Source organism: Oceanobacillus longus, assembly GCF_042650085.1.
Classification (GTDB): domain Bacteria; phylum Bacillota; class Bacilli; order Bacillales; family Amphibacillaceae; genus Oceanobacillus; species Oceanobacillus longus.
On sequence record NZ_JBHSAO010000008.1, the window covers coordinates 115,343 to 173,013 of the forward strand.

A 57,671-nucleotide genomic window follows, 5' to 3' on the forward strand; every position below is an offset into this window, starting at 1 on the left:
TATTGTAATCCTGATATTTATGTCTCAGAATTTGTACTTCCTTTTTCACATTATCCAATACTTCTACATCATTTCCGCCATCTGCTGGTAAGTAGATTTGTGCAAGAAAAGCATCTTCTTTCTTAACATAAACCCTTCCTGGTATCGCTTCTGTTTCATATTGTGTTTTTCCAAGAATCGCATATTTTTCCGCGGTATCCATTAAATAATGCGCGATTTTTGTTTTCAAGTTACTCATCAGTGCGTGCTTTACCGCATTGGAACGGGTCGCGGTTAAGATGGTATAGATGCCTAACGACTGGCCGTCACGAGCTATCTGTGTAAAGCGATTCTCTAAATCTATCATTTCTTCTTTAACAAGATCATAATTATCAATCGTTAAGAAAATGAATGGTAGTTTCTCTGATACAATCATGTTATACATTTTAATGTTGCTTACTTCATAATCTCTGAATAACTGCTTCCTTTTTTCCATTTCCTCACTGACAAACGCCAGGAACTTCTCTATTTTCCGCTGATCATCCGAACGGAAATAATCACCTGTATGTGGAAGTTGCTGCAGTGGTAGTAATGCTCCATTTCCAAAATCAAAAATGTAATATTGAATTTCCTCTGGACTATTTTCAGAGGAGATTTGCAATAATAATGTTAATAATGTTGTTGATTTTCCGTACCCGGATGATCCGAAAATTCCAATGTTACCATCCTCCATAACCTGGTAGCTGTATGGAGTTTGCCGTTGCTGCTCCGGTTCATCAATTATTCCAATATTATAGTGATTTGGTTCCATGCCATCTGATACTTCTCTACTTGCACGCTGTGGTAATGGTGGCAGCCATGGACTTTGCAGTTTTTCAATATGCAGGCGGTCTTGTACTTCTATAATCTCTTCTACAACTGCATCAATTTCTGTTTTCTTATCTTTTTTGCCATTTTCCTCTGTGGAAACTTCTGATAATGGAATTAATCCCAAATCAGTTACGAGAGCCACCTCATCCTCAGCTCCAATTGCTTCTTTTGTATAAGGTGCTCCGCTCCAGGCAGATTGAAATAATTCATACACTTCATTATTACCGACTTGTAAATATCCTCTACCAGTTACAGTTATTTTAGATGCATCCCCGTTTTTCAGTATTTCTTTACTATCACTTTCGTCTTGAACCTTAAGTGCAACTTTAAAGCGAGCATTACTCCAAATTTGGTCATCAATAATTCCGCCTGGCTTTTGTGTTGCTAAGATTAAATGAACACCAAGGCTTCGTCCGATTCGTGCTGCACTAACAAGTTCGCGGATAAATTCTGGTTCTTCACTTTTCAGCTCTGCAAATTCATCTGAAATTAGGAATAAGTGTGGCAATGGCTCTTTTGCTTCTCCTTCTTTATACAGGTCGGTGTAATCATTAATATGATTTACTTCAAACACATCAAATAGTCGCTGCCTGCGTTTTAACTCACTTTTTATGGAAGCAAGTGCCCGTTTACTGAAGTTCTTACTTCCTTCAATATTCGTAATGGTTCCAAGCAGATGTGGAATGTTCTTAAACGGTTGTGCCATTCCTCCACCCTTATAATCAATTAATAAAAATGCGACCTCATGTGGATGAAAATGAACAGCAAGTGATAAAATATAAGATTGCAGAAATTCACTTTTACCCGACCCTGTGGTACCTGCAAGTAGTCCATGTGGTCCGTGTGCCTTTTCATGTAAGTTCAGGTAAACATAATCGTCTTTTCCTTTTAAACCTACCGGAACTGCGAGTGACTTGGATGATTGATTTTCAATCCATTTCTCCTGAATACCTATTTCAGCAGCATCATCCGTATGAAAGAGTTCTAAAAATGTAACTTTTTCCGGAATGGAATTGCTCATACCAAGCTGATGGTCCAGTGAGCGCAGTGTTCGCGCAAACCTCTCATTATTTGTGTGCTTATGCTCATCAAGTGAAAATGGAATATGTACAGCCTTTTGCTTTTGTATTAAAATATCACCTTGAGTTTCGTCGATGTAACGTACAAGTGTATGAATGTTTTCTGAAAGACTTTCCTTCGCATCCGCAGCAAATATGGTAGAGATTCCGATGTTGGAATGTTCCCCTTCCAGATATTCCAAAATGGCATGCTCCGATATAAGCTGACGATTTGTAATGATAAAAACAAAATGAGGTATGAATAATTTTTTTTCCTTTTCCTCGTCGAGATCACGTTGTTTTAACAGTTCATATATAGATGTAAGTAGTTGATCGCGTGTTTGCTCATTATAAATAAACCCCTTTGCATATGCATGAGGCAATTGAAATTGAGGTAGCCATTTCATCCATTCCCATGATTTATATTCAGCTTCATCGAATATGGCCACAAAACGAATATCATGATAGCTTTGCGAAAAGCTGAGCTGACCAACAATTTGTTGTATTTCTTTTTTGACGATAGAGTCTTTACCGACCATTCCCATCGAACCTTCTGCTAAATCGATAACGAGTGGTACATTTTTTACATGGTTATAATATGCAACGAGTTCTTGCGACTTTTCTAGCAGATCGTCAATTTCCTGATTAGACATATCTGTTCGTTGTGCAGATACTTGATAACTGGAAGGAACAGTAGCTCTTCCAACCCTAAAATGCAGGAAGTCATTACTCACCATGGTACGTTCCCAAATTCGCTCACTTATTTCATTTGTTAAATATTTGACCCTCTCAAAGGATGGAAAATGGTAGTAGAGAACTTCGCGTTGTTTCTCTGCCACCGACTGCAAATCTTGTCGCTTTTTTTCCAAATAGCGAGTGTAGAGACGTTTACGCTTCGCCTTTCTTTCGCGCTGTTTCTTCTTTTCTCTAAAATACTGCACGGTTGATGTAATGATTGTGGTACCGAACATAACGACAGAAATGAGGATAAAGATCCCTCTTGGACGCACTAAAGCGACCACCCCCATAACGATAAGCATCATAAGTGGGGGCATAATAATTAACCATAATCCACGGTTATTATCCTCACTTTCTTCAGATGGAAAGGAAAAGTCAACTTTATCCTCTGGAAGCTCATAAATCATTCGAGGTGTTCGTCTGTATTTTGGATATTTTTGTTTCATTATCGAAGTCGGTTGCTTCGTTTCATATAAGTTCAATGCCAAGTCTTCTCTTGATGTAACAGATATTGCATCTTCCTCTATTAATGAAATAAATATACTGGAGTAAAATACGATATCACCTTGACGTAACTCAGTGACAGCTGTTACTTTTTCTCCGTTTACATATACCTTTTCTTCACGAGGCTGTATAAACCATTTTCGCATGTGGTGTACCAACGAAAAGGAGTCAGTTGGAAAAGTGATTTCTGCTTGATCTCCGATATAATACATTTTTGTTTGATAATCCTGAGCATCAAATAGAATTTGTAACTCATCGTTATCTAACGTAACTGTTAAAGGCTTGCCATTTTCGACCTCTCCAATCAGTTCAGTTTCACAATACACGTTGAGCTTTTGTCCATTATTCGAATAGGTAATGGTAACTTCCTTCGTGATGGGAAAGTCCTGAATCGTAATGGTGTTTTGTAATAAATTTCCCACTGTTACCTCATCCATATCGGTAATCGAAACGTGTTGATATGTTTGATTATAGAAAAGCCAAAGTTGCCCCATGATCCCACCTCCTGCATTTGTTGATTCAACTCATTCGACCCTTTCATCTAACTTTCATTACTTTCTTGTTCAGTTTCTACTGCTTCTTGTTCCATCTCTTCCTCATATTCATCTATTTCTCTTTCGATGTTATCCAGTTTTTCTTCTCTCTCGGTACCACTTAAGCTTTGATCTGCTTTAATGCCTTCACGTTGCTTCAATAAGCCATAAACAATTAAATCACGATCCTCCAAAAGTCTTGCAGTATCAATCGCTTCCTGGTAATTGCCACGACCGATATCAATCCAATATAAAAAATATCGATGATCTGATTGTAATGTGACTGTATTTTGAACATTTCCTTTTTGCTCTTCGGTTAGCGATTCGTTTGCGATATAAGAAGAAGCCAATTGGTACTGAACAATATATGGCATGTTCTCATCATCATAATGATTAAGTTTCGTAACGACATCACTATATTCATTTTGTAAAAACGACCTGTTACTTTCGACATATGCTTCGGTTTCAGGAATTTTAAAGAATAGTGCATACATAGAATAGGTAAGCGCAGGAATTAAGAATAGGATAAGTGCTAAAATACTGTAGCGCTGTGCTCTCCATTTTTTTGTTGGTACATGAATGACCGTTTTTTCGTATTCATTGTTTTTCTTTAAATTTCCCTCTATTTGTTCCAGTAATTGGTCATAAGAAGTTGATTTCATGATTTCTTTCGTTATATATGAAAGATCAATTGTTTCATGATGTGATAAATATTTCTCAAAGTCATATTTATTGTCAGCAAAAGCACTTATAATTGCTTTCGTCTCCATCCATAATCGCTCATCATCAGCTTCATATGGTGGCAGACTTTCGCTAACACCGTAATGTAAAAAATGTGGCATAAGTCCCTGATCAATCATTATGTTTTCAGGACATATAATAAGATTCAATCTATGAAATGCATGCTTCTTTATACATTGGATTAAGTTATAAGCAAACTGCCACTTGGCCTGATTACTCTTTTCATGGATTCTATGAAAACGTTCATAGGAATCTGGTGGAAAAATATGTATCGTTAACTGATCATCTGTCAATGTAAATTCCTTTTTAAACTCAGAATTAATAGATTTTAATAAATTTATCTCTAATTCATTATCCAATTTCAGCTTTGCACGATGGAAGGCTATTTCAATCTCTTTATCTTGATATGCTATTGTTGCATCTATTTTACTTTCTAAGTATGTAGTAGTTTGCTGCGACATCAATTTACCTCCTCTAAACAAGTCATTGTTACAGTTGGAGATTTAGCTCTTCACAAAATCTCTACACAGTCTCCTGTCGTTATTCCACATTCCTCCAATGAGTGTAACCCTGCATAAACGCGTTCTTTATTTTTAACTCTAATCCAGTTACCTTCTCGTGGCTTAACAGTTAAATTTAAAGCTTGCCATGTAATATTAACTAGTTTCTTAACGGAATGCTGATCTGATAATCTTAATTCTATTGGTGCATGATCATAATTCTGCATATCAACTGTCACGTGTATATACATACTTTTTTAGCCTCTCTTTATGGGGAATTCTAATTTATACCTGTCAATTTTCATGGTAGAATATGCTTACGGATTATGAATAAAAAAAGTGCCGTCATGTTGTAACAACTGCGGCACTTTTCTACCTTATCCTTATAATTTATCCGCGAATTTGACCTGCAATATTCGTATCTGTCTGTCTTAGAGCATCCGCACTTGAAGCTAGCTGACGCTGAATGTCTTCAAGTAAATTCACCATGTTTACAAAGGATGGGCGTAATTCAACATATTGGTCTGTAAAAGCTCGTGAAGCATCTCCTTCCCAAGCATCGCCAAGTTGACCAATAAGATCATCCAAGGTTTTTAATACAGCATTTACATTGCCACTTTCAATACCATACCTTCTCGCGAAATCTTCTAGCTCTTCTGGGTTTAAACGAATCATACCTGCCATTTTAATTACCTCCTAATAATTTTATCCTTCTTAAGTGACATTATAATGAAAAAAATTAGTAATAACTACCACTGAAACAGAATATTCAATAAATGAGTCTTTAAACCTATCAATTTTCCCATATTAAATCGATTTTACTGTTATAAAAGTACTAGATAATTTCAATAATACTACTATAAGTCTCGAATAATCATTTCTATTAAACTCGGTAAATAGTTACCCAGAAGGTGTGTTTTCATATGTTAAAGTTAGCTGTTGCGACTTTCTATCATCTATCTGGTCATCTAAAGCAGCGACCGATCGAGTCACCCGATTCCCCAACTGATTCAGGAGCAATTGATTACGCATCATGTAGCTGCGAGTTTCCTGCTGCATTGCTTCTACGACCTCCCCTTTTTGATTTTCACCAACAATAATATTATGAACGAGGGCATGAAGGGCAGCATCGAGCGAACCTAACGAGTGATGGTATTGCTGAAGTACTCCTCTTTTATACATAAAATCTTCACTTTCCAGCAATTGTTCCGTAATGGTTATTGAATGATGCTCTCCCAATTTATATCCCTCCAATCAGATTAAAACGTGCCGCTATGCGTTCATCTTCATCAAACAATTGTTCAATTGCCTTACGGTAATTTTCAATATAGAGATGGCCTACTTCCACGCTTTCTATAAGACTAGTAATCTCCACATCAAAATCCGCATTACGCAGCGGATAAAATACTTCATGCACACTAATTCTTCGGACTATTTTATTCAGCCTTGGAAAATAGATATGTTTCCGCAGCAGATTCCGGTACATACCCGGATTTTGCTCCATATCATTTATTTTGTTAATCAATTTTTGCTTTTCGTCCTCATAACAATCAAAAAGTTCCATTTCCACAGCCATTCGTAGCCGTTCGATTTCAGTCAGTTTCTCTTCCAAAATCTGCTTTCCCTCCCTGTACATACGAAGTGAAGCAGAAAGATTTACCTGAATTTCCTTTCCACCACTGTTTGTCGCAAGCACCATATCCGTACCCAAATAAGATTTATTTCCCAGATCAAGCACCTGCAACATTTCGGTGATTCCATGACTAGCGCCAATTGTATGCAGAATTTCTTTATATTCATCTTTATTAAGAATCTCAAGATTTGATTGAAGAGATTCTATGTGGTTAGTAATTTTAAAGTAGGCAGCCACATCGCCTCCCAATTGCCCCAAGAAATTACCTGTATCCCGAACAACCACCATGCTCGCTACGGTTTCCTGGATTCCTTGTAATTCTTGTTCAATGGCTTGGATTACGGCCACAATTTCCTGCTTTTGGTCATTCGAAATATATCCAGCTTCCTTAAATCGATTAAAGATCACTTCTGAATTACTCGTTACGGATTTTACTTGTGACATTAATCCTGGTAGCTGGTCATTTAAGTTCCGTACCATCGTATTTATTTCAGTTGGCTTCGTCATATATACATTCAGTGCACTGCCTATCGAATCGACTCCATCAAACACTTTCAGATCCACACCAAGGATATCTTGTATTGCAGCCTGCATGCCACCTCTTTGAGAGGATACCGTATACTGGACAGCCAACTCCTGAAAGTCCTTAATGACAGGATCTGGAATATCATCCATTAATGTGCGAAGTCCAGGAAAATCAGGATTTGTATCGTAGTAATCCACTTCCCCAAGTGTAAAAAAGCCACGTACTCCACTAACTGCATACAGTGGGTCGTCCTCTGAAATTAGTTGATGAATGTTCTTTGCTTTGTCAGCGTAGTAATTTTCTGCGAAGGTTCTTAGTTGTTGGGGGTCTATGTTGTAGATGGCATTAGGATCTGTCCTTGGAATAGAAAAGTTTTGTCTTACCTCCTCTTGAAAGTTAAAATCTGCTCTAAATAATTGATAGTAATTGGTCTGGGCACCATTCACGCTGTAAATTTTATCAAAAGTATTGTAAGCTAAATGAGCAGTGGTATTATTATTATGAGCTAATGAATGGGATAATCCTATAACAACCGGGAAATCTTCATTACCTTTGATATCAAATTTTCCTATTGCTTCTTCAGTAAACTTCTGGGTATCTTGAGCTTGGGAATAATCTATACCCGCAAACATTGCTTTTACATTATATTCCCAATCTGTTATATCCTGAGTCCCTTGAGAAATGATGTATACTTCATTTATTTCCAGCTCATCTGAAAAAAAATGGATAGCAGTGCCATTATAACCAGTGATACCATCTTTGAGAATACTAGATTGGGAAGAATGAAAGATGTCTATATCTATTTTTAATTCTTTGCCATACTCCTCTATATAAATTTTGTATATTTCTTTAATCATTTGTTCATCGGGTAAGTCTTTATACTCTAAGTCAATAAGTCTTAACCGGAATTCTGGAGTTATCGCTACTTTTTCACCCATTGCCTAATTTTCCCTTTCATTTTTTTCATTGACAAACTCAACCGACTTCATCCAGTTAACAATCTCATCTTGTTGAATATCTTTTAACTCCATACATTTATCGGTTTCCAACGTGCATAAAGTATCATATATAATCTGTACTCCACCTGAACTCTCTGTATTTTGCAAATAGCTCGCATATCCATAATTTTCATAGTTTCCTTCAAAAGGAGCAATAAATAACTTTCTATTTTCTAAGTTTATTTCCTCAAATGCAAGTTCATCATTAAATTGGCTGTTGAGTATCTCTAAATTATAGATTTCGTCTCCCTCTTTATTATTCAAGAAATACTTAATATCAATCGATGTTTCCAATCCATTACTATTTAAATCTCCGATTAAGAAACTTTCGAAGTTCTTATTCTCTCTTGCATATCCTTGTTCACCTATAATCCCCCCTGCAGGAAAACCCATTTGATAAGCACCTGTCCCTGACAAAAACGGATAATACCCAGGCTCTGTTTCTACCGATGATTGAAGAAAACCACGTGTAAATTCATCTTGAAACGCCCTCACATCCGGTAGATCTTCCGGATTCATCTCAGACGGTTTCTGATTTGTTTCCTCATTGCTCAATTGACAACCCCCTAACACAAGTATGGATAGAAATAATAATACATACTTAAAATATTTCACAAGAAATCCCCCATAAATTCCATTTTAATTATTATTCAGTTATAGTATATCTATGTAATGACTAAAAAGGTATATTCAATCATATACTTTCAGAAAAATGATTCTTTTGGTACAGGTTTTGTGTGGTTCTATAGTCTGGCATTGGTAAATATGAAGAGGAAAATTAATGGTTCACAACTGTTTTTCGATTTTTTCAGAAGAACACGTTGGGGGGTATACGTTCAGCATATCGACTTCATCAAACACTTTCAGATTCACACCAAGGATATCCTGTATTGCAGCCTGCATGCCACCTCTTTGAGAGGATACCGTATACTGGACAGCCAACTCTTGAAAGTCCTTGATGACAGGATCTGGAATATCCTCCATTAATGTGCGAAGTCCAGGAAAATCAGGATTTGTATCGTAGTAGTCCACTTCTCCAAGTGTAAAAAAGCCACGAACTCCACTAATTGCATAGAGTGGGTCGTCCTCTGAAATTAGTTGATGAATGTTCTCTGCTTTGTCGGCGTAGTAATTTTCTGCGAAGGTTCTTAGTTGTTGGGGATCTATGTTGTAGATGGCGTAAGGGTCAATACGAGAAATAGAAAAATTTGATCTTACTTTAAATGCAAAATCATCATCTGTATAATAGAGCTGATAATAATTTGTTTGAGCACCATTTATACTGTATACTTTGTCAAATATATCGAAGGCTAAATGTGCAGTTGTATTATTATTATGTGCTAAAGAGTGTGACAGACCTATAACTGGGACTGATATTTCATCAATATTAAACTCTTTCTTAAAATCAGTAACAAAATCTCTTGTTTTTTCAGCCTGAGAATAATTAAGTCCTGCAAACATTGCTTCTAAGTTATACTCCCAATCTACCATATCTTGAGTTCCTTGTGATATAACATATACTTCATTAATATAATTTTCTTCTGAATAAAAATATAATGCTGTTCCATCATATCCAGAATTATTATTAGCAACAAGAGTAGATTCCGAAGAGTGAAATACATCTATATTAGCAGTTAGTTCCTCCCCATATTCTTCTATGTATATAATCTTAATTTGCTCAATAAGCTGTTCTTCTGATAGATTTTCATACTCCAAATCTATTAATCTTAATCGCATCTCATTAGTGTTTAAAATTCTTCCGCTCATGACATAACATTCACTTTCATCTTCTTTTTCGACGTACTGAATAGATTGCATCCAATTAATTATTTCTTTTTTACTTGATTCTTTAACGTCAATACAATTTTCAATAGAATTTAAACATCCAGTTTCATGTATAACTTGGATTCCTCCAGGACTTAACTCATTCTGGACATACCCTGCAAAAGTAAATGTATCTTCACTTCTCTCAAAGTAAGTGACATATAAAGATTGATTATCATTAATTATCTTTTCAAATTTCACATTTAGCCCTAATCTCTTTTCTAAATTATCCAAATAGTTTTCTTTATTGCTCGATTTTTTATAATCATCGTAGATAAAATTAATAGATGATTCAGTTCCATTGTTATTATCTACACCAATCAAGTAACCTTCATATTCACTTTCTTTTAGAGCATATCCTCTTTCCCCGACAATTCCACCCGCCGGAAAATCCATTTGATAAGCACCAGTCCCTGACAAAAACGGATAATACCCCGCCTCTGTTTCTTCTATTGATTGAAGAAAACTACGTGTAAATTCATCTTGAAACGCCCTCACCTCCGGTAGATCTTCCGGATTCATCTCAGACGGTTTCTGATTTGTTTCCTCATTGCTCATTTGACAACCCCCTAACACAAGTATGGATATAAATAGTAATACATACTTAAAATATTTCACAAGAAATCCCCCATAAATTCCATTTTAATTATTATTATTTAGTTATAGTATACCTATATAATGACGAAAATGGGTTTACTACAACTAAATTTTTAGAAAAATGAACTTCTGTTCTTTATTCGGGACGTTACGATAGATAATAGGCGATTATTATCTAAGAGGTTGCAAGATTTATGATTACGTCTAAATCTGCAAAAACATTGACTTCCACTTAAAAATAAGTTAAATTACTAAAGGCGAACGATTTACCGCAAATTTTATTTAATATTCGTTTTTAGGAGTGTATAACATGGAAAATGTATTTGATTATGAAGATATTCAATTAATTCCAGCAAAATGCGTAGTAAACAGCCGTTCAGAATGTGATACTACGGTTACCTTTGGGGGGCGAACATTCAAATTGCCTGTAGTACCTGCAAACATGCAGACAATTATAGATGAAAAAATTGCAACCTATTTAGCAGAAAATGATTATTTCTATATCATGCACCGATTTAATCCAGAGAAACGTTTATCTTTCGTTCAAGAGATGCAGTCACGTGGATTATTTGCTTCTATTAGTGTTGGTGTTAAAGAAGAAGAGTATGATTTTGTAAATCAATTAGCTCAAGAAAATCTCACACCTGAATACATTACCATTGATATCGCGCATGGTCATTCCAATGCGGTGATTGAAATGATAAAGCATATAAAAAAACAACTCCCAGAGAGCTTTGTAATTGCAGGAAATGTCGGAACTCCTGAAGCAGTAAGAGAATTGGAACATGCCGGTGCAGATGCAACGAAGGTCGGCATTGGACCCGGGAAAGTATGTATAACAAAAATTAAAACCGGATTCGGTACTGGTGGCTGGCAATTGGCCGCGCTTCGTTGGTGTGCAAAAGCAGCAAGCAAGCCAATCATTGCTGACGGTGGGATTCGTACCCATGGAGATATAGCTAAGTCCGTTCGTTTCGGTGCTTCCATGGTGATGATTGGTTCCCTTTTCGCGGGTCATGAAGAATCACCTGGGGAAACCTTTGAAAAAGACGGTAAGCTCCTTAAAGAATACTTTGGTTCAGCATCCGAGTTCCAAAAAGGCGAGAAGAAAAACGTAGAAGGCAAGAAAATGTACGTAGAGCATAAAGGTGCACTAAAAGATACATTGACTGAAATGGAGCAAGACCTTCAATCCTCTATTTCCTATGCTGGTGGAGATAAACTGGAGGCAATCCGCAATGTAGATTATGTTGTCGTTAAGAATTCCATTTTTAATGGTGATAAGGTTTATTAAGGTTTATAAATTGTACGATCAAGATGAGCGAGATACATATGTATTCGCTCGTCTTTTTATTTTGACTAGAGGAGACTGCACCTACCCTCACTGATCGCAGCTCGCTCTTGATTCCACCCCTGAATTGTGAACTTAGCTTTTTATTTGTGAACTTCAGCCATTTTTGTCTTGAACTTCAGCCATTCCTCTGTGAACTTCAGCATTTCACCTATTTTTTCGCCTCGTTATGCTTGATATGCATATCATCACTAGTCCGGGATCGCTCTGGGCGGATACACACCTTAGGATTATAAAGCAAATACTTCGAAAATAGACTAATAAATAAAAAAGCTATTTTGAACCAAACTAGTACTGTACTGCAATAAAAAATTGAACGTACATCTAAAAGGATGATAAATATGATAAAAAAATTACTATTCGTTCTGATCGGTCTTGCTCTAATTTTAACCATAATCATTTGGTATGGATTTTCTACACCGACAAAAGATGTAACTGATATAGAGATTACTTCCACTTCCAAGCCAGTCGTTTTTTTACTTATTGATTCTCTTATGCATGAACCATTACAACAAGCTATTGAAGAAGGTCGAGCTCCTGCTTTAGCTTTTTTAGCTGACAATGGACAGTATTTTTCTCAAATTGTAAGTTCTTATCCGACCATGTCCGTTACCATTGACAGCACCCTTTTAACAGGAACCTATGCTGATCAGCACCGAATTCCAGCACTTGCCTGGTTCAACAATAAAGAAAATCGATTGGTTAACTATGGAAGTAGTGCCATGGAAATTTATCAACTCGGGATAAAACAAGTTCTTCATGATAATATTTATCAATTAAATCAGAAGCATTTAAGCAAACAAACAAGTACCATTTTTGAGGACCTTGCTAACCGGAAAGATGATTCTGCCTCGATTAATGGGATGCTCTATCGTGGAAATGATCAACATGATCTCCATATACCAAAACTCATTTCTATGTTTAACCTATTACCTGATACAGCTCAAATAAATGGACCAACCCTATTATCTTTAGGAAGTTTGTCACAGTTCAGCTCGAAAAATAATAACCATAATAATATTTGGCAAAGACTTGGAATGAACGATCAATTTACTAGTAATGAACTTAAAAAGCTTATCCAAGACGATAAGCTTCCTACTTTTACGCTAGCTTATTTCCCAAGGCTGGATAAGCAAGTTCATAAAAATGGCCCCATGACAATTGACGGGATTGAAGATGTTGATCAGGTGTTGCAATCTATTTTAAATGAATTTCCATCGTGGGAGAAAGCAACGGAAGCGATGTCAGTGATTGTGTATGGTGACAGTGGTCAAGCGGTGATTGGCGAAGATAAAGAGACAGCTCTCATTGATTTAAAAGTACTTTCTGAAACATACAGACTTTCAAAACTTGGAGAACCGATTCGAAAGGAAGACCAGATTGTTTTGGCTGTCAATTCCCGTATGGCCTATATCAATTTACTTGATGAGAACGTTACTTACAAAGAAATGATTTCCCATCTTGTTAAAGACCCGAGAATTGGCTTTATAGCATGGAAAGACGATAATGGAAATCACGTAGTATCCGAAGAATCCGGTGACGTACTTACGTTTAAACCGAATGGAAAATATACCGATCAATATGAACAGGATTGGAACTTGGATGGGGATATCTCCATCTTAGACCTTTTTGTGGATGAAGAAAACAAGATTACTTACTGGGACTATCCAGATGCACTGGCACGACTTTATGGTGCACTACATTCACATCAAGGTCGTTATATTATTGTTGATGCAAAACCCGGTTACGAATTCATTGGAGAACATTCTCCCACCCACCTTGGCGGAGGCGGACACGGGTCTCTTCATAAAGATGATTCACTTACTCCAATGATTATAACCAGCACAGACTCCACACCAAAATACGAAAGAGCTATCGATATAAAAGATTGGATCTTGAAACTAACAGACAAATAGAAGGAAGCATGGGGACGGTTCTCTTGCTTCCCTAAGGGGCATTCGTAATTATTTTCTCGGAAATAATATACTTTACTATTAAGGTTGGCTAGCTGTAAGAGTTTAAGAGTTATAAAAACACCGCTTCGACTATGTCCGAGCGGTGTTTTATGATTTATTCTGAAGCTCGTGTATTTTGATAAGCAAGTGTATCCCAAAAAGAAATATCTTGCTCTTCGATAGATCCATCAGAAATTGCCTCAGCTGATGCAGTCAATGTGTTCACAGTTTGTTTGATTAAGTATCCATTACTTTTCTGTCCTAACACATAGGACTCATAATAGTGATCAGACATACCACGCATCTCAAACAGTAGTGTGGAAATCCCGTACTCTACTGCAATGCCGTTTCTACTGATTGTTTCTGCAGAACCACCATTATATTTACCTAAATGCCCCCAGCCTGTTGGGTCAATCTCGTTAAATACAACTGCACCTAATTGTTTGGATTTTTCTACAACCTCTGGATCAGCATTTTCTGTAGTTGGATAAAGAATAGATCCGGATACAAGCTCCCCGTCACGCTCGCTCTGTGCTCCCTGATGATGTAAGTCGATCATATAATCAATATCATACAGACTTAAAACATTATTATGCAGGGCCTGTGTTTCCGGCTGTATTCGATCAACATGATCACGATTTAAATCGACTTCATCCGCATTATAGCGAGTCAAATTACGGTCTCCACTTGCAACATAATCATCCAAGGAAAAATTAACATCTCCCATAGCTCCGTCTGCATTAAGCATTGGTACAATTAGAATATTTACACCATCCAATATCCCTTTTGTTTTGCCGGTACCAAGATGTTTAATAAATTCCAGAGTTCCTTCAGTCGTTAACTGTTCATTACCATGTTGCTGTGTCAAATAGAGAATGGTTGGATTATCTGGATTTGTTATATATTTCACCAGATGTATATCCCTTCCTTTTACTGTTTGTCCAATGACTTCAAGTTCCATCTGCTCCTGTTTTACCTCCTGTTTTTCAAGGAAGTCCACCATTTCATCATAGGTGGTAAGAATGGATGTATTAACGGTTTCATTTCCCCCATACTCAGGGCCGTTTCCAACAGCACTTACGGTAGGAGAGCCAACAGAAATCCCTCCTAAGACCAGTGTTCCTACAACAGTTAATGAGAATAATTTTTTCTTCAAAAAATCCCTCCATTTCATAAAAGTGTATGTATACATCTTCGGTTTTTATATAGATAATTCCTGCAAAATTTTTAAAAATAAGAAAGAATACTCAGAAAAATTACATTTATAAGCGTGAAGTCCTGGTTCTATTCAACAGAGGATTGTTGTATAGGCTATCAAGTATTTCTTGTTTAATCCATTATCGAAACAGGGTATAGATATATAAACAGCCAAAGGAGAGATATGATGTTATTCTACACGTCTCAATTAAAAGACTTCAATATTGCTGCCACCGATGGCGAACTAGGAAAGATTAAAGACCTATACGTTGACGAACAAAATTGGTCTATACGTTATGTAAGTTTAGACACTAGAAAATGGCTTCCAGGTAAAAGGGTGCTTTTATCCCCTTCTTCTTTCGATAGGACTAACAAAAAAGAGCAAACTCTAGAAGTAAAATATGATAAGCAAACTGTCCGTAATAGTCCCGACGTTTCTGAGAATTCGCAACTGTCAAGGGAGACCAAGCAACGATTGGATGAGTACTACGGTTGGGGCCCAAATCTATCAGATCCAGTTATGTTTGGTGGTGGACAAATCGCAACCATAAATCTAATTCAACCACCAGAATCTTATACAACCACACCAATTCCAGATCCAGATGAAACAGAACAAGACTTAAGAAGTGAAGATGAGGTAGTCGGATTCAGAGTTCATGCAAATGATGGAAAGCTTGGGCAAGTTGCTGATTTTATCTATGATGATAAACATTGGGAAATCCTATATATTGTCGTTGAAAGCAGAGATAGTACTTTAAATCCAAAATACTATGCTTACAGCACGAATAAGATTGAGTCCGCCGACTGGCATGAAGGGGATTTGTATATGAAAGAACCATTGACTATACTGGAAAAAGAAAAGCTTTACAAAGATAAAGAGGATATCATTGGTTCCTTATCTGTTTAAATAATCTTAGAAAGCATACGCTCCATAAAAGAATCCCAGGTGAAATTTCCCCTGGGATTCTTTATATCTTCTATTCTGTTAATAAAGGATAATATCCTTCTTCGTTATGTGTTTCTGTCCCTACTAGTGGTGGATTAAATACACATACCATGCGCATTTGAGATTCCGCACGTAGTTTATGTTTATCATGGTTGTCTAATAGATACATGGATCCTGGTTTAAGCGACCAAACTTCACCAGTTTCTACGCTTTCAATTTCACCTTCACCTTCAATACAATATACAGCTTCAATATGGTTTTTGTACCAGAAATAACTTTCTGTTCCCGCTTTAATAATTGTATCATTTAAGCTAAAACCAACTTTATCTTTATTTAAGATAAATCTTCTGCTCTCCCATGTGTTTCCTTTTGTGTGGTCTTCTGTTCCAATAATTTCATCAAGTGATTTTACGATCATTTTCGTTTCCCCTTTTCAAGTAAGTTTTTCTATTATTGTTATTTTGATAGAACGTGTTCAATACTATCAACTAAAATTCCAAGCCCTTTGTTTAATCCTTCTTCATCGATAATAAGTGGTGGCAGGAATTTAACTACTTCATCTTTTGCTCCTGACGTTTCTACAATTAGTCCACGTTTAAATGCTTCTGCACATATCTCATTTGCTAGGTCCTCAACATGTACGCCAATCCCCTGCATAAGGCCTCGCCCACGGGCTTCTCCTTTTAATTCCGGATATTTCTTTATAATCATGTCGATCGTATTTCTTAATAGACTCGCATTCTTATTGATTTCCTTTTCAAATTCATCCGTTTCCCAAAAGCTTAACGCTTCTGTGGCAGCAAGAAATGCTAAATTATTTCCACGGAACGTGCCATTATGTTCACCAGGTCCCCATTGATCATACTCAGGTTTAATAAGCGTAATTGCCATTGGTAAACCTGCACCACCAATAGATTTTGAGAGACAAACAACATCCGGCTTTATGCCAGCAGGTTCAAAGCTAAAGAAGGTACCTGTTCTTCCACAACCTGCTTGCACATCATCAATAATCAATAAAATATCCCAGCGTCTGCAAATACTTTCAATTTTCTTCAACCAATCCATACGAGCAGCATTAATGCCACCTTCACCTTGTACCGTTTCTAGGATAATTGCCGCTGGTAGTGCAACACCGCTTCCATTATCTTCAAGGAATTTTTCAATATATGCGATGGAATCCTGGTCTTCTACATATTCATCAAAAGGCATTGTTGATGTATGATGAAGCGGAATTCCTGCTCCATGACGTTTAAATGAATTACCTGTCACAGATAACGACCCGATTGTCATACCATGGAACGCATTTGTAAAGTTAATTACGGTATCTCGACCTGTTACCTTTCTGGCAATTTTCAATGCACTTTCAACAGTATTCGTTCCTGTTGGTCCGGGAAACATAATTTTATAATCGAGGTTTCGAGGTGTTAGAATAGTATCTCGGAACTTCTCAAGAAAAGCTTTTCTTGGTGTTGTTCCCATGTCGAGGCTGTGCAAAATCCCATCTTCTTTAATATATTCAATCATTTTTTCTTGCATCGCAGTATTGTTATGACCATAATTTAATGCACCTGCTCCAGCAAAGAAATCAATATATTCCTTACCATCTACATCCCATAGTTTATATCCTTTAGCCCTTTCAAAAACAGTAGGCCAACTACGGCTATAACTTCTTACTGCAGATTCCACTTCTTCAAACGTTTTCATTTTGTCATTGTTAATTACTGCAGTTGTCATCGACTCATCCTTTAATTTAATTTATTTTCGAAGCGGTCCAATTTTAAATAACAACTCATTTTCATGACCTGTTTCAGGAAAATCCTCCGCTGTAAAATAATCGCTAACTTTCCAATTTGTATTAAATTTCCTTGCAAGTCCAAAGAATAGACGTTTTGAGGGTTCATTTGACGGTGACACAGTCGCTTCCACATAGTGAACTTCTTCACATGTAGTACGTTCCAGTAACTGAAGCAACATTCTCGTTGCCAATCCATTGCCTCTCTCAGACTCATGAACAGCTACCTGCCAAATAAATAATGTATCTGTTTTTTCTGGATGAATAAATCCAGATATGAAACCGACAACCTTTTGCGTCTCCTTACTAATAACGACAATCGATGTATCTGCAAAAATTTCACACCACATCAAATAGCTATAAGACGAATTAAGATCCAGATTGCCTATATGTTTAACAAGTTTGTAAACTGCAGCTCCGTCATCTTTAGTTGGCTTGCGGAAAAGATATTCCGTTTTACTTATATTCAACTTTTCTGCTACTTCCGAAATATTGATGATTTCACCTCCTGATTTGTTTTTTTCGTATAATCAATTACCTTTAATAGCCTATAAGGAATACTTCATTTCGTCAAAATGAATTAAACTTGATATAGCGTGTTTAATCATGACTACTCGTGCTTAAGTGGAAATAGATGCCATTGCCTATAAAATGCTACCAAATAGTAAGGTATAATCCAAAATTTAAAAAATTTAGTAAAGTAGAACATTACTTAACCCTTGATGTAAAGCGATTTTCCAGTTTTTTCAGAATTAAGATATTGTTAGGGAATCTAACATTAATTTCTATAATAAAAAATTGTATAAAGGCTTGCTAAAAAACATACATGCCAGGTGATTGCTAGACATTTTACCAGAAAATAATAGTTTTATTTTTTTATGTAGATCTGTCATGTTAACTCTAATTCCAGGTTTCTGTCACAAGCCAACCTTTAAACATCATATAGTATCAGGAATATTTTTAGTTTTTAAGGAGGAAGAGATATGTATCCGAATTACCGGTATCACCCACAACATTATTATCCAGCACCCCCTTCTGTACATCCTGATTACAACTATAATAATGGTTATCCACCCTACCCGTATGATCGTCAACAATCCATTAGAGGTCAGGCTACTTGGACAGATGGTGGACAAGTAACAAAATGTGAAATTCCTTGGTCCGAGGATGAATTTATGACAACCGCTGTTGGTGATACTTCACCTTACCAGTGCGGAGATACGCTGAAAATCAGAAATGTCTCTGCACCTGTCGGAAGAGAAATTATTGTCAAAGTAGTTGATCAAGTGGAAGGCTACCCACCTAACAAAATCAACTTGCATCGAAGAGCTTTTCAAGCACTTGGCGTAAGCCCGAATGTTGGTGTTATTAATATTGAAATCATTCCCTCACCGGAGTTAGAGCTGGAAAAGTGGGGAAAATATTTATTAGCAGTGACACAAACGGCATATCCGGAATATGATATCACGGACTACAGATCATCAGGAAAATCAGTACTTTCCTCTACGCAAACAAAAGAATCGTATGATTTTATCCTGCAATCTCACCAAGAAACAATTAAAGTACAAGGAAATGTGATCTACAATCCTAATACCGACCGAATAATTTCTTTCGATATAAAAGAACTCAATTAAAGGTGAATGGAGCCTGGAAAGTAATTATCCATGCTCCTTTGTTTTGTGTTCTGCACTCTAGACAGATAACACTAGAGGAATATTCTTTGTCATGATTCTCCAAATTTCACACCCAAAAAAAGGCCTCCATCTGGAAGCCCAATTTTGTCTGCTATTAATTTTCCAATACAAGTGAAAGACTGTCTACAAAAATACCGAAAGCACCATCATCATCTGTTGCTATCATAATTTGTGCTCCTTTTGTTTCATCTGGTGCTTTGTCAGTTAATAATTGGTGGTAATTCCAGCTTCCTTCTCCGTTGACTGGCTGCGTGAACCTTTCTGCTGTAAAACTTTGTGCTGTGCCAATAGGATTTTCATTAGAATCAAGAAATTGAACGCTTACTTCTGTTCTTGAATTTGTTGGGAAAGATGAAAATGGATTAAGAGATGATAAAGTTACATTAAGACGGTATACTTTATCATCACAAAAGCCTGAAGTTATATTTTGCGTGATGCTTGAACCTGGAAAGAGATAAGCTAAATTCTCCCCTTCATGCGGGTTGATATCAAATGGAATATTAGTGTTAAACGGTATTACCAGTGCAGTACCATTAACCATATATCCTGCTAAATCTCCTGTTTCAAAACTACCATTGGTTACAAGTTGAGTACTAACACATTTTTTCTCTTTCTTTCCTTTTTTCTCTTTATCGGTTTTACTATCACTTGCATGATTGATTACATAGACAGTCGAATTACCGCTATTTTTAATTTTATTAGCATCTTCAATTTTTGCTTTACCTACATCCGTAATGATATCTAAATCACTTTGAGATTGTTCTGAATCCTGTTTTGTTTTTTGAGTTTGCTTCTGCGCCTGTTCCTGGTCTTGGTCTTGCTTCTGGTCTTGGTTTTGTTGTTGAAGTTGAAGTTGAAGTTGAATATCTTTTAAGATAGATAATGTTGTGTTTAGACTATCTTCTAATTTTATTTTATTTTCCAGTTTATTTTTAATAAGAATTTCTAGTAGAGATGACACAATTCTCCTCCCTTCTTTACTAAATTCTTGAGGCACACGAAAAGCTGATTAGTAGGTTACCAACCACAGCAACAATCATGACGGCGGTCACGGTCACGGTCATGGTCGTCTCTTATAAATACATCGTCTGCAAGAATAGTCACTTCATCTGCATTGATTACTAATCTTCTGTTACGATGATCATCACATCTTCTTCGATCATCATCAAATCGATTTTTCCGTCTTCTATCATCATCACGTCTACGTCTGTCATCCACATCTATAACGTTTACTCTGTCTGTGCGAATAAGAACTTCATCTACATCGAATCTATCATCATCTCGACGGTTTCTTCTGCTTTGATATACTGACATTTAATTTCCCTCCCTTCTTGCCTTTACTACACCATATGTTAGTAAAAAAACAATGAATAGACAGAAGCATCTACTTTCTATAAATGTGCTCTTTCATCTCCTTTGAACGCACAATAAAAAATAGATTGATATAACAGGGAAACTAACAAAAAAGACAATTCGAGTTATTAGGTCGAATTGTCTAAGCTTTGTATATTGTATAGCTAATTAAAGTATATTCTTATACGTATTTCGTTTAGTTAATTTTAATATCCAAGATATCATGCAAGTTAATTTTGGTCCGTTCATCATTATCAATTTTTATAAAACCTTGCATTGTATCGATCTTAAATAGCTTCCCGTTCATAATTTTAAAGTCGTGTTCAGCATAATATGTAATCTCTGCTGTTAAATTATTGTGAATTGCCAAATGCAACTTCATATTTATTTCTTCCAGCTGCTGCTCATCCAGAATAGGCTTTTCTTTATATTCCTTCTGTTCCCACATATCCTTTAGAAGTTGAATATGCTCAGGCAGCATCATAGCAGTCCACTTTATACTTCCGCGATCGTTCATTTTAAGCCCCTACCCTTATTTTCACCGGACCACATGAAAGGATATTGTCTAATCGAAACGATCGCACTTTTTTTCGGTAATAACAATAGGCCAGAACCGAATTATCGTGAATACATATTATTCGTATAAATCGCTGTGTCACCATATTTTCCTGATCTATATAGAAAATAACTATCTTCTCTTTATTCTCCATCGAACGTATAAGTAACCCTTTCATGCTGAACCCTCCATCTAAGAACAATTGTTCTGAACACATGTTCCTATTTTATCATAAAAGAGAGTTATGTATACAGTAAAAATTTACTAATTCCTATTGTCTTTCCTCTTCTTCATCCATGTCAACATCTTCAAGTTCAAGCCAGGAAAGCATTTCACCTACAACCGTATTAATTTTTTCATCAACCATTTTTGTACCATATTTTTTCTTGGCGCGTTCTATGTTCGTAAAAACTTCCTCACTAAAGTCAATAATTTGCGTATCACTTTCAAGATTATTAAACAGATCCAAAATTTCATCCAGTGCCTTATCGAATCGTTTACTTTCCAATTCCGTTGCTTTCATCATTGATCACCCGTTCTTAATATATCCAAAAACATATTAAACATATGTAAAAGGATCTAAATTAAAAAAATCACTTACTAATAATAGAATAAAAAACAGGCCTCAATCAGGAGACCTGTTTGTATGGACCAATTACATTTCATCGTCTTCTTCATCGTCAGTATCCGTTTCGGTATCTGATTCTGGGTCTGTTTCTGTTTCTTCATCCATATCTGTTTCTGTATTTGTATCTGTTTCACCATTTGTATCTGTTTCCGTATCCGTTTCTGTTTCTACTTCTGTTTCTGTACCGTCGTCCGTTCCATCACTCGGTTCTTCTACTGGCGTTTCTACTGGATCTTCTACATCAACGTCACCACCATCACCACCGCAAGCCGCTAGAACTACTGATGCAAATAACATCGGCGCTACCCATTTAATACCTTTATTCATACTATCAATCCTTTCTAGTTGGTTATATGATACCTATTTCCGATAGGAGCAGTTATAAAACCTTTTTTTATTCATAATTGATTACTGCTCTTTTCTAGAAGATTGTTGTCTTTGCCAAAAAATATATAAACTCCGAAGTAACTGCTGGTTGAATTGGTTTCTATAAGTAACTGCTTTCCCCTCCGTCCGGGATCGCTCTGGGCGGATGCTTTCCGCGGGCACGGCCTCAGCCCCGAAGAGAAAACCGCTCTTCTGGTCTTCGGACACGTGCTTTTCCCGCAGGAGTCACCGCCCGCCGCTCACCCGGACTGGTGAAGCTGGGTGTTATTGTTTTTATAAATAACTAATGTAGTTAGCAGTTTGTAAACTTAAAACCAGCTCTGGGAAATACACGGAAACTCCTGTGGGAGGAAAGGCATCGGTGAGACCCCCGTAGTGCAAAGCACGAGGAGGGCTCACCAGCCGCCCACGGAAAGCGGAGTGTATACGGGCTGCGGGTTGCCTGAGTAACTTTTTTTCATTTCTTATTGCTACAGATCTAAATTGGATAAAAGTTACTTCGTAGTTTATCTCAACTGCGAGGATTATAAAGCAACAAACAAGAAAAATACCAGTCCCTCACTATTAGTAAATAGCGGGAGACTGGCACAGACATTTTATTCTCTTTTATAAGATTTATATCACACGTATGGTAATCATGCCTTCGATCTGTTTAATTTCTTCCTCTAAGCCAGGAATAACATCACCATTTACTTCATTGTCAATATCAATCATTGTGTAAGCATAATCTCCACGGCTTCTATTAATCATATCAGCAATGTTCAAATTATTGTTAGAGAATGCTGAACTGATTTGACCAACCATGTTTGGAACATTACGATGGAAGGCTGTTACACGACTTTTTCCTGTATAAGGAATTGATGCGTTAGGAAAATTTACTGCGTTCTTAATATTTCCAGTTTCAAGATATTCCTTTACCTGTCGGGTAGCCATAATTGCACAGTTCTCTTCTGATTCTCTTGTAGAAGCACCAAGATGTGGAACTGGTACGGCATTTTTCATATTTAATATGTTTTCATTAGGGAAATCCGTAATATATTTACCTACTTTTCCACTTTCAAGCGCTTCGGCCATATCGTTTTCATTCGCAAGCCCACCTCTGGAGAAGTTTAAAATATGTACTCCAGGTTTCATTAGATTAAATGCTTTTTCATTAAACATTTCACTTGTATCTTCCGTCAAAGGAACGTGTACTGTAATATAATCTGCTTCTGCAAATAATTGTTCCATCGTCATCGCTCTCTCTACGTTACGAGACAGCTCCCAAGCTGTATTGATAGAAATGAACGGGTCAAAACCAATAACATCCATATCCAAGTCCAATGCATCGTTTGCTACAAGTGCACCAATCGCACCCAGACCAATAACCCCTAATTTCTTTCCTTTAATTTCATTACCGACAAACTGTTTTTTCCCTGCTTCAACAAGACTTGGAACTTCATCACCTTTACCTTGTAGCGTTTTTGCCCATTCAATTCCAGCAAATAAATTACGTGATGAAGCCATTAATGTAGTTAGTACGATTTCCTTTACAGCATTTGCATTGGCTCCTGGCGTGTTGAAAACAACAATCCCGTCTTCCGTACACTTGTCGACTGGAATATTATTAACACCTGCTCCAGCGCGTGCAATTGCCTTCAAATTAGGGTCGAATTCCATCGAATGCATATTAAAACTACGAACAACAATCGCGTCCGGATTTTCAGATTCATTATCGATTGCATAATCACCGTTATTGAAAACATTTAGCCCGGTGTCTGCAATATTATTTAATGTCTTTATTGTTTTCACTTTATCTAATGTTAGTGTGCTCATTTTCTCTCCTCTTTCTGTTCGTAGTTAGTTTCAAAATCGTTCATAAATGTAACCAATGCTTGAACTCCTTCTATAGGCATTGCATTATATATGCTGGCTCGCATGCCTCCAACAGAACGATGTCCTTTTAACGTCTCAAGCCCCTTCGATTGTGCTTCCTTTACAAAGGCAGCATCCAATTCAGTAGAATCGGAAACAAAAGGAATGTTCATTAGCGAACGACTATCCTTACGTACCGGTGATTTAAATATAGAAGATTCCTCAAGGGCATGATATAGAATTTGTGCTTTCTTTCGGTTTATTTTTTCCATTTCCTTTATACCGCCAAGACTTTTTAGCCATTCAAAAACAAGCTTGGCCATATATATCCCGTATGTGGGTGGTGTATTATACAATGAACCACTCTCACTATGTGTTTTATAATCAAGCATAGCCGGGCAATTTTCCGGTGCGCGACCAATTAAATCTTCCCGAATAATAACAACAGTCAATCCAGCAGGGCCGATGTTCTTCTGTGCTCCTGCATAAATTAAACCAAATTTCGATACATCGATTTCTTCTGATAAGATATTGGATGACATATCCGCTACAAGTGGAACGTCCCCTGTATCTGGAATCTCTAAATAAGCAGTTCCTTCTATTGTATTATTTGTTGTAATATGCACATAATCTGCTTCTGGATCAATCATACTCCGGTCAACAGCAGGTATATATGTAAAGTTATCATCCTCTGATGAGGCGATGACACGAATAGTTCCAAATTTCTTAGCTTCTTTGATTGCTTTCTTTGACCATGATCCCGTATTAACGTAGTCTGCTTTTCCATTTTTACCGAGCAGGTTCATTGGGACTGTTGCAAATTGCTGTGAAGCTCCTCCTTGAATAAAAAGCACTTTGTACCCTTCAGGAATAGCCATTAATTCTCTCAGCAGTTTTTCAGCTTCTGTAATAATATCCGTAAATAGTCCGGAACGATGACTTAATTCCATCACAGACATACCTGAATTTCTATAATTGACTACTTCTTCTTGAGCTTTCTCCAATACTTGCAGCGGGAGCATAGAAGGACCTGCTGAAAAATTATATACTCGTTTCATGTTAACACCTCATCCTTATTATTCTTTCATCAAGAGATATAAAAAAGAGACTGGTCTCCCAATCTCATTAAACATCAAATAACATAAAAGTAAGTGTTATTCTTCTGTCCTTTTGCCTGAGATCTTGAACCCTTCGGCGTTGCAATTATTCTTGCATCCTCTCCAGAAGCTGCTCCTGTTATAGTCTGACCCACAACAATCATAGCTTTTTAAACTATTCAATTATATAAGAATATCCTCGCCTCCTAATAGCACAAAGAGGCAAGGGGAAATTCTCCCCTTACCTCTGCCCAGGCGAACGACAATTCGATATCATATGCTCCCTCGCGGTTATCCGCGTTTCGCCAGTTGCATATGACCTTTAATTTGTTATAATCCTACCAAATTTTTCACTAAATTACAACCTATAAAATGAATTTCCTTAAAATTCTTCAAGCAATACCTAAAATGTATTTTTAAAGTAGATATTGGTAAGAATAATAGTATACGATTATTCTAGTTTATCGGGGGAGTAAGCGATGGAGCTCATACAAATGTCTATGAAGCTAATTATAGGATTTTTTTTGTTGTTTTTACTAATCAGAATTATCGGGAAGAAACTAATAGATAAATTTACGCCATTTCATTTTATTTCAGCAATTGTTTTAAGCGAGTTGTTAGGAAATGCCGTCTATGAAAATAGTATCTCTATCATTTATATCATCTACACGATACTTATATGGGGAATTTTATTATTTACAGTCGAATATATCGGTCAAAAATCTTTATTCTTAAGACAATTGTTCGAGGGGAAGCCATCCATGGTGATTCGAAACGGAAAGGTTGACTTTGAAGAGATGAAAAAAAGTCGTATTAACATGAATCAATTGCAAAGTTTATTGCGTCAAAGCGAAATTTTTTCCATTCGTGAAGTTGCATTTGCATTTATCGAATCGAATGGCTCTATTAGCGTATTAAAAAAATCAACCTATCAAAAGACAACCTTAAAAGACTTTAATATGCCTTATCAAACTGTATACCTACCTATAACACTTATCAAAGATCGGGAGTTAATCATTGAAAATTTAAATGAAATAAATAAAGATATTGCCTGGTTAAAACACGAATTATTAGCAAAGGGCATTAATAAAATGGAAGATGTCCTTTTTGCTGAGTGGTTGGAGAATGACGGATTATTTGTTGTGCCACATATATCTTTAAAAAGCTCTAAAAATCAATTATAAACACTATATATAACAATAACTTTGATTTGCTTCTATGACAGCACGATTAGCCCTATTTACTTCATTGTCAATATCTTCCATAGTTTATTCCCATACGGTTTTGGGAATGGTTTCTTAAACCATATAGAGATGAAAGGGTATTGACATGTATAATTTTTTAATCGGAGCAACGATTGTATTTATAGCAATTAATCTTTATTATTTTTTTGCAAATAAAACCTATCGAAAAAGTTATTTCAGTACAGCTCTTTTTCTAAAACTGTTTTTCGTTTTATGTGGCGTTTTAGTTGGTTTCGCCCTACTGTACTACCTTCTATCTTTAGAGGACGTTATTTTAGTTGAAAGTCTTACCAATCGGGAACCAGTTGAACCTACCTTCTTGAATCTCCTTTATTTTAGTGGAGAGACCCTTTTCTCAGTAGGGTATGGTGACATGCTTCCAGTAGGATCAGTACGTTTCTTTGCAATTATTGAATCTGCAATCGGTGTTCTCCTGCCAACAGCTTACTTCATGAAAGCTCTGGATTCATCGAATAAGAAGGATTAACAGTGATACCAAATTATCAGAGCTTATCGACATTCCGGATTTTTTGAAGGTTATTAAAATGTTTTCTCTTAAATATTAACTCTGTTTACTAAAAGATTGGAACTGGTTACGCGCCCCACCGAAAAAAAACTGTTGTTATTGACATAATTTGTAAAAACTACGAAGTAACTGCGATCCCGCCGTCCACGGAAAGCGAAGTATATTTCCCAGAGCGGCCGCCGAAGCTCCCATCTTATGTCGCAATTTATCTCTACTGCGAAGATTGAAAAGCAACAATACTTACGAAGAGATCCAATATCCAAATGTTACGATACAGAAGTTTCATAAGTATCCATGGAATTGAGGATATGTTTAAACGGCAGAAGTTTCCAGTTTTAAAAAAGTGAATTAGCATCATTATTCATTATTAAAAGAGAAATATAGGCAACAATAAGGCGTAATATTTTCTTTGTATATGGGAGACGAACATTATGCCATTACAGTTGCTTGAAATTTATGCCCCTAAGGACTTTTTAAATATAGAAGAAATAAAAGATCATTTTTCTGTTATTTCCTATTGGTATTCCGAAGAAGAGAAAAAAAAGCATTTAACACGGATTCTATTAGAAACCAATGACGTAGAATCAATGCTTGATTATTTGGAAAGGTTGCCCGGTGGTGAAGACGTTTATCAAGTTATGTTGCTGCCGGTACAAACATATCTTCCAAGGAAAAAAGAGAAAGAAGAAGGGGATGAAAAAAAGGACCTGCAGCGGGCGAGTCGGCACGAATTATATACGGCAGTTCAGGGGTCAAGCCGTATAAGCGTCAGTTATATTTGGTTTATTATTTTCTCCGCTATCGTAGCTACGGTTGGCATTATAAAAAGCAGTCCAGCAATCGTCATCGGTGCGATGGTAATTGCCCCACTTATTGGTCCCGTAACAGCTATTTCATTTGCTTCCGTTCTCGGTGATTTTAAATTAATACGTCAGTCCATTATTACATCTCTAGTTGGAATAGGAATTCCAGTAGTAATTGCCGCTATATTTAGTTTTTTCTTCGATCCACCAATTTACAGTGATGAGTTTCTTTCGCGGACAGACATTCAAATTATTGATGTAATTGCGGCGCTCGTATCTGGTGCTGCAGGTGCACTTTCTTTTGTCAAAAGAAATACAGGTGCTCTTGTAGGTGTTATGGTTTCAGTAGCCTTGCTCCCGCCTGCTGTTGTATTCGGTATGATTCTCGGAACGGGGAATTGGACTGAAGCTCTTGTCCCGTTTATTCTATTAATGGTCAACATTTACTCAATACTTTTATCGGCTGTAATTGTTTTCTGGTTAAGTGGTATTAAACCAAACAATTGGCAGGATCTGCAAAAGGCAAATATATCCCGGAAACGTTCTCTTCTATTTATTTTAACAATCACTGTTATACTTATAACCGCTATTCTTTTTATCAATTTTGTCTGATACACGGGACTAGGGACAGGTTTATCATCTCAGTTTTACCGACCAACGGAGAAAAGGAACCCCCTCATCCCTACTCAAGCTCTTGATATGCTTTCTGATATTTTCCACCAGCAGCAACTTCAGAATGGTACAAAGCCTTAAGGGCGAAGCTTTTCTCCAGATCGTGTTCCTCCATCATTTGTTTTAATCGCTTTTGTAATTCCTCGTTGTTGCTAACCAATTTTTTCATTTGAGATTTCATGTACTTCATCGATTCTAAAACTCCCTTCCATATAAAATATGTTATGTAAGTATAGCATTAATCATCTACACGGTAAAAAGGGAGAGGAGAACTCTTGTAAAGTTCTTCTCTCCTTCGTTCCTGAAAAATATTTTATAGTTTATTTGAGCCATTTCCTTCAATGATTACTGCTTCAGGATACATCGTCGTGTTAACCGTATCATTTGTTAAGAAGGTGCGGTAGACAAAGTTTTCATTATTCTCGTTTGCTTCTACCATTACAATGAGTTTTCCGTCCTTCAGATACTGTTCATACTGTTTCGCTTGCTCTTCCGGTATACCGGCTCCAACCAGCGCACCGACAAGTCCTCCACCACTGGCACCAATACCAAGACCCGCAAGTGTTGTTGCCAACGGGCCTGCTGCTAGTAGTGGACCTACACCAGGGATTGTTAATAATCCAGCTTCAACAATCAAGCCACTAATACCGCCTAGTACACCGCCCGAAACAGCACCAATTCCAACACCTTTTCCTGCGTTTTTGCCTCTTCCACCTTTATTTGATGATACGTCTGTGTTTGTTTCCTCTTCAATATCTTTTACTTTATCCTTGTCTTTAGCAAAAACGGATATGTCTTCTTTTCCATATCCTTGTGCTTGCAACTCTTTAATAGCTTTCTCTGCATTCTTAACATTAGAGAAAACGCCACCGATTAATTTTTTATCCATTTTAACATCAGCTCCTTTAATTTTGTCTATACTTCTTGCATACCCGGTCTGATGAAAATGAATCATCTACACAATGATAGATGGTTAAAATAAAAATCAATCCTTTGCAAATAATAACAGAGAAGACAAGTGGTGTCCCCTCTGTTAAGCTAGTTACTATCACTCACATACGATTACTTCACGAGTAAATAATCCTGATAGGTCTTTTTTAGCAACCGCCCTATCCGTAATTGAAAATCCCGCTGCTTCAATAACTTCATCGATCGGCTCAACCGTTACGACGACTAGTTTATCTGCAAATCTCCGAGCACTTTGGAGCATTTCTAGTTGCTCTTCATCTGAGATAACCGAACATAAATTATAAGGCAAATCAATAATTGCGACATCATAGTGGTTCGTGATATCCCGAATATCAGCTAAGTTTACTTCTCCCTCAAGATTAAAATGTTCGATGTTTTCTCTTACGCCATTGATGATTAGACGATTTCTGTCGCTTCCTACGATATCAATACCCATCGATAGAGCTTCTACTAGTACTGTCCCAATTCCACAACAGGGATCAATTGCTTTGATGTCGTGTGGAATTGGAATAGCAATATTTGCAACCGCCCTTGCCACACGTGTACCCAGCGCAGTCGAATATTCATGTGGCTTCTTCTGATGTTGCAACCAGACAGGCTCGCTTTTCGTATAGTCGCCGAATACCCATCTCCCGTTCACGTTCGTTACGCCAAAAAGTCGATCGGCATGATCTAAATCCGCTTCCCCATAAACATGTAAGCCGATTTCTTTCTCAACTATACGCCGTCTCTTGAAGCCTTCCTTCTCTGCTTTTGCAAGAGCCCTATTTTTCACATAATTTACTTTGAATGTTGCTCCTTCTAAATCCAACGTTTCTGTTTGCTTGAGAAGGTCCTGAAAGTTCTCCTCTTCAAAAATCACACGGATTCTTTCTTTCATAAATGGACTTCTTGAAGGATCAACTTCCACAAAGCTTTCTAGTACTTTATTGTCCGTATCCTTTCCAAAAAAGGAACGCATTTCCAGAGCACATAAAGAGCGCTCTTCCTCAGGGTAGGAGTACATATATACATAGGTCGATAAATCTTGATTTGTAAATTCCAAGTTCGTTTTCATCCTTTTATCCAGTATTCTTAAGCCTCTCATAAGCCCTTATACATTTTTGGGGAATTAAAAAAGCAATAGGCATCGTCTAACATGACTGTCCGTATTGCTTTTATTCATCAGGTTTGCTTATAGAATACTTTATCTACATTGTATTTTGCCTGAAGTTTATTAATGATATACGTTTCATAGATCTCTCTATCGGCTGGTTCTTCAACCAAACAAATCTCAATTTTCGTAACTTCATCGCGATGCATTTTCATTGGCGATACAGTATCCTGAAAATGTTTTTTAATTCTTGGTCTTAACTTTCTAGCTTTTCCGACAAATAATAACTCATCATTGTCGTTATAAAACATGAAAATACCGCCCTTTTCTCTTGTGATCAAGTGAAAATCGGTAAATCCATAAATATTACTTAACTCTGGATTATTCTGTTTCATAATGGTAACATCTGGTTTCGGAATGGTTATATCTATCACTTAAGCTTCACTTCCTCTATCTACATTAATGTATAGAATATCATAATTCGGAACAAAGGGATAGTTTATCGTCCCACTTAGAATACCCCATGTCTTATCTATTTATAGGAAAATATCTAAGCCTAGTATCGTAGCTAGTCCAATAATTAATGTCCAAACACCGATACTAATCGTCAACCAGAGTGTAACCCACTTTTTTTCAGCGCCAAGGGACATCCCAATAAATGCAGCAATATGCGTCCCCGTTAATATTGGACCTAACATAGCAAGTCCAGGGAGTCCATACTTGTTCCAAATCCTTTTACCACGATCTGAACGTTTCGAAGGCTCTTTTCCATTTTTCTGTTGTCGCTTTTCGTACCAAACCTTCACTTTTTCAAATCCATAAATAACCGGGATAACCGTAAGTAAATTACCAATAAATGCTAAAAACATTACCCAAAATGGCGATAAATCTCTTATTATTCCCAATGGGATGACGACTGCAATTTCCAGCCAAGGAATAGCAGCTCCTATAAAAACTAATATATATTCGTAAATCATCGTATCCTCCTTTACTAACGAATTCACAATACATTAAATTAAATACAAAACGAAGACTGTTAAAATCCTACCATTTCCTACAAGTAAAGGAAAGCACGAAGCTTTAATAGAAATCCATTAGGAACAAGGCTTTATCACCCCACTTAAAATTCAAAAGCGAAACGCCAGCTCACAAAAAGTGGGTGCTGACGCTTTACTTTATAGCAACGGGACAAAGAACTATTCCCTTGTTGTAATTCAGTTTTGAACATCATTCCCAAATCTCCACTGCCCACTCCGGATGATCAATAAATGGATTACGGTTATGTTGGTAATCGTTGTATATAATTTCATTTCTTCTTCTTTCAAAATCGTCAACCGGGTCCGCTTCATGCCATTCCAGCAATACAGAGAGCCTGCCATGATATGGTTCAGAACCGTTGTTAACCTGATCGTTTAATTCTAAATTCAGTTCTCCACTATCTCCTTCATATCGCACGTCCATATAGAATAGCATTCGCGCAACGTCACCTTTTACATTATCCCTTGGTTCCCAAGAATCTGAGTCATAATAGTTTCCATCTGCTTCTATATGTTCCCTGCCACCCTCATCAAAGTCAAAATTACTTCTTGCACTGTTTATGGAAACATCTGTTGGTCGCAAATGGTGAAGGTCTGTACCAGCACCCGTTGCAGTTCCAAAATCTCCATGCGATTTTGCCCAAACATGTTCCCTGTTCCAGTTATCCGTATTTCCGCCATTTTCATATTCTCCTTGGGACCTGCCTGTATAAAGAAGAATAACATTAGATGAATTACTTGGATCTTCATCTGTTTCACGAAGTGCTTCCCAAACATTTGAATAGGAAATTTCAGTATGATCATCAATAATATTATGTAGTGCTGCTTTTAACTCTTCGCCACTTTTGCCGGATGCTGCCTCGTAATAATCATCTGTTGGTGGTGTTTTCGGATCAGCTTCAAGTAGGGACAGTGGGATCTCTCCCGTTGAGACATTTATAAATGTCGTATAAAGTGGTTTTGAAAATAGGAGAACAAGAATAATAAATAAGATTAATAACAATAGTATTCCTTTAATGTTTTTCGGCAAGGGATTCTCCTCCTTTTGCTTCGTTCTACTGAATGGCAAGGATTGTATATGTTGTTTAAATTAATATACCATCAAAATGCAGTATCAAAAACCATCGATAAGTCGTGTGTCTAAAGTATGGCTATTTAGTGTCTGAATTAATTGCTGTCAAATGTATCTGCTTTCTTATCTACTAAAAGTGCCTGATTCCAACCGTTTAATACATTAACGGCGAGAATCAGACACCCTATAATTTTTAATAACTTTTAAATGCTTCGTAATGAATCACTTTCAGGACACGAACCAACATCACACTTAGCTTTCGACAATATGTTTCGTACAATTATATAAGTTGCAATCCCATTGTTTATCGGATCTTACCAAAGAAGTAACCGACGTATTTTTCAATGATTCTTCAAAGTTAAAATGAGGAACGATATTCTTTAATAGCCGTCTTAAAAAAGCTCCATGGCTGACGATTAAAATTCTTTGATTCTCATGTTTTCCCATGATGTCTTCCATAAATGAAGTACCTCTAGCAATTAAGCTTTCCGATGATTCCATATCCAAATCCAGGCTCCGCCATTCCCTACCCCATTTGCGGAGTCGTTCTTCCTCCGTCGTTCCTTCGATCAACCCACCACCAAGTTCACGAAGCCTGGAATCCACCTGTACCGGTATTCCAATTTTAATCGCTATTGCTTCTGCAGTCTGCCGTGCTCTTGATAAGTCACTGGAATAGATAACATTCCATTTTTCTGAATTTAATCGCTCAGCAACCTGCTTCGCCTGCATTAAACCTTCTTCATCCAGTGGAATATCAGAACTCCCCTGGGCTCTTAGCTCTTTATTCCATGCAGTAGTGCCGTGACGAATTAACCCAATCTCAGTCATAGACAGACCCTCTCTCTTATATCATTTACTTCATCACATATAAGTATATCAAATTTTCTAATATTTTATATTAAATTTGTATATTATGCTTGGCTATTAGAAAATAAAATTAGAAGCAATTAACTATTGAAACAGAGTTATACGGGGAAATTAAATTATTTAACAATGAGCTATTTAGCAAATAAAGTGCTAAAATAAAGGGTAAGTAGTGAATTGAATCTTTTAGATGTGAGAGGTGTCAAATTCTGAAAAGGTAAAACCAGTCTCCACGTTACCTTCCAATCATATCCCACAAATTATCCACTTCTGAAACGCAAAAGTGTGGAGTTCAACTACCATACAGTTGAACTCCACACGAATTAGAATTTCCGTTTAAATAATCCCTTGCTCAATCATGGCATCCGCTACTCTTACGAACCCAGCTATATTGGCACCTACAACGAAATTGCCTGGCGCATCATATGCTTTGGATTGCTCTAAACTATTACGGTAAATATTTTTCATGATATCATGTAATCTTCCATCCACTTCTTCTTCGGTCCATGCAAGCCTAGTACTATTTTGAGCCATTTCTAGTGCTGAGACGGCAACCCCACCTGCATTAGCTGCTTTAGCCGGAGCGAATAGAACTTCATTATCCAAGAAAATATCGATGGCTTCTTGTGTAGAAGGCATATTTGCTCCTTCCCCAACAGCTTTTACACCGTTTGAAACCAACATCTCTGCTGCCTCTTTATCCAGCTCATTTTGGGTTGCGCATGGTAAAGCAATATCGCAAGCTACAGACCAGATGCCGGAACAACCGATTTCAAAAGAAGCATCCGGATGTTCTTTCACATATTCATGAATCCGTTTGTCATCTACTTCTTTTAATTGTTTCACCGTATCCAAATTAATGCCATTAGGATCATAAATATAGCCGCTTGAATCACTACACGCTACTACTTTTGCTCCCAACTGTATGGCTTTTTCCATCGCATAGATAGAAACATTTCCGGAACCGGATACGACCACAGTACTTTGATCAAAGCTAGATCCTTGATCCTTCATCATCTCTTCGACAAAGTAAACTGTACCATACCCTGTCGCTTCTTTTCGGCCTAAGCTCCCGCCGTAACCAATGCCTTTTCCTGTTAACACACCTGCTTCGTATGCACCTTTTAATTTCTTATATTGCCCAAACATATAACCAATTTCTTTTGCTCCAACCCCAATATCACCAGCTGGAACATCAATATCTGGTCCGATATGCTTGCTGAGTTCTGTCATAAAGCTCTGACAAAAGCGCATTATTTCCATATCAGATTTCCCTTTTGGATCGAAATCTGAACCACCTTTACCCCCACCAATTGGTTGCCCTGTTAAAGAGTTTTTAAGGATTTGTTCAAACCCTAAAAATTTAACAATACTCGCGTTTACGGAAGGATGAAAGCGGAGTCCACCCTTATAGGGGCCAAGTGCACTATTAAACTGAACACGAAATCCACGATTTACGTTTACTTTTCCATTGTCATCTACCCACGGTACTCGAAACGTAATCAAACGCTCCGGTTCGATCATTCTTTCTAAAACACCTTGTTGTATATATGTTGGATTTTTCACAAGTACAGGTATTAAAGAATCAAGCACTTCTTTCACAGCTTGTTGAAATTCCAATTCATTCGGATTACGATCTTCCACCGTTTTTAATAATTGATTCACATATTCTTTGGCGTGTTGCGTTTGTGTCATTTGTACTTCTTCTAGTACTTTCATACAATTCAGCCCCTAATTTATTTCAATTAATTTTTATTTTTTGTCATATATTTATTTTATAGTATAATAAATGATAGTTTCAATATGAATAAACGATGAAATCAATGCTTTTAATGCATGATATGATGGAGTGATAAAATATGGAAACGAGACAAATTCAATATTTTATGGAAGTTGCCAAAAGAGAGCACGTGACAGAGGCTGCTGATGCCATGCATGTTGCGCAATCTTCTGTCAGCAGACAAATTTTCAATTTAGAAGATGAATTGGGTGTTGCGCTTTTCATACGGGAAGGGAGAAGTGTGAAATTAACTCCGATTGGCAGAATATTTTTTGAACGCATGAAACAAGTGACAAACCTAATGGAACAAGCAAAGCGCGAAGTAAAAGAATATTTGAACCCTGAAAAAGGAACCGTTCGAATCGCTTTTCCAATTAGTATGGCCGCCCATACCTTGCCTTCGATTATTTATGCCTTTCGAACAAGATATCCAGAAGCGAAATTCCAGATGAGCAATGCTCTCTACGATGATTTAATTGATGGTGTGGTAAAAGGTGAATTCAATCTGGCTATGATTGCCCCAATGCCAAATAAAGATAAAGAGAAAAAAATAAAGGGAACAACATTATTTTCGGAAAATATCGTTGCACTCCTTCCCCTCCACCATCCATTAGCAAATAAGGCTTCCATCATGTTACAAGACTTGAACCACGACTCCTTTGTTGTGCTACCGGAAGGATTTATATTTCGTGAACAGGTTGTCGATGCTTGTAAACAAGCAGGATTTACACCACAAATTGCTTTTGAAGGGAAAGATATCGATGCTTTAAAAGGATTAGTCTCTGCTGGGTTAGGAGTGGCATTAATGCCGGAAATGACATTAGTGGATAATACACCGCGTTCCACTGTAGTCATTCCATTAACAGACGCCAGACTGATGCGTACTGTTGGTGTCATCTACCCGACACAACGCAAACTGCTCCCAACAGAAGAATTGTTTTACGACTTCCTACTCGAGACCTATAAAAGGTTGAATGAGTTCAGGAAATAGGGACGGAGGGACAGGTTTTTGTCCCGATCCCCATAAGGCTTCCTCAAAAATTAAACACCAATAGTTTCCGCGTATATTTCACGCAGCTTTGTACCATTGTCAGGCCAGGTTACTGCCTTACCGTTAACTAACATGCCTAGTGCGTCAAGACAACGATGCCACCCTGCAGCAGTCATAACTGCCATAGATTGATCAGCAAAAGTATGCTTGAAAACCAAGCGACATCCCTTGCCTTCCGGTTGTAACTCTATAGAAAGCAAATCATCCACTTCCTGAAATGCAAACACATGTGGAGGATTAAACTTCGTAATAATTCCCTCATATATTGACCCTTCCTCATCGTCAAAGGAAATTCTTCCGCCCTCTTTATGTTCCATCTCACCCGTCGCAAATGGATACCATTGCGTAAAGTAATCTGGTTGAATCATTGTATTGTACACCTGCTCAGGTTGCTGAGTGAATAGTCGTTGAAACTTCAACGTATATTTCCCATTCGTTTCATGCAAAGTTCCGTAATTAGTCATTACTATATCCTCCTTGTACGGATGTTCTTTCAAGATTAATCAACAAGAAATAACACACTGTATGACTTAATAATAACAATAACCACATAGATTTTCACCTGTTTCAAAGAGGGATACGGGTCAGGTCCATCATCACAGATTAGGTATATCCCATTGCACGCAAAAATTAAAAACAACCAGATTTTTCCCTCTACAAATGAAACTAAACAATATGGAGAATATGGTGGATGGATTTTAATTATTTTTATATCATTTATAAAAGATACAATTTTCTATCTTCTTATTGTATAATCAACATAGTCATTAGATTTGAAATTTTTAATAACAGTTCATATAGAATAACGGTAGTGTTTTCGCTGCCAATATTCTGAGAGGAGATAACATGTTAAGTACTTTGGATTTAAAAAAAATGAAACAGAATGGGCAGAAGATAACAATGGTTACTGCATATGACTATCCATCATCAAAGCATGCAGAAGAGGCAGCTATCGATATGATTCTTGTTGGTGATTCGTTAGGAATGGTTGTACTTGGATACCAATCAACTGTAGAAGTTAAACCAGAAGATATGATTCATCATGGAAAAGCAGTAAAGCGTGGAGCACCAAATACATTTATCGTCGTAGATATGCCATTCATGTCCTATCACGTATCACTTGAGGAATCATTAAGAAACGCAAGGGCAATTTTCCAGGAAACTAATGCCCAAAGCATAAAGATTGAAGGTGCAACAGAAGAAACTTTACATTTGACTAAAAGACTAACAGAAGCAGGTATACCTGTTATATCCCATTTAGGGTTAACTCCACAATCTGTAAACGTACTTGGTGGTTTTAAAGTCCAAGGTAAAGATAAAAACACAGCAGAAAAACTGCTTGAAGATGCAAAAAAGGTGGAGAAACAAGGGGCAATTGCACTCGTCTTGGAATGTATTCCAAAGGAGCTAGCTCACATGATAACAGAAGCAATAGACATCCCAACTATCGGGATTGGTGCCGGTATCCATTGTGATGGTCAAGTACTGGTTTATCATGACATTGTTAACTATGGTGTTGATCGTCTTCCTAAATTTGTAAAAACCTATGGGGACTTTAATACGCAAGGAATAGAAGCCATTAAAACATACATCTCAGAAGTAAAACAAGGTGTATTTCCTACAGACGACCACTCATTTTAAAGTGGCAGGTTCTTCGTCTCTGGAGGAAATCATCTTGATACAATTATGATGTCAAATACCGAATTTATTGGTTTTTCTGCTCTCAAAAATTCAAAAAGCAAGAGGCATTGTCTAAATCATCAATACCTCTTGCTTCATCTATTTATTCGGTGAATAATCATTTCTAAATATATCTAAAAGCTCGCTCGCACTATACACGATCTTTTCCGGCTTGAAAATATCTTCACGGTTATTTCTTTTGCGATGGTTCATCCATATCGCATGCCACCCTGCTTGTTTTGCACCAACAATATCATTATCAAATGAATCACCAATATAGACGGTTTTTTTCTTGTCCAACTTTAGTTTATTTTCGATAATATGAAAAACTTCTCGTGTTGGTTTAGCATGTCCAATGGCCCCAGAAATAAATATGTGTTCTTCAGGTATCCATCGATCCAATTTAAGTTGTTTTATTTTCATCGATTGGTGGCCCTTAGATCCATTTGTTAAGATGGCGAGTTGTTTATTTTCTTGATATAGCAATTCCAACAGTTCTTCTACTTCGTCAAATAAGGCAATTTTTTGTTGCTCAGCTACATAAGCTTCCTGGAAATCCATTGCCTTTTCATCGCTAATCGTTATTCCAAACTCTTCTAATGCAGCTTTAATACGAAGAATGTGCATGTCCTTTATTGATATCTCTCCTGCAACACTCTTATCAAATAACGCATCACTATACTTCCGGCTCGTTATGTAAAGTTTATCTAATTCCGCATCTGTAAATGTTTCCTGAATCATTTTCGTGCATGTCCGTTTAAATGATAATGCTTGATCGTACAATGTGTCATCCACATCAAAGATGATCGTATCCATTCTACCAACCTCCTCAACCTATATCATACCTTGAAAATGAGAAGCCGTACAGGGAACGTGGGGTCCTTGTCCGAGGATAGTGTCCTACTCCCGTCTAAGTCCCAATCCACTAATCGTTCCTTCCATCGACATCGGTGCATGCATATCAACGAAAAATAATACCATCGTGGTATCTTCATTGGCAGTTAAAAATGGTAGTGGATCTTCTAAATCGGTAATGGCTTCCTGATTAGTAATCTCCATGTCATTCATTGTGATTTTTCCATCTAATACATATAAAAAGGGCTTAAGTCCTTTATAATGAGGTATTTCTAATTTGTCTCCAGCTTTCGGATGGGCATCCAATATGTAGGTGTTTTGTCGAATATATAAAGGAGCTTGACTATCTTCCGGACCTACCATCAAATACCAATTTCGATTATCTGTTGGTTTGTCGTGAAATTGAATAGCTGGTTTAAGATCTGTTTTATGAGGTCGAATAAAAATTTGTAGCATTTCTACAGAATCTTTTTTTACTTTTTCCTCATGCCAAAAGCTAAATCCTGCATTCATCATCATTAGTTTACCTGGTGCAATCGGGGCTTCAAACCCTGCTGAGTCTTTATGGTAAGAAGTTCCTTTCCATACATAGCTCAAAATTTCATCATTCACATGCTCATGCATTTTAACTGTTAGGCCCTTTTTCATCACCGCATAATCAATATTGCTTAAGGGGCCAAATGCTGAATCATCCGTTTCTTCTTTCAAAATATCACTTGGCTGAATGCGTGTAATGGAAAAAGGCCCTCTAAATGGTTGTGCATGATTTCCAGCTGAAAGTTTTTGTAACATGTTGATGTCCCCTTCTTTCTGATTATTAATTAATTATAACAAGTTTGGGTCCTCTTTACTGTGATGGGGATTGGTTGGGGTTGGGGTTCACAGGAACCTTGTCCCAGTTTATGAATGAAAGTCATTTAATTAGAAAACTTCATTGTGACAGTAAACCTGTCACCCCGTCCCGCTTTTTGACCGCCTTACCCCTTCAAGCCGTTATTAGCAATATGGTTGATAATCAGGGCTATTTCTTTTGGAGTTTGGTCCATGTTGTTGGCAAGCCAGTGTTTGATGATATGGATACTTCCACTGATAACAAATACGCTCACATATTCGTAACGATTCGTTTGGAACGCATTGATGTCCATCCAGTTTTGAATGAGAAACTTCTGCGCCACTGTCATGACCCGTGTTTCAAATGATGAATCCCCATTTTCGTTCAGAAGTGTATGGCAAATCTCCCGCTTTGAGAAAATATACTCCAACAACCGCTCTGTCATCTTTAAAGATTCCTCTTCTTTTGTGAAATTATATTGATTAAGATAGGTGTTCATATCTTCAATGATTTCTTCTTCCATTTGATCCAGTAAGTCAAATGGGTCTTTATAATGGGAATAAAATGTCGAGCGATTAATGTCTGCAAGCTCACATATTTCTTTTACCGTAACGGCAGAGATCGGCTTCGTTTTCAGTAAAGCAATCAAACCATCCTTTAATACCATTCGCGTATATTTCTTCCTTCGATCCAATTTTTCATTCACCATATCTATTCACTCTTTCTTTTATCAATTATCCAACACTTACTTCAAATATGTTGTCCTTAATACGTTAACTATAAAACTGTTTGTTGTAAATCCAACATAGTGTCGCTTATAATATTATAGTGTTCGAAAAGAATATTCAAGAGAGGATGAATCCCGATTGACATAACATCACGAATAATAAAACGTAAAAAACCAATTGTCATCACATTCCTGATGATCGCTGTTATCAGCGTATTCGCGCAATTTACTGTTTCCGTGAATTACAATATGGTCGATTACTTACCAGAAGATGCACCATCCACCGAAGCGATGGATGTGATGGAAACAGAATTTGATGGAGCCATTGAAAATAGTCGGGTCATGATTCATGGCGCTTCAATCCAAGAGGCCCTTTCCTATAAAGAAAAACTTGAAAATATGGATGGCGTCAATAATGTCACTTGGCTCGATGATATAATCGATATTAAAACACCACTCGAGATGGCGGATAGTGAGACAGTGGAGTCTTACTATAAAGATGAAAAAGCACTTATATCTTTTCACATTGAAGAAGGCCAGGAAGTGACAACGACCGATGCAGTCTATGAATTAATCGGTGAAGAAAATGCGTTGGCTGGGGAAGCACTTGATACAGCGACATCTCAAAAAATGGCTGGGACGGAATCCATGTATGCAGCTGCATTATTAATACCAATCATTATTCTCATTTTAATTCTGTCGACCAGATCATGGATAGAACCAGTATTTTTCCTAACCGCGATTGGTGTTTCAGTACTTATTAACTTAGGTACCAACGTTTTTGTCGGGGAAATATCCTTTGTAACCCAGTCGGTTGCGCCAATTTTACAGCTTGCCGTATCACTCGATTATGCGATTTTCTTACTACATAGTTTTTCCGACTACCGTAAGAAAGTAGCAGATCCTGAAGAAGCAATGCTACTTGCGATGAAGCGATCCTTCCCTGCAATCGCAGCGAGTGCTTCCACCACCTTCTTCGGATTTATCGCATTGACATTTATGAACTTTGAAATTGGTGCTGATTTAGGTGTAAACCTTGTAAAAGGCATTTTACTGAGCTTCCTCAGTGTGATGATTTTCTTGCCAGCACTAACATTAACCTTTTATAAGTGGATTGATAAAACGCAGCATAAGCAACTACTCCCCAGTATGCCTAAGATTGGCAGTTTTGTCGTAAAACTTCGAATTCCTGCTCTAATCGTTGTACTCGTACTGATTGTTCCTACCTTTTTAGGACAAAGTCAAACGAATTTCATTTATGGGATTGGCGAACAATCAGAAGAATTACGTACCGGAAGTGACTTAGCACATATTGAAGAAGTGTTTGGTAAATTCACACCAATCGTCGTACTTGTACCAAACGATGATATCGCCAGAGAAGAAGAACTCGTTGAAGACTTCCAAGATATGGATGGAGTGACAAGTATCGTGTCCTATGTGAATACAGTTGGCACTGTTATTCCACCAGAGTATTTGGATCAATCTGTGACAGAGCAATTTTATTCAGAAAATTATAGCCGAATCATTTTAAATACAAATACAGGTGCAGAAGGTGACAAAGCATTTGCGCTAATTGACTCAGTGAAAGCTACGACAGCAGATTATTACGGGGACGAATTTCATCTGCTTGGGGAAGGTGTAACACTTTACGATATTAAGAATGTCGTTCAAAAAGATAACACTGTTGTCAACCTGCTGACAATTATTACGATTGCGCTCGTGCTACTTATTACATTTAAATCGATTTCGATTCCAATCGTATTGTTACTAACCATTCAGTCTGCAGTTTGGATCAATTTATCCATCCCATATTTCACAAACACCCCCCTCGTTTATGTGGGATATCTAATTATTAGTACAGTACAGCTCGCAGCAACCGTCGATTATGCCATCTTATTAACGGAAGCATATAAGGAAAACCGGAAAGAGATGACCGCATTAGCCGCGATTAAGAAAACCGTTAATGAGAAAATATTTTCCATAGCGATATCTGCTTCAATCTTATCGAGTGTTGGATTTATACTTTGGATTACTTCCACCAACCCAATCGTGTCGTCAATCGGTCTATTACTTGGCAGAGGAGCACTACTCGCATTTGTGATGGTCATTCTCTTCCTACCTGCATTACTACTCGTATTTGATCGACTGATTGAAAAAACAACATGGAAAGCAAACTTTTATAAGGAGAAATGATCTGAATGCGATTCAAAAAAATTGGACTTATGTTTATGACAATCTTGTTTGTATTTCCCTTTTTCCCAATCTCCGCTCTGTCAAATGAGGGTACGAACGAGGAGAATGAGGGAGCAACAGAGAATGGAGCATTTTCTACAAAAGATGAAGTCATTTACGGAAACCTGGATGCAAACGGCTTACAACAACAAATCTATGTCGTCAACACATTTCATGTAACCGAACCTGGAAAAATCACCGACTATGGTGATTATGCAAGCGTAAGGAATTTAACGAACTTAACTGAGATTGAAGAAACAGAAGACAACACGCTTCAATTTAAAGCAACTGAAGAAGAATTCTATTACCAAGGAAATATGGAGAATCAATCACTTCCATGGAATATTGTGATTACTTATCTATTAGACGGGGAGGAAATCTCTCCATCCGATGTAGCAGGTAAAAGTGGCCAATTGGAAATTATAATTACAACCACAGCGAATAATGATGTTGATCCCGTATTCTTTGAAAACTATCTCATGCAACTATCGCTCACTCTCGATCCATCCGTCTTTGACAACATTCAAGCAGCAGATGGGACCGAAGCAAATGCAGGGAAAAACAAGCAGATTACATTTACCGTTATGCCCGAAAAAGAAGAGGAGCTTGTTGTCGAAGCGGATGTCGTAAACTTTGAAATGGAGCCAATTGAAATGGTTGCTACACCCTCTTCCATGTCCATGGATGGTCTGGATTTAGGTGATATGACTGGTGACATGCAGTCTCTCTCTACAGCTATTACGGACGTAAATGATGGCGTCGGCCAATTAAATCAAGGAATTTCTGATTTAAATAATGGCGCAGCGGATTTAAGTAATGGGTCCTCTGCGTATCGAAATGGAATCGCTGAACTAAACCAATCTTCTTCTGAATTGATAAATGGTTCAACATCCATTCAAAATGCACTTCAAACAATGAGTGAGTCGATGCAAGGAAGCTCTGACAGCATGGATATGAGCGAACTAGAAACATTGCCTGAGGGACTTCAACAAATTGCAGGTGGCTTACAAGAATCTGCCAGTGGTCTGGATACATTGAAAGAAAACTATGGGGCAGCTTATAGCACATTAAATGACGCAATGACAGCCATCCCAACTTATAATATTAGTGACGCTGATATTCAAGCATTATATGAAACTAGTGAAAATGCTGATGTTGTTGATCAATTAGTTGAAACGTATTCCGCAGCACGTATAGCAAAAGAAACTTATTCTGCTGTACAAGAGGCATTCGGTGCCGTCGATGGAACTTTAGAACAAGTTGCAGGTTCAATTAGAGAAATGGCGGGCAATTTAGAAACCATGGCAACAGGACTCTCCACTTCCATCGAAAGCATGGATGCCATGGAAGGTCTTGCAGAATTACAGGATGGCCTATCATCACTATCATCGCAATATCAATCCTTCCATAGTGGCTTAGTGAGCTATACAGATGGTGTAAGCGAACTGGCAGGATCGTATAGCGAGCTTGATTCCGGAATTCAAGAGCTATCAGATGGCACCGTATCGCTTCATAGTGGTGCAAGTGAACTTCATAGTGGCACAACGGAATTACAGGAATCCACAAGTGATTTACCAGGACAAATCGAAGCAGAAGCCGATGCACTGTTGGAAGACTATGATACATCAGACTTTGAGCCAGTTTCATTCGTATCTAGTAAAAACGAAAAAGTAAATACTGTGCAATTCGTGCTACAAACAGAAGGTATCGATATTGAAGAAACGGAAACAACCGAAGAAGTACAGAAAGAAGAAAAAAGCTTCTGGGATCGTTTAATAGACTTGTTTAAATAGAATAGGAAACCATCCCTTAGAGGACAAGGGGCCAGGAACCTTGTCCCCGTTTATGAATGAAAGTCATTTAAAGAAAACTTCATAGGGACAGTAAAGCTGTCCCTATGTCTCCCACAAGTGCTTTACTCAACCTTGCTCTAAGGCATTTTTGCTTCAATTCATGAATAATGCTATACTTAAAAACGGTTGTAAAATTTGGGACACAGTCACAAATCTAATAAAACAATCTTGTGATTATATTCACAAGGAGAATGAGGAGATGATATGTATGAGATCTGTTACGTCTACAGATCACAAAGTCGAGGATAATAAAAGTGATGATTACTCATTAGATCGAGTACCTCGTAGTAAAAGGAACATGGGGTGGTTAAGTATTACGAATATCACCTTTGGTATTGCAACAGCCATATTTTACTTTCAGATGGGAAGTGTAATGGCACTTCAATTTGGTGCGATTAATGCAATTATATCTGCCGTATATGCCATCATTGTTGCTGGTATTTTGGGAACGTTCATTGCTTATTTATCTGCTAAATCGGGAATGAATGTTAATTTATTATCCAGAGGTGGTGGGTTTGGCTATATTGGTGCATCTTTAACCTCATTTATTTACGCCACTAATTTTATTATGTACTGTGCGCTTGAAGGCATGATTTTAGTGACTGCCGTTCACGCATTTATACCCACTATCCCTGAATGGGTATTAATTATTTTCTTCGGTTCCATTGTCATTCCATTAAATTGGTTTGGAATCAAACAATTGGATAAACTGCAAAAGTGGTCATTACCACTATTCTTCATTTTCCTTATTGCAGCAATTTTTATGGCTACACGCACGCCTTCTTTATATGAGGGTAACTTCTGGTCTTATATGCCTGAGGGCGTTCAAGTCGGGGGAACAGCATTACTACTTTGTATTGGAATGCAGCACGGAATCATGGGGTTGACTCCGCTACTCGCTTCCGACTATGCACGTTTCCTTAAGCCTAAGGATATGAAAATCGGAATATTTGCCATTGGATTTATTCCTCAAATTTTCTGTTTTGGTGTTATGGGTGGTCTTGGCATCTGGTTCGGTGTTCGTCTAGGAGAGCCAAATCCTGGAGTATACATTGTACTATTGCTTGGTGTTTGGGGAGTATTGTTCACCTTGTTAACGCAAGTACGAATCAATGTTACGAATATTTATAGTGGTTCACTGTCCCTAGCCAGTTTCTTTGAAAATATTTTCAAATTTACACCTGGCCGACGATTCTGGGTTGTTGTTACAGGTGTATCCGCAATTATCTTGATGCTTGGAGGAATTGTAAATCACCTTCAAGCGGTGATGACCTTTCAAGGTGTCTTCCTCTTGACCTGGGCAGCAATTCTAGTTACCGATGCTGTTGTTGTCAAGCGAATATTGAAAATTGGTCCAGGCTATTATGAATCAAGACAACTAAACCTGCATAAATGGAATCCGGTTGGTGTAGGATCTTTGATTATATCAAGCGGCTTAGGAACCATTGCTGCATTAGGGTTCTTAGGTACCTTTCTACAGAGCACTGCCGCATTCTTTGCAGCCATACTTGCATCTATACTAACCGTGGTTATAGCATTTGCTACAAAAGGCAAATATTATATTAAGAGAGAAAACAAAGAAATAGACAGACGGGATCATATTGCATAATCCTTTTAACCCTCTATTGCAGCTGCAGTAGAGGGGTTTTTTATTAGCATCAATTCTTAAGATCCTAGCCCTCTATTTCGTGTTAATGCAAGGGAATATTGCCCCTTCTTTGTCACAGAGAATTGCTATAGCTTTCAACTATAGCTTTGATTTTTCTTGTGCAATCGTTTCTTTTAAATAATCAATATATATATTGGCCAGTGTACTATTCGTTACATTTTTATGGGTAATATAGCCAACAGTTATCCGCTCATCCACCTTCAAAGGAACCGCGATAATGTCATGGTTTAATTCTTGACTTATGACCCCTGTCGAAATTGTATAGCCATTCAAGCCAATGAGTAAATTAAATAACGTGGCCCGGTCACTAACCCGAATATTTTTTGGCCTGGAAAGCGTGCTCAAAATCTCCTCCGAAAAATAAAAAGAATTATAATCCCCTTGTTCATAAGAGAGATATGGATAGGGAAGTAAATCATTCAATGTCACATAATCCCGCTTCACAAGTGGGTTACTTGAACTGATGAACACATGTGGTTTTGCTTCAAATAACTCATAAAACTTTAAATCTCCTTCTCTAAGAAACTTATGGATAACCTTACTATTAAACTCATTTACATACAAAATACCAATTTCACTACGCAGGTTTTTCACATCATCAATGATTTCGTATGTTCTTGTTTCCCGTAACGTAAACTCATATTCCTCCCGATTGTACTCTTTTAACAGTCGTACAAAGGCGCTCACCGCAAATGCATAGTGCTGGGCTGATACAGAGAAATGTTGCTGAGGCGATTGTGTATTGGAATAGCGATTTTCAAGAAGCTCTGACTGTTCAACCACCTGCCTAGCGTAACCTAAAAACTCCGTACCTTCAGAAGTAATCATAATTCCCTTATTGGTCCGCGAAAAAATTGTAATCCTCATTTCCTTCTCCAGCTCTTTTAGTGCGTTAGAAAGACTTGGCTGACTAATAAACAAATTCTGTGCCGCTTTGCTGATCGAACGACTTCTTGCCACTTCAATCACATATTTCAACTGTTGTAATGTCATCTTAAACCCTTCCTTCACATCGTTTACTATTCTGAATTATACACTTCTTATTTACTGTATTCTATTAACTATTCTCATTATAGATATCTGTTACTATAAAGCACACGTAACGATCCACATTGAGACAGGTAATAAATATTGCTATACTGCACTTATATGACATATAAGTGCACACTTAAGGAGAAATAACAGATGACAAAAAAACTAATCCTTGCATCATCTTCACCAAGAAGGCAGGAACTCTTAAACCAAGTCCGAATTCCCTTTACTATTCGTAAACCAAACATAGATGAATCACAAATCATTACCCGTGATCCAGTAAAAAAAGTTAGACAGTTAGCAATTCTAAAAGGTCGAAGCGTCACTATTAAACATAACGATGAAGTCATTTTGTCTGCTGATACGGTGGTTTCTTACAATCAAAATATATTTGAAAAGCCTAAGAATAAGGAAGATGCTTACCAAATGATTTCAGCTTTAAGCGGGGATGTTCACGAGGTATTTACCGGTGTACTGATTCGTTCGTTAAATCAGGAAATTATATTTGTTGAACGAACAGAAGTAGAATTTTGGCCATTATCAGAGGAAGAAACTGTTCAGTATATAGCTACGAAGGAACCTTATGATAAAGCGGGAGCTTACGGGATTCAAAGTGTTGGGGCTATATTTGTAAAGCAGATTAGTGGAGATTATTATAATGTGGTTGGGTTGCCGATTTCTCGAGCGGTGAGGGAACTTAGGGGATTTTCCGTGTATCCTGAAAATGATAAAAATCCCTTTTAGTCTCTTGATTTAATATATAAAGGGGGTGTATCAATGTTCGTATTGTTTCAGGTGGTTATTCCGATTTTTGCTATCATTTTATGTGGGTTTTTAGCTGGAAGGCTTTCATTATTACCATTGAATGGGGTACAGTCGTTAAACTATTTTGTCTATTATTTTGCCCTTCCAGCATTACTATTCTCTTCTCTATCTACAGCACCTGTGGATCAAATTACAAATTGGAACTTTATTCTCACTAATCTATGCATTATTTTAAGTTGCTTTGTTTTGACTATTATCCTATTTAAATTCATATTTAAAAAGAAGTTTCCTGAGTTAAGCATGTATGGGATGATTACGACATATGGAAATACTGGATTTCTTGGTATTCCGCTATTAATCGCAGCATTTGGACACGAAGCTGCAGTACCAGCCGCAATCGTAACATTTATTTACGATCTAAGCATCGTGACACTGGTTATTGTGTCTTTTGAAGTAGCAAAGGTAATGAATAAAAAACACGACGAACAAGAAAAAATATTACCTCTGTTTGGATTGATTGTAAAATCAGTTGTGTTAAACCCGATTAATGCTTCGTTATTATTAGGAATTATCGTGGCTATTTCACAAATCCCGATTCCTCAATCTGTTTATGTATTTACGGAAGTTCTTGGCCCAGCCGCTGGCCCTACTGCTTTATTTGCTCTAGGATTAGGCTTATCGAGTGAACGAAATGTCTTAAGAAATAAACAGTATCACCTTTCTGAATTTATTGTGCTATTGAGCTTAAAATTAATTATCCTGCCATTACTAGCTATTTTATTCGTATATTATATTTTCCCAGTGGAAGATCATCTATGGGCAGTTTCTGTTGTCATTTTATCAGCATTACCAACGGGAGCAATTGTTTACGTTTTTGCTGAAAAATATAATACATTAGTTAAACAAGTTCCTTTATACATACTTGCAACCACAGTAATCTCAATCATTACCATCTCTATTTTTCTTGTTATAATGATAGAATAAATAAGGTTTTACCATCTAGTAGGTAATAGGATTATTTTTTTATCTTCCATTTCCTCCCATATAAGCAACAATATGGAATCACAGAAGACTTTATTGGATTATTTCTTATAAGTATGTTAGAGATAAGGAACATACCGTGCTTAGATTCGACAAATAATAAAAATAAGTAACTGGCAGTATGCTGGAAAAAAGCTTGGAGGAATCACTATGGAAGAAGGCATTTCATTAAGCGCTATGAAAGCGTTGGTAGAAAAGAAAATAAATAAAAAAACAATGGTAAAGGTAATGTGGAATGACACCGAGAAGATGACCTTGTTAATTACGCCAAATATGAAAATCAATTCCTTTATATATGACGAAAAAGAAGGCTATTTGTTTTTTGATAATGAAGGGAAACTTATTGAGTATGAAATCCCATGTATTCTGTCAGAAAGGGATTTGATAAATGGAAAAGTGATACTGCGTGGAATCAATGATGGAAAATAAATAGTTAGCCAAATTGGGTAATCACAGAATAACAACAATTAAGGGTAACCATGCTTACCCTACTAATTGTCAATTGGTGCTAAATTGATTATAGGTTAAAATTAAAGCATATAAATAATTCAACTTCCAGGGGATGGAGTTAACCTTTTTATAATAACATTCGCAAAAATTTCTCAAAGTTAACTCCTTCTATTTCAGGAATTTGTTCCAAGGAGGAATCATTGATGGCCTCTGTCAGGAATGCCACTGCAAGCTGTACAGATTTTTCCAGGTTCTCTCCGTGCATCATACTTCCCATAATCACAGATGCAAATAAATCACCAGTGCCAGAATAGCTTTTGCCATTATACGGCATCGCACGATAGAAAGTTTTATTTCCATCTAAATACATATTTCCGATAACCATTCTATCTGAATCTTTCGAAGGTGGATTTACTCCAGTGATAATAACTTCAGCTCCAGTTTCTTGCTGCAATATATTCCCAGCTTCTTCTATTGCCTCCATATAGTCCTTTTCATTTGAATAGCTATGTAGTTTTTCATAAGACAATCCAGATAACAAACAGCTTTCCGTAACATTTGGTGTAATCACATCTGCATGCATCACAAATTCTCTCATTTGCAACAGCAATTCATCGGTAAAATGTTTATAGACTTCTCCTGTATCCCCCATTACCGGATCAACAAGTAAGGTCGTTTCTTTTGTATAAAATTCATCTAAAAATTGATAAATATTATTGATTTGATCACTACCTGTAACAAAACCGGTATAGATTCCATCAAAGGTTACATGAAGCTTACTCCATTCCTCTATGAAATATTTCATTTTAGACGTAAAATCTTCGCAATAAAAACTTGGATAGCCGGTTTGCGCAGAGAGTACAGCCGTTGGTAAAGGACATGCCTGCACGCCCATTACTGAAAGAACTGGAATTGCAGCTGTTAATGAACATTTTCCAAAAGATGATAAATCCTGTAATACAGCAACTTTTTTCATAATAACCTCCTTAATGCCTATTCATTAAACTTCATCCATATTACCATTAGAAAACTTGGTTGTCACGAAGCTTTTCGGTGACAATCTTAGTTGCACTTTCACAAACTGACCCTAACGTTTTTTATTAAATTGATACTTTTGCAAATACCAATCTTTTGCTAAAGTTAGATAAAAATTCTAGTTAGGAAGGTTTATCGATATGCAAAATACACAAAGTTATTCAAAGTCACGTCAAAAAACGTTAGATTTAATTTTAACATCAATGTTAGTAGCACTTGTTTTCGTTTCAACCGTCTTTTTGAATATTAGACTACCTATTAGTGTAAATGGTGGTGGTTTAGTTCATCTAGGAACAGCTATGCTTTTTATTGCATCAATTTTATTTGGTCCAAAAAAAGGAGCTCTTGCAGGTGCAATCGGAATGGGGTTATTTGATATACTTGGAGGTTGGGTGCTGTGGGCGCCTATCACGATTGTAGCGCGTGGTTTGCAAGGATACATAGTTGGAAGAATTGCTTGGGTAAATGGGCATAAAGGTAATAGCATCGCTCTAAACTTAACTGCTACAATCGTTTCCATTCCATTTATGATAGCTGTTTATTACATTGGTGAAAGCATTTTATTCGCTAATTGGATTACACCCTTAGCTTCGATACCTGGAGACCTGCTTCAAAATGTATTAGGAATTATGATTGCTGTTCCAATTTGCGTTGCTTTAAAAAAATTCTCTTATTTTAAGTAGATTGTTATAAGCACTTTTGATCACCTCTTTTGATCACCTTTTTTTAATGAGCACTAAAAACAGTACCGTTTAAACAACGGTACTGTTTGTTAAACATCTTCATTTGTAATAATTCTATTTTAACTTACGCACCCTTTAAAACGAATTGATATTCTTCAATAGTACGGATAAGGGTAATAAGGATATGGAGTTGGAACAATATAAGGTAAAAGTGCTAAAGCAGCTAAGGACGCTAGTGGAAAACGTCGACGTCTAAAACGTCGGAAACTTCTCCTAGGACGTCCATACCCACCGCCATAAAACTGTCGATTATCAGATTCATTCTCGCTATCTCGCTCCATCACCTCTTCACCGACTAAAACATCGATATGATCCCTATCTACATTCTCAATAATTCCCTCCATCGCACTTCCATCTGCCATTGATAAAGTCACATGATGATTCATGAGCCTTTGACACTCATCATGTAAATTCCTTAAGTCATTATGATATTCAACGTTATTTTCTGTATTCACTTTTTACCTCATCTCCTTTTAAATACATGATATTCACCTAGGAGAAGGATGTTACTTATGTTGCTAATTTTTTCTCAATCGTAAACTATTTCATATGTGTTTATTATATCAACTTTCTCTACCATCTTATGAAAAAACGCATAAAAATAGCACCATTGAATTAACAGTACGTACTGATACAATATTATTTACTGTTCGCATTGTTGATTGTAATGACAAAATATCTCCTTATCTGTCTAGATTTTTTGGATACGTTAAAAGAGCCTATCATTTTTATATTGGTTTAGAAGGCCATCTAGTTGCTGACTGCATTCTATTGTTCTGTGATTTACCAATCCGTACTTCATTCCAAGTTGAATCATTTCTTCCTTCTTTTTTAAAATTGCTTTTAGTAAATTGGATGGAACCGGTTCTGTTACTTGTTTCATTTATTTTCTTCCCTTCATGAATTTAATCTGAATGTTTTTTAGGTCATTAGTTCTATAACCCAACATAAGCTATTACTATTATCACGACCTATTATAAAAATTACAATATACTCGACAAAACATGTCATAATTTGCTAGGATCATGTGTCATAAATTTGTAACATTTATTGGACTCACATCCTCACCTCTCTTATATATATATCTGTCTTTTTCTTCATTAGTTTTACATTGACAAAAATAAAAGATAACGCCAATACAAGGAACCACTGGGGATGAAGTGAATTTATTATTGCCTTTGTACAATCTAACTATTGAAGATTCCAATTAATATAAGTACAGTAAGGGAAACAGTACATTTATGGAGGTTTAGAATGGATAAATTCATGGAACGAGCAATTGAACTAGCTATAGAAAACGTGCATGATGGTGGGCAACCATTTGGTGCAGTACTTGTAAAAGATAACAATATCGTAGCTGAAGGTGTCAATGAACTGCATAAAACTTTTGATGTTAGTGGTCATGCGGAATTATTAACTATTCGTCGATCCCAAGAGCAATTACAAACCAACAATCTATCAAATTATATAATGTATGCAAGTGGAGAGCCTTGCCCAATGTGTCTCACAGCTATGTACTTTGCGGGAATTGATAAGGTGTTCTATTGTGCCTCGGTTGAGGATGCGGTCGAAGCGGGATTAGGAAAATCGAAAGCTATATATGACTATTTAAAAAGACCAAAAACAGAACGTACACTTTCGATGATACAAATGTCATTAGGTGAAGATCAAGTAAATCCTATGAAACTATGGAATAAGTAATGATAGCCTTGAGAAAGTAATACCACTTACCTGGAAGTAAAAACACTTTAAAAATCCGAAATGAATTTTTAAAGTGCTTTTTGGTTTTTATTTATTTTATGATTTTTCCTATAAAATGAAAGTAATACGAAGCAAAACTTACGCAATACTATTCAAAGAAGATTAGTAAAAATGTCAGTCGACCACTTTATAATCATTAAGCAATGAAGTACTGATACATTCTACAAAATTTCATGGAAATAAAATTATAACCGTTATAGTTACCTACTACAACTCAGCTTAATTATCACTATTAAAAATCAGTTTCGGTTCATAATTAGCCGTTTCTCCTCCATAAAACTCTATGAAGCTCGAGTTGAATCCTGCTGTCGTTTCAGCCTTTAATCTAAATTGTGTCATTCCATTCAGGTTTAAATTGGACAAGCTACTTACCGGAATTTCAACGTCTATATACGCAGCATCAGAACTGGAAAAACTTACTACATTGGATACAGTTGACGCATTTGAATAATCCGTCTGCTCAATCATGGAACTACTTCCATATACACCTGCTTTAATGTCTAATTGAAGTGATGAAACCGATCCTTGAATTACTTTGGTGTATAAACGCAGCTTTGCAGATTGAATTGGTTCTATTAGTGTACTAGTATCAAAAGATAAAACACCTCGATACGTATCAGTATTATACATTCCTTTATCCCCGACCTTAATAGCCAGATTACTTTTTCCGTCGGCGGTATAACGCCCTACAAACCCATCTTCACTACCAATAGAGGATATGATTGTCTGTTCCCCTGGCGTAACCATTTCAATAATATACGCTTCTTGTTTTATTGATTCTGTATTTCCATCACTATCCTGGCTAAAAAATTTTAATGTTGTGTCCTCTGTAATCGTAATCGGCTCCATATATATTGTAGAGTTAACATTTGGCTTCGTGCCATCTACGGTATAATAAATTGTTGCTGGTTCATTCGTATTAAGTTCAACACGAACAGAATCATAAAATGTTCCACCATTCGGGCTTGCTGTTGTTTCAGGTATGTCTGGTTCTGGATCATCTTCATTAGAAAAGGATTCAAAGAATTTCCACATCATTTGACTTGCATCAGGACCCTTTGAATCTGTATAGCTCCCTTCAGAACTCCCCCCAGACCACGCATGCCCCATGTTTTGTACAATTACTTTCTTCATCCAAACCTTACCATCCTGACCTGTATAATCATTTACGGTATAACTTTTTCCTGACGGCACTTGGAAACTCTCTATATAATCAGGCTGATCATCAATCCAGTCATCCTCAGAACCTGTTGCAGCCAAATCATTTGTCAACGCCCATTGTGAAATGACCTGATCTCCATTAACCCTGTTAACTGTATAGTCAGAAGTTCCATGAACAACAATCACCGGCAAAACATCAGCCTGACTTCCCATTGCCTGGTAAGCTAATCTTCCCTGCTGTAACGGGTTGGGACCACCACTCGACATGGCAGGGAATGCATCAATCATATTCGTTGCTGCTTTGTATTCAAGTCCCGCTCCAACTCCGACACCTGAAAAAATATCCGGATAGGTTGCACCCATAATAACGCTCATGGCTCCTCCGGAAGAGAGACCTGCAACAAATACTTGATCTTCCTCAATAGAGTAATCTGATTTTACTAATTGAACCATACCAGCAATTACACTCGGCTCTCCAGTTCCACGGGACTGATGAGATGTTTCAAACCAATTCCAACATTTACTTGCGTTTGCACCGGAACTTTGCTCAGGATAAAGAACGAGAAATCCCTCTTCCTCTGCGAGCGCATTCATTTTTGTTCCTGCAGCAAACTGACTAGCATCCTGAGTACAGCCATGAAGCATCACATATAATGGATAATCTTGACTTTGATCATAGTCACTTGGAATATATAAATCAAAGGTCTTTCCACCATAAGATCCAGAAATGGTATCCACTTCTGCTTTGGTGACAGAAGGTAAACCAAACAAAGAAACTACTAATGTTAAACATAAACCAATGAGCCAATTTCTTTTTGCAGTTAACAAAAAAACAACCCCTTTCTATTGTTATATGAAATGGTAAGAGGTTGAAGTTACAGACTAGTTACAATGTTGCCAGTTCTATCTCTTACACAGTCCCCTTTTTACTGGTGAAGAGAGGACAACTATGAATAGGAAAGGCTGGTATATCGTTTAAAATTTTCCTAGCATATATTGATAACGACTACTATTGGGAGGGCTTTAATTGTCAGAGTACATTGCTTCAGTAAAACAATGGTGCGAAGAATTATTAAATACTTATCACCATTCAATTAATGATTCTCGAAAAAGTACGGATACAGAAACGTTAGATAAATGAGAGGAACAATTAATCCAATTTAAGGAAGAACTTTCAACGAATGCATGAGGATGAAGGCACATTGCTTTCATCCTCATTTCAATTAATCATCGGCCAGCCTTGACTATTTACATTTTTTGATTGAAAAGTTCTTTTCCTTGCCCAAAACGGTCGATTATTTTTCTGCTGGCAAATACGGCGGGCTCCAAATAGCAGTCGGCAGGAATTACACTTACACCAGTTAAATCAATATCTTCCATTTGCAGTAATAAAAATAACGAAACTGAATCATCTACTCCGCCATCATAATTTAAATACACTTTCTTTTTCAAGTTGTTACCTCTTCTTGTAAATGTCGGAGATACGAATCCAGAAAAATACTCTTCGCATCATAACTGATTAGACAATTTTTTAAAAATATTATCTTTTTCTATTCTATATCTTATAATACAAGGAAATAAAAAAAGCATCTCTCCTATGTAAACATACAAAAGAGATGCTCTTTCCAAAAGCAATCTTGCTACTTTCTAACTGGCGTGCATACTGCATATAAATTATCCGATGAGTCAGACAGATTTACTTCAATAATTCTATATCCCCCACCATTTATCTCGTTGATATTTGAGCTTATCATCCCATTGGTATCCATAAGTCTACTTCCTTCCTAATAAATTTCTCACACAGAAGTTAATATATGCAAGAAGTTTCAAAGTGTGCATGATTATTTATAAAAAGATTCCATTCCTCTACTGTTTGATTTTACTTACCAAATAAGGATATACTCTTCTTAACAATGCTAAAGCTCCTAAACCTTCTCAATAACCCCTACCCTTTCTCCACACATTCCTTAAGAGGAGGCACTTTAATGACAAAACATAAGGGTATCAAACGTCATGAATCACTGAAACCTTTGTCACGTCACCATATGATTGGTCTGCACTTAGCATTAAAATTAAAAAGAGCTGGAAAAGAAGAAAGTCGATTAACGGTAGATGAAATAAAACAAGAAGCCACAGATTTCTGGAATCCGAATGGGCAACAACATTTCCGAGAAGAAGAGGAAATTCTTCTCCCCGCATACGACCAATATGCAGCTATTGATCAACCAGAAATAGTGGAAATGCTTTTAGAACATGTTAAAATACGGGCCAGGATCAATGAACTTATACGTTCCGAAACGATTAACTTAGACCTGATGCACGAGTTGGGCAGCCTGTTGGAAACACATATTCGAAAAGAAGAACGTGTGATTTTTCCAATGATAGAAAAAGCACTACCTGAAGACAAGCTTAAGGAACTTGCACCGTTCTTACATTAAGGGGTACAACTTATACCAATATTGGCGATTACTAAAGTATGACGGGTAATCGCCTATTTGGTTTAAGCTCTTTTCTAATAGAATATTCCCGCTAATTCATCTATAATTACATTAAAAAAGGAGACTAAAGATGAAGCAGACGAGTAGATTTATGCGTTTTCTAGGTGGTCGTGATTTATTTTATATGTTGGCCCTATTATTACTAATAGGTATAACTATCTTTATTTACAATCAAATTTCATTTATCTTTTATCCGTTGAATGTCATTCTTTCAACGATTGCACCCCCAGTTATCCTGGCATTTATTGTCTATTATTTATTAAATCCAATCGTAAACCTGTTGGAGCGAATGCGAATTAAACGTATTTGGGGAATTCTGATTATTATTTTGGGTATTAGTGGTCTATTAACCGGGATCATCCTGCTTTCAGCCCCTGCGATTCAAAGTCAGGTGACAGATCTAGCTGAAAATTTCCCAACCTATTTAAACCAAATGGGTGAAGGCATCACAACCTGGTTGCAAAACTCATTTTTAGGTCCTTATTATGATGAAGGGTATAACTGGTTTATAACTAATTTCAGTGACATACCCGAAATGATCGGCGGCTATTTAGTTGATGCCTTTCAAAGTGTTCGGAATGTAGCAAATACACTTACGACCGTTGTTGTTACTATCATTACATTTCCATTTATTCTCTTTTTCCTATTAAAAGATGGAGATAGATTCAAACGTTTTTCTTTAAAATTATTGCCTCCAAAATATAGAAAAGATGTAAACCATATCTTACATAATATGGATACTCAAGTTGGTTCGTATATTCAAGGACAAATCATTGTTGCTTCTTGTATCGGTATTTTACTATTTATTGGTTATCTAATCATTGGATTGGATTATGCGATCACGCTTGCAATCATTGCTGCTATAACGAGTGTCGTTCCCTATCTAGGACCAACCATTGCAATTATTCCGGC

The 57,671-nt window shown here is 37.0% G+C and carries 56 protein-coding genes, 1 pseudogene and 2 riboswitches (2 of these 59 running past the window's edge); of the genes and pseudogenes, 19 read left to right on the top strand and 38 right to left on the bottom strand.

Annotated elements, in window-relative coordinates; translation table 11 throughout:
* From essC to ACFOUV_RS11240, 8 genes are all read right to left on the bottom strand, one after another.
* Positions 1-3,643, bottom strand: partial view of a type VII secretion protein EssC gene (essC, locus tag ACFOUV_RS11205; RefSeq protein WP_379496857.1) — the 5' portion only. Its footprint begins 776 nt before the window's first position; only the first 3,643 of its 4,419 coding nucleotides appear in the window; it begins with the start codon at positions 3,641-3,643; the stop codon falls past the left edge of the window.
* A gap of 47 nt (positions 3,644-3,690) precedes the next feature.
* Positions 3,691-4,884, bottom strand: coding sequence for a type VII secretion protein EssB (gene essB, locus ACFOUV_RS11210; protein ID WP_379496858.1), 1,194 nt, complete (start codon positions 4,882-4,884; stop codon positions 3,691-3,693).
* A 50-nt stretch (positions 4,885-4,934) separates the two neighbouring features.
* Positions 4,935-5,174: an EsaB/YukD family protein gene (locus ACFOUV_RS11215; RefSeq protein WP_379496859.1), complete on the bottom strand. Its 240-nt coding sequence runs from the start codon at positions 5,172-5,174 to the stop codon at positions 4,935-4,937.
* Positions 5,175-5,313: 139 nt separating this feature from the next.
* Complete coding sequence (locus ACFOUV_RS11220) at positions 5,314-5,607, bottom strand: WXG100 family type VII secretion target (protein WP_379496860.1); 294 nt, start codon at positions 5,605-5,607, stop codon at positions 5,314-5,316.
* A gap of 216 nt (positions 5,608-5,823) precedes the next feature.
* Positions 5,824-6,162 (bottom strand): hypothetical protein, encoded by a 339-nt coding sequence (locus ACFOUV_RS11225; RefSeq protein WP_379496861.1) that lies wholly within the window; start codon positions 6,160-6,162, stop codon positions 5,824-5,826.
* A 1-nt stretch (position 6,163) separates the two neighbouring features.
* Complete coding sequence (locus ACFOUV_RS11230; protein WP_379496862.1) at positions 6,164-8,020, bottom strand: DUF6792 domain-containing protein; 1,857 nt, start codon at positions 8,018-8,020, stop codon at positions 6,164-6,166.
* Between the two features lie 3 nt (positions 8,021-8,023).
* On the bottom strand, positions 8,024-8,635 hold the full coding sequence (locus ACFOUV_RS11235) for a hypothetical protein (protein WP_379496863.1): 612 nt from the start codon (positions 8,633-8,635) through the stop codon (positions 8,024-8,026).
* 231 nt (positions 8,636-8,866) lie between these two features.
* Entirely contained in the window at positions 8,867-10,462 is a 1,596-nt protein-coding gene (locus tag ACFOUV_RS11240) for a DUF6792 domain-containing protein (protein WP_379496864.1), read from the bottom strand.
* A 349-nt stretch (positions 10,463-10,811) separates the two neighbouring features.
* Here ACFOUV_RS11240 and guaC point away from each other — a divergent pair, with 349 nt between their 5' ends.
* Together guaC and ACFOUV_RS11250 are read left to right on the top strand one after the other, a co-directional pair.
* Complete coding sequence (guaC, locus tag ACFOUV_RS11245; RefSeq protein ID WP_379496865.1) at positions 10,812-11,795, top strand: GMP reductase; 984 nt, start codon at positions 10,812-10,814, stop codon at positions 11,793-11,795.
* A 398-nt stretch (positions 11,796-12,193) separates the two neighbouring features.
* Entirely contained in the window at positions 12,194-13,768 is a 1,575-nt protein-coding gene (locus ACFOUV_RS11250; protein WP_379496866.1) for an alkaline phosphatase family protein, read from the top strand.
* A gap of 154 nt (positions 13,769-13,922) precedes the next feature.
* Here the strand turns inward: ACFOUV_RS11250 and ACFOUV_RS11255 are convergent, their stop codons facing one another.
* A complete protein-coding gene (locus ACFOUV_RS11255; protein ID WP_379496867.1) occupies positions 13,923-14,963 on the bottom strand; it encodes a M14 family zinc carboxypeptidase in 1,041 nt (346 codons plus the stop codon).
* A gap of 228 nt (positions 14,964-15,191) precedes the next feature.
* Here ACFOUV_RS11255 and ACFOUV_RS11260 point away from each other — a divergent pair, with 228 nt between their 5' ends.
* Complete coding sequence (locus ACFOUV_RS11260) at positions 15,192-15,911, top strand: PRC-barrel domain-containing protein (RefSeq protein WP_379496868.1); 720 nt, start codon at positions 15,192-15,194, stop codon at positions 15,909-15,911.
* Positions 15,912-15,981: 70 nt separating this feature from the next.
* Here ACFOUV_RS11260 and ACFOUV_RS11265 read toward each other — a convergent pair whose 3' ends face one another.
* The 3 genes from ACFOUV_RS11265 to ectA are packed head-to-tail and all read right to left on the bottom strand — an operon-like array spanning position 15,982 to position 18,212.
* Complete coding sequence (locus ACFOUV_RS11265) at positions 15,982-16,368, bottom strand: ectoine synthase (protein WP_379496869.1); 387 nt, start codon at positions 16,366-16,368, stop codon at positions 15,982-15,984.
* Positions 16,369-16,406: 38 nt separating this feature from the next.
* A complete protein-coding gene (gene ectB / locus ACFOUV_RS11270) occupies positions 16,407-17,684 on the bottom strand; it encodes a diaminobutyrate--2-oxoglutarate transaminase (RefSeq protein ID WP_379496870.1) in 1,278 nt (425 codons plus the stop codon).
* 21 nt (positions 17,685-17,705) lie between these two features.
* Positions 17,706-18,212, bottom strand: a complete 507-nt coding sequence (gene ectA / locus ACFOUV_RS11275) for a diaminobutyrate acetyltransferase (protein ID WP_379496871.1) — start codon at positions 18,210-18,212, stop codon at positions 17,706-17,708.
* A 513-nt stretch (positions 18,213-18,725) separates the two neighbouring features.
* On the opposite strand from ectA, the gene ACFOUV_RS11280 reads away from it, so the two are divergent.
* Positions 18,726-19,376: a DUF3889 domain-containing protein gene (locus tag ACFOUV_RS11280; RefSeq protein WP_379496872.1), complete on the top strand. Its 651-nt coding sequence runs from the start codon at positions 18,726-18,728 to the stop codon at positions 19,374-19,376.
* A 154-nt stretch (positions 19,377-19,530) separates the two neighbouring features.
* On the opposite strand, the gene ACFOUV_RS11285 is transcribed toward ACFOUV_RS11280, so the two are convergent.
* The 7 genes from ACFOUV_RS11285 to serC form a co-directional block, all read right to left on the bottom strand.
* Positions 19,531-20,397, bottom strand: coding sequence for a hypothetical protein (locus ACFOUV_RS11285; protein WP_379496873.1), 867 nt, complete (start codon positions 20,395-20,397; stop codon positions 19,531-19,533).
* A 56-nt stretch (positions 20,398-20,453) separates the two neighbouring features.
* On the bottom strand, positions 20,454-20,750 hold the full coding sequence (locus tag ACFOUV_RS11290; RefSeq protein WP_379496874.1) for a hypothetical protein: 297 nt from the start codon (positions 20,748-20,750) through the stop codon (positions 20,454-20,456).
* Positions 20,751-20,985: 235 nt separating this feature from the next.
* The gene (locus tag ACFOUV_RS11295) at positions 20,986-21,306 is read right to left on the bottom strand and encodes a YolD-like family protein (protein ID WP_379496875.1); all 321 of its coding nucleotides are present in this window, start codon (positions 21,304-21,306) and stop codon (positions 20,986-20,988) included.
* 310 nt (positions 21,307-21,616) lie between these two features.
* Positions 21,617-21,871: a hypothetical protein gene (locus ACFOUV_RS11300; protein ID WP_379496876.1), complete on the bottom strand. Its 255-nt coding sequence runs from the start codon at positions 21,869-21,871 to the stop codon at positions 21,617-21,619.
* A gap of 129 nt (positions 21,872-22,000) precedes the next feature.
* Positions 22,001-22,300 carry a hypothetical protein gene (locus ACFOUV_RS11305; RefSeq protein ID WP_379496877.1) on the bottom strand — a complete coding sequence of 100 codons (300 nt, stop codon included), beginning with the start codon at positions 22,298-22,300 and terminating at the stop codon, positions 22,001-22,003.
* Between the two features lie 675 nt (positions 22,301-22,975).
* The gene (locus ACFOUV_RS11310) at positions 22,976-24,175 is read right to left on the bottom strand and encodes a phosphoglycerate dehydrogenase (RefSeq protein ID WP_379496878.1); all 1,200 of its coding nucleotides are present in this window, start codon (positions 24,173-24,175) and stop codon (positions 22,976-22,978) included.
* Positions 24,172-25,272, bottom strand: coding sequence for a 3-phosphoserine/phosphohydroxythreonine transaminase (gene serC, locus ACFOUV_RS11315; protein ID WP_379496879.1), 1,101 nt, complete (start codon positions 25,270-25,272; stop codon positions 24,172-24,174). Before serC ends, ACFOUV_RS11310 begins: the two co-directional genes overlap by 4 nt.
* A gap of 94 nt (positions 25,273-25,366) precedes the next feature.
* Positions 25,367-25,448, bottom strand: a riboswitch (glycine riboswitch).
* A 105-nt stretch (positions 25,449-25,553) separates the two neighbouring features.
* Positions 25,554-25,634: riboswitch (ZMP/ZTP riboswitch) on the bottom strand.
* Between the two features lie 156 nt (positions 25,635-25,790).
* Here serC and ACFOUV_RS11320 point away from each other — a divergent pair.
* From ACFOUV_RS11320 to ACFOUV_RS11330, 3 genes are all read left to right on the top strand, one after another.
* Complete coding sequence (locus ACFOUV_RS11320; RefSeq protein WP_379496880.1) at positions 25,791-26,495, top strand: DUF421 domain-containing protein; 705 nt, start codon at positions 25,791-25,793, stop codon at positions 26,493-26,495.
* A 145-nt stretch (positions 26,496-26,640) separates the two neighbouring features.
* A complete protein-coding gene (locus ACFOUV_RS11325) occupies positions 26,641-27,042 on the top strand; it encodes an ion channel (RefSeq protein ID WP_379496881.1) in 402 nt (133 codons plus the stop codon).
* Positions 27,043-27,512: 470 nt separating this feature from the next.
* On the top strand, positions 27,513-28,496 hold the full coding sequence (locus ACFOUV_RS11330) for a TIGR00341 family protein (RefSeq protein ID WP_379496882.1): 984 nt from the start codon (positions 27,513-27,515) through the stop codon (positions 28,494-28,496).
* 70 nt (positions 28,497-28,566) lie between these two features.
* On the opposite strand, the gene ACFOUV_RS11335 is transcribed toward ACFOUV_RS11330, so the two are convergent.
* From ACFOUV_RS11335 to gdhA, 8 genes are all read right to left on the bottom strand, one after another.
* Complete coding sequence (locus tag ACFOUV_RS11335) at positions 28,567-28,746, bottom strand: hypothetical protein (protein ID WP_379496883.1); 180 nt, start codon at positions 28,744-28,746, stop codon at positions 28,567-28,569.
* A 123-nt stretch (positions 28,747-28,869) separates the two neighbouring features.
* Positions 28,870-29,445, bottom strand: coding sequence for a general stress protein (locus tag ACFOUV_RS11340; protein WP_379496884.1), 576 nt, complete (start codon positions 29,443-29,445; stop codon positions 28,870-28,872).
* A 159-nt stretch (positions 29,446-29,604) separates the two neighbouring features.
* Positions 29,605-30,570, bottom strand: a complete 966-nt coding sequence (locus ACFOUV_RS11345) for a TRM11 family SAM-dependent methyltransferase (protein ID WP_379496885.1) — start codon at positions 30,568-30,570, stop codon at positions 29,605-29,607.
* A gap of 119 nt (positions 30,571-30,689) precedes the next feature.
* Positions 30,690-31,052, bottom strand: a complete 363-nt coding sequence (locus ACFOUV_RS11350; protein ID WP_379496886.1) for a nucleotide excision repair endonuclease — start codon at positions 31,050-31,052, stop codon at positions 30,690-30,692.
* Between the two features lie 102 nt (positions 31,053-31,154).
* The gene (locus ACFOUV_RS11355; RefSeq protein WP_379496887.1) at positions 31,155-31,595 is read right to left on the bottom strand and encodes a small multi-drug export protein; all 441 of its coding nucleotides are present in this window, start codon (positions 31,593-31,595) and stop codon (positions 31,155-31,157) included.
* A gap of 250 nt (positions 31,596-31,845) precedes the next feature.
* Positions 31,846-32,685 carry an endonuclease I family protein gene (locus tag ACFOUV_RS11360; RefSeq protein ID WP_379496888.1) on the bottom strand — a complete coding sequence of 280 codons (840 nt, stop codon included), beginning with the start codon at positions 32,683-32,685 and terminating at the stop codon, positions 31,846-31,848.
* A 294-nt stretch (positions 32,686-32,979) separates the two neighbouring features.
* Positions 32,980-33,558 carry a histidine phosphatase family protein gene (locus ACFOUV_RS11365; RefSeq protein WP_379496889.1) on the bottom strand — a complete coding sequence of 193 codons (579 nt, stop codon included), beginning with the start codon at positions 33,556-33,558 and terminating at the stop codon, positions 32,980-32,982.
* A gap of 372 nt (positions 33,559-33,930) precedes the next feature.
* Positions 33,931-35,313, bottom strand: a complete 1,383-nt coding sequence (gene gdhA, locus ACFOUV_RS11370; RefSeq protein WP_379496890.1) for an NADP-specific glutamate dehydrogenase — start codon at positions 35,311-35,313, stop codon at positions 33,931-33,933.
* Between the two features lie 140 nt (positions 35,314-35,453).
* Between gdhA and ACFOUV_RS11375 the strand changes: the two genes are divergently transcribed.
* The gene (locus tag ACFOUV_RS11375) at positions 35,454-36,365 is read left to right on the top strand and encodes a LysR family transcriptional regulator (protein WP_379496891.1); all 912 of its coding nucleotides are present in this window, start codon (positions 35,454-35,456) and stop codon (positions 36,363-36,365) included.
* Positions 36,366-36,415: 50 nt separating this feature from the next.
* Here ACFOUV_RS11375 and ACFOUV_RS11380 read toward each other — a convergent pair whose 3' ends face one another.
* A complete protein-coding gene (locus ACFOUV_RS11380; RefSeq protein WP_379496892.1) occupies positions 36,416-36,889 on the bottom strand; it encodes an SRPBCC family protein in 474 nt (157 codons plus the stop codon).
* A gap of 382 nt (positions 36,890-37,271) precedes the next feature.
* On the opposite strand from ACFOUV_RS11380, the gene panB reads away from it, so the two are divergent.
* The gene (gene panB, locus ACFOUV_RS11385; RefSeq protein WP_379496893.1) at positions 37,272-38,066 is read left to right on the top strand and encodes a 3-methyl-2-oxobutanoate hydroxymethyltransferase; all 795 of its coding nucleotides are present in this window, start codon (positions 37,272-37,274) and stop codon (positions 38,064-38,066) included.
* Positions 38,067-38,204: 138 nt separating this feature from the next.
* On the opposite strand, the gene ACFOUV_RS11390 is transcribed toward panB, so the two are convergent.
* The 3 genes from ACFOUV_RS11390 to ACFOUV_RS11400 all read right to left on the bottom strand — a co-directional run bounded on the left by ACFOUV_RS11390 (position 38,205) and on the right by ACFOUV_RS11400 (position 40,501).
* On the bottom strand, positions 38,205-38,921 hold the full coding sequence (locus ACFOUV_RS11390) for an HAD family hydrolase (RefSeq protein WP_379496894.1): 717 nt from the start codon (positions 38,919-38,921) through the stop codon (positions 38,205-38,207).
* 84 nt (positions 38,922-39,005) lie between these two features.
* The gene (locus tag ACFOUV_RS11395; protein WP_379496895.1) at positions 39,006-39,752 is read right to left on the bottom strand and encodes a pirin family protein; all 747 of its coding nucleotides are present in this window, start codon (positions 39,750-39,752) and stop codon (positions 39,006-39,008) included.
* Positions 39,753-39,937: 185 nt separating this feature from the next.
* Positions 39,938-40,501, bottom strand: coding sequence for a TetR/AcrR family transcriptional regulator (locus ACFOUV_RS11400; protein ID WP_379496896.1), 564 nt, complete (start codon positions 40,499-40,501; stop codon positions 39,938-39,940).
* A gap of 267 nt (positions 40,502-40,768) precedes the next feature.
* On the opposite strand from ACFOUV_RS11400, the gene ACFOUV_RS11405 reads away from it, so the two are divergent.
* From ACFOUV_RS11405 to ACFOUV_RS11415, 3 genes are all read left to right on the top strand, one after another.
* A complete protein-coding gene (locus tag ACFOUV_RS11405) occupies positions 40,769-42,712 on the top strand; it encodes an efflux RND transporter permease subunit (RefSeq protein WP_379496897.1) in 1,944 nt (647 codons plus the stop codon).
* A 5-nt stretch (positions 42,713-42,717) separates the two neighbouring features.
* The gene (locus tag ACFOUV_RS11410; RefSeq protein ID WP_379496898.1) at positions 42,718-44,544 is read left to right on the top strand and encodes a YhgE/Pip domain-containing protein; all 1,827 of its coding nucleotides are present in this window, start codon (positions 42,718-42,720) and stop codon (positions 44,542-44,544) included.
* 268 nt (positions 44,545-44,812) lie between these two features.
* Positions 44,813-46,213, top strand: coding sequence for a purine-cytosine permease family protein (locus ACFOUV_RS11415; RefSeq protein ID WP_379496899.1), 1,401 nt, complete (start codon positions 44,813-44,815; stop codon positions 46,211-46,213).
* Positions 46,214-46,351: 138 nt separating this feature from the next.
* Here the strand turns inward: ACFOUV_RS11415 and ACFOUV_RS11420 are convergent, their stop codons facing one another.
* Positions 46,352-47,266: a LysR family transcriptional regulator gene (locus ACFOUV_RS11420; protein ID WP_379496900.1), complete on the bottom strand. Its 915-nt coding sequence runs from the start codon at positions 47,264-47,266 to the stop codon at positions 46,352-46,354.
* Between the two features lie 192 nt (positions 47,267-47,458).
* On the opposite strand from ACFOUV_RS11420, the gene ACFOUV_RS11425 reads away from it, so the two are divergent.
* From ACFOUV_RS11425 to ACFOUV_RS11435, 3 genes are all read left to right on the top strand, one after another.
* On the top strand, positions 47,459-48,049 hold the full coding sequence (locus tag ACFOUV_RS11425) for a Maf family protein (protein WP_379496901.1): 591 nt from the start codon (positions 47,459-47,461) through the stop codon (positions 48,047-48,049).
* A 33-nt stretch (positions 48,050-48,082) separates the two neighbouring features.
* The gene (locus tag ACFOUV_RS11430) at positions 48,083-49,054 is read left to right on the top strand and encodes an AEC family transporter (RefSeq protein ID WP_379496902.1); all 972 of its coding nucleotides are present in this window, start codon (positions 48,083-48,085) and stop codon (positions 49,052-49,054) included.
* A gap of 207 nt (positions 49,055-49,261) precedes the next feature.
* Complete coding sequence (locus tag ACFOUV_RS11435) at positions 49,262-49,540, top strand: hypothetical protein (protein WP_379496903.1); 279 nt, start codon at positions 49,262-49,264, stop codon at positions 49,538-49,540.
* A gap of 148 nt (positions 49,541-49,688) precedes the next feature.
* On the opposite strand, the gene ACFOUV_RS11440 is transcribed toward ACFOUV_RS11435, so the two are convergent.
* Positions 49,689-50,537: a pyridoxamine kinase gene (locus ACFOUV_RS11440; RefSeq protein WP_379496904.1), complete on the bottom strand. Its 849-nt coding sequence runs from the start codon at positions 50,535-50,537 to the stop codon at positions 49,689-49,691.
* 199 nt (positions 50,538-50,736) lie between these two features.
* Here ACFOUV_RS11440 and ACFOUV_RS11445 point away from each other — a divergent pair, with 199 nt between their 5' ends.
* Positions 50,737-51,279: an ECF transporter S component gene (locus tag ACFOUV_RS11445; RefSeq protein ID WP_379496905.1), complete on the top strand. Its 543-nt coding sequence runs from the start codon at positions 50,737-50,739 to the stop codon at positions 51,277-51,279.
* Between the two features lie 155 nt (positions 51,280-51,434).
* Here the strand turns inward: ACFOUV_RS11445 and ACFOUV_RS11450 are convergent, their stop codons facing one another.
* Together ACFOUV_RS11450 and ACFOUV_RS11455 are read right to left on the bottom strand one after the other, a co-directional pair.
* Positions 51,435-51,794, bottom strand: a complete 360-nt coding sequence (locus ACFOUV_RS11450) for a small nuclear ribonucleoprotein (protein ID WP_379496906.1) — start codon at positions 51,792-51,794, stop codon at positions 51,435-51,437.
* Positions 51,795-52,048: 254 nt separating this feature from the next.
* Positions 52,049-52,222 (bottom strand): aspartyl-phosphate phosphatase Spo0E family protein, encoded by a 174-nt coding sequence (locus tag ACFOUV_RS11455; protein WP_379496907.1) that lies wholly within the window; start codon positions 52,220-52,222, stop codon positions 52,049-52,051.
* A 371-nt stretch (positions 52,223-52,593) separates the two neighbouring features.
* Between ACFOUV_RS11455 and ACFOUV_RS11460 the strand changes: the two genes are divergently transcribed.
* Entirely contained in the window at positions 52,594-53,040 is a 447-nt protein-coding gene (locus ACFOUV_RS11460; RefSeq protein WP_379496908.1) for a nucleoside deaminase, read from the top strand.
* A gap of 279 nt (positions 53,041-53,319) precedes the next feature.
* Here ACFOUV_RS11460 and ACFOUV_RS11465 read toward each other — a convergent pair whose 3' ends face one another.
* The 3 genes and pseudogenes from ACFOUV_RS11465 to ACFOUV_RS11475 all read right to left on the bottom strand — a co-directional run bounded on the left by ACFOUV_RS11465 (position 53,320) and on the right by ACFOUV_RS11475 (position 56,030).
* On the bottom strand, positions 53,320-55,089 hold the full coding sequence (locus ACFOUV_RS11465) for an extracellular catalytic domain type 1 short-chain-length polyhydroxyalkanoate depolymerase (RefSeq protein ID WP_379496909.1): 1,770 nt from the start codon (positions 55,087-55,089) through the stop codon (positions 53,320-53,322).
* Positions 55,090-55,536: 447 nt separating this feature from the next.
* Positions 55,537-55,713 (bottom strand): annotated as a pseudogene (locus ACFOUV_RS11470) (nucleoside hydrolase); the annotation flags it as partial.
* Positions 55,714-55,901: 188 nt separating this feature from the next.
* Positions 55,902-56,030 carry a hypothetical protein gene (locus ACFOUV_RS11475; RefSeq protein WP_379496910.1) on the bottom strand — a complete coding sequence of 43 codons (129 nt, stop codon included), beginning with the start codon at positions 56,028-56,030 and terminating at the stop codon, positions 55,902-55,904.
* Between the two features lie 216 nt (positions 56,031-56,246).
* Between ACFOUV_RS11475 and ACFOUV_RS11480 the strand changes: the two genes are divergently transcribed.
* Complete coding sequence (locus tag ACFOUV_RS11480) at positions 56,247-56,699, top strand: hemerythrin domain-containing protein (RefSeq protein WP_379496911.1); 453 nt, start codon at positions 56,247-56,249, stop codon at positions 56,697-56,699.
* Between the two features lie 130 nt (positions 56,700-56,829).
* Positions 56,830-57,671: the 5' portion of an AI-2E family transporter gene (locus ACFOUV_RS11485; RefSeq protein ID WP_379496912.1), read on the top strand. Its footprint extends 325 nt past the window's final position; 842 of the gene's 1,167 nt are visible here — the first part of the coding sequence; the start codon lies at positions 56,830-56,832; its stop codon lies off the right edge, out of view.

Excerpts from the sequence above, each read along its gene's own strand:
- essB (WP_379496858.1), bottom strand. The coding sequence starts at position 4,884 with ATGTCGCAGCAAACTACTACATACTTAGAAAGTAAAATAGATGCAACA.
- ACFOUV_RS11215 (WP_379496859.1), bottom strand. The coding sequence starts at position 5,174 with ATGTATATACACGTGACAGTTGATATGCAGAATTATGATCATGCACCA.
- ACFOUV_RS11220 (WP_379496860.1), bottom strand. The coding sequence starts at position 5,607 with ATGGCAGGTATGATTCGTTTAAACCCAGAAGAGCTAGAAGATTTCGCG.
- ACFOUV_RS11230 (WP_379496862.1), bottom strand. The coding sequence starts at position 8,020 with ATGGGTGAAAAAGTAGCGATAACTCCAGAATTCCGGTTAAGACTTATT.
- ACFOUV_RS11240 (WP_379496864.1), bottom strand. The coding sequence starts at position 10,462 with ATGAGCAATGAGGAAACAAATCAGAAACCGTCTGAGATGAATCCGGAA.
- guaC (WP_379496865.1), top strand. The coding sequence starts at position 10,812 with ATGGAAAATGTATTTGATTATGAAGATATTCAATTAATTCCAGCAAAA.
- ACFOUV_RS11250 (WP_379496866.1), top strand. The coding sequence starts at position 12,194 with ATGATAAAAAAATTACTATTCGTTCTGATCGGTCTTGCTCTAATTTTA.
- ACFOUV_RS11260 (WP_379496868.1), top strand. The coding sequence starts at position 15,192 with ATGTTATTCTACACGTCTCAATTAAAAGACTTCAATATTGCTGCCACC.
- ACFOUV_RS11265 (WP_379496869.1), bottom strand. The coding sequence starts at position 16,368 with ATGATCGTAAAATCACTTGATGAAATTATTGGAACAGAAGACCACACA.
- ectB (WP_379496870.1), bottom strand. The coding sequence starts at position 17,684 with ATGACAACTGCAGTAATTAACAATGACAAAATGAAAACGTTTGAAGAA.
- ACFOUV_RS11280 (WP_379496872.1), top strand. The coding sequence starts at position 18,726 with ATGTATCCGAATTACCGGTATCACCCACAACATTATTATCCAGCACCC.
- ACFOUV_RS11290 (WP_379496874.1), bottom strand. The coding sequence starts at position 20,750 with ATGTCAGTATATCAAAGCAGAAGAAACCGTCGAGATGATGATAGATTC.
- ACFOUV_RS11295 (WP_379496875.1), bottom strand. The coding sequence starts at position 21,306 with ATGAACGATCGCGGAAGTATAAAGTGGACTGCTATGATGCTGCCTGAG.
- ACFOUV_RS11300 (WP_379496876.1), bottom strand. The coding sequence starts at position 21,871 with ATGATGAAAGCAACGGAATTGGAAAGTAAACGATTCGATAAGGCACTG.
- ACFOUV_RS11305 (WP_379496877.1), bottom strand. The coding sequence starts at position 22,300 with ATGAATAAAGGTATTAAATGGGTAGCGCCGATGTTATTTGCATCAGTA.
- ACFOUV_RS11310 (WP_379496878.1), bottom strand. The coding sequence starts at position 24,175 with ATGAGCACACTAACATTAGATAAAGTGAAAACAATAAAGACATTAAAT.
- serC (WP_379496879.1), bottom strand. The coding sequence starts at position 25,272 with ATGAAACGAGTATATAATTTTTCAGCAGGTCCTTCTATGCTCCCGCTG.
- ACFOUV_RS11320 (WP_379496880.1), top strand. The coding sequence starts at position 25,791 with ATGGAGCTCATACAAATGTCTATGAAGCTAATTATAGGATTTTTTTTG.
- ACFOUV_RS11325 (WP_379496881.1), top strand. The coding sequence starts at position 26,641 with ATGTATAATTTTTTAATCGGAGCAACGATTGTATTTATAGCAATTAAT.
- ACFOUV_RS11330 (WP_379496882.1), top strand. The coding sequence starts at position 27,513 with ATGCCATTACAGTTGCTTGAAATTTATGCCCCTAAGGACTTTTTAAAT.
- ACFOUV_RS11335 (WP_379496883.1), bottom strand. The coding sequence starts at position 28,746 with ATGAAGTACATGAAATCTCAAATGAAAAAATTGGTTAGCAACAACGAG.
- ACFOUV_RS11340 (WP_379496884.1), bottom strand. The coding sequence starts at position 29,445 with ATGGATAAAAAATTAATCGGTGGCGTTTTCTCTAATGTTAAGAATGCA.
- ACFOUV_RS11355 (WP_379496887.1), bottom strand. The coding sequence starts at position 31,595 with ATGATTTACGAATATATATTAGTTTTTATAGGAGCTGCTATTCCTTGG.
- ACFOUV_RS11365 (WP_379496889.1), bottom strand. The coding sequence starts at position 33,558 with ATGACTGAGATTGGGTTAATTCGTCACGGCACTACTGCATGGAATAAA.
- gdhA (WP_379496890.1), bottom strand. The coding sequence starts at position 35,313 with ATGAAAGTACTAGAAGAAGTACAAATGACACAAACGCAACACGCCAAA.
- ACFOUV_RS11375 (WP_379496891.1), top strand. The coding sequence starts at position 35,454 with ATGGAAACGAGACAAATTCAATATTTTATGGAAGTTGCCAAAAGAGAG.
- ACFOUV_RS11380 (WP_379496892.1), bottom strand. The coding sequence starts at position 36,889 with ATGACTAATTACGGAACTTTGCATGAAACGAATGGGAAATATACGTTG.
- panB (WP_379496893.1), top strand. The coding sequence starts at position 37,272 with ATGTTAAGTACTTTGGATTTAAAAAAAATGAAACAGAATGGGCAGAAG.
- ACFOUV_RS11390 (WP_379496894.1), bottom strand. The coding sequence starts at position 38,921 with ATGGATACGATCATCTTTGATGTGGATGACACATTGTACGATCAAGCA.
- ACFOUV_RS11395 (WP_379496895.1), bottom strand. The coding sequence starts at position 39,752 with ATGTTACAAAAACTTTCAGCTGGAAATCATGCACAACCATTTAGAGGG.
- ACFOUV_RS11400 (WP_379496896.1), bottom strand. The coding sequence starts at position 40,501 with ATGGTGAATGAAAAATTGGATCGAAGGAAGAAATATACGCGAATGGTA.
- ACFOUV_RS11405 (WP_379496897.1), top strand. The coding sequence starts at position 40,769 with ATGGTCGATTACTTACCAGAAGATGCACCATCCACCGAAGCGATGGAT.
- ACFOUV_RS11410 (WP_379496898.1), top strand. The coding sequence starts at position 42,718 with ATGCGATTCAAAAAAATTGGACTTATGTTTATGACAATCTTGTTTGTA.
- ACFOUV_RS11415 (WP_379496899.1), top strand. The coding sequence starts at position 44,813 with ATGAGATCTGTTACGTCTACAGATCACAAAGTCGAGGATAATAAAAGT.
- ACFOUV_RS11420 (WP_379496900.1), bottom strand. The coding sequence starts at position 47,266 with ATGACATTACAACAGTTGAAATATGTGATTGAAGTGGCAAGAAGTCGT.
- ACFOUV_RS11425 (WP_379496901.1), top strand. The coding sequence starts at position 47,459 with ATGACAAAAAAACTAATCCTTGCATCATCTTCACCAAGAAGGCAGGAA.
- ACFOUV_RS11430 (WP_379496902.1), top strand. The coding sequence starts at position 48,083 with ATGTTCGTATTGTTTCAGGTGGTTATTCCGATTTTTGCTATCATTTTA.
- ACFOUV_RS11435 (WP_379496903.1), top strand. The coding sequence starts at position 49,262 with ATGGAAGAAGGCATTTCATTAAGCGCTATGAAAGCGTTGGTAGAAAAG.
- ACFOUV_RS11440 (WP_379496904.1), bottom strand. The coding sequence starts at position 50,537 with ATGAAAAAAGTTGCTGTATTACAGGATTTATCATCTTTTGGAAAATGT.
- ACFOUV_RS11445 (WP_379496905.1), top strand. The coding sequence starts at position 50,737 with ATGCAAAATACACAAAGTTATTCAAAGTCACGTCAAAAAACGTTAGAT.
- ACFOUV_RS11455 (WP_379496907.1), bottom strand. The coding sequence starts at position 52,222 with ATGAAACAAGTAACAGAACCGGTTCCATCCAATTTACTAAAAGCAATT.
- ACFOUV_RS11460 (WP_379496908.1), top strand. The coding sequence starts at position 52,594 with ATGGATAAATTCATGGAACGAGCAATTGAACTAGCTATAGAAAACGTG.
- ACFOUV_RS11475 (WP_379496910.1), bottom strand. The coding sequence starts at position 56,030 with ATGGATACCAATGGGATGATAAGCTCAAATATCAACGAGATAAATGGT.
- ACFOUV_RS11480 (WP_379496911.1), top strand. The coding sequence starts at position 56,247 with ATGACAAAACATAAGGGTATCAAACGTCATGAATCACTGAAACCTTTG.